This is a genomic window from Reichenbachiella ulvae, from assembly GCF_025833875.1.
In the GTDB taxonomy this organism is placed as follows: domain Bacteria; phylum Bacteroidota; class Bacteroidia; order Cytophagales; family Cyclobacteriaceae; genus Reichenbachiella; species Reichenbachiella ulvae.
This window is the reverse complement of sequence record NZ_JAOYOD010000001.1, coordinates 2249188-2306858: the sequence shown is the minus strand read 5'-3', so window position 1 is coordinate 2306858 and position 57671 is coordinate 2249188. Positions and strand designations below refer to the sequence as shown.

The 57671-nt window shown below is 40.7% G+C and carries 53 protein-coding genes, 1 tRNA gene and 1 other RNA gene (2 of these 55 only partly in view); 27 read left to right on the top strand and 28 right to left on the bottom strand.

All coding sequences use genetic code 11. The features are described from left to right. The 10 genes from N7U62_RS09090 to N7U62_RS09045 all read right to left on the bottom strand — a co-directional run. Positions 1–1532 carry the 5' portion of an AAA domain-containing protein gene (locus N7U62_RS09090; protein ID WP_264137649.1) on the bottom strand. It extends 394 nt beyond the left edge of the window, so only the first 1532 of its 1926 coding nucleotides appear in the window; it begins with the start codon at positions 1530–1532; its stop codon lies off the left edge, out of view. Continuing rightward, positions 1529–2224: an HAD family hydrolase gene (locus N7U62_RS09085; protein WP_264137648.1), complete on the bottom strand. Its 696-nt coding sequence runs from the start codon at positions 2222–2224 to the stop codon at positions 1529–1531. The genes N7U62_RS09090 and N7U62_RS09085 overlap by 4 nt, the downstream gene beginning before the upstream one ends. A gap of 28 nt (positions 2225–2252) precedes the next feature. After that, entirely contained in the window at positions 2253–2795 is a 543-nt protein-coding gene (locus tag N7U62_RS09080; protein ID WP_264137647.1) for an HD domain-containing protein, read from the bottom strand. 3 nt (positions 2796–2798) lie between these two features. Beyond that, complete coding sequence (locus tag N7U62_RS09075; RefSeq protein WP_264137646.1) at positions 2799–3566, bottom strand: NAD(P)-binding domain-containing protein; 768 nt, start codon at positions 3564–3566, stop codon at positions 2799–2801. A gap of 101 nt (positions 3567–3667) precedes the next feature. Then, entirely contained in the window at positions 3668–4795 is a 1128-nt protein-coding gene (locus tag N7U62_RS09070; protein ID WP_264137645.1) for an NAD(P)/FAD-dependent oxidoreductase, read from the bottom strand. A 138-nt stretch (positions 4796–4933) separates the two neighbouring features. After that, on the bottom strand, positions 4934–6145 hold the full coding sequence (locus tag N7U62_RS09065) for a hypothetical protein (RefSeq protein ID WP_264137644.1): 1212 nt from the start codon (positions 6143–6145) through the stop codon (positions 4934–4936). A gap of 4 nt (positions 6146–6149) precedes the next feature. After that, on the bottom strand, positions 6150–7031 hold the full coding sequence (locus N7U62_RS09060) for a porin family protein (protein ID WP_264137643.1): 882 nt from the start codon (positions 7029–7031) through the stop codon (positions 6150–6152). After that, positions 7000–8700, bottom strand: coding sequence for a DUF1501 domain-containing protein (locus N7U62_RS09055; protein WP_264137642.1), 1701 nt, complete (start codon positions 8698–8700; stop codon positions 7000–7002). Before N7U62_RS09055 ends, N7U62_RS09060 begins: the two co-directional genes overlap by 32 nt. Before the next feature lie 10 nt (positions 8701–8710). Next, a complete protein-coding gene (locus tag N7U62_RS09050; protein ID WP_264137641.1) occupies positions 8711–10525 on the bottom strand; it encodes a DUF1800 family protein in 1815 nt (604 codons plus the stop codon). A 190-nt stretch (positions 10526–10715) separates the two neighbouring features. Then, the gene (locus N7U62_RS09045; RefSeq protein WP_099599468.1) at positions 10716–11588 is read right to left on the bottom strand and encodes a sigma-70 family RNA polymerase sigma factor; all 873 of its coding nucleotides are present in this window, start codon (positions 11586–11588) and stop codon (positions 10716–10718) included. Positions 11589–11918: 330 nt separating this feature from the next. Here N7U62_RS09045 and N7U62_RS09040 point away from each other — a divergent pair, with 330 nt between their 5' ends. Continuing rightward, entirely contained in the window at positions 11919–12374 is a 456-nt protein-coding gene (locus N7U62_RS09040) for a CBS domain-containing protein (protein WP_264137640.1), read from the top strand. A gap of 70 nt (positions 12375–12444) precedes the next feature. Further along, positions 12445–16440 carry an FG-GAP-like repeat-containing protein gene (locus N7U62_RS09035; RefSeq protein ID WP_264137639.1) on the top strand — a complete coding sequence of 1332 codons (3996 nt, stop codon included), beginning with the start codon at positions 12445–12447 and terminating at the stop codon, positions 16438–16440. 3 nt (positions 16441–16443) lie between these two features. On the opposite strand, the gene ruvC is transcribed toward N7U62_RS09035, so the two are convergent. Beyond that, positions 16444–16995 carry a crossover junction endodeoxyribonuclease RuvC gene (ruvC, locus tag N7U62_RS09030; RefSeq protein WP_264137638.1) on the bottom strand — a complete coding sequence of 184 codons (552 nt, stop codon included), beginning with the start codon at positions 16993–16995 and terminating at the stop codon, positions 16444–16446. 117 nt (positions 16996–17112) lie between these two features. On the opposite strand from ruvC, the gene N7U62_RS09025 reads away from it, so the two are divergent. From N7U62_RS09025 to N7U62_RS08960, 14 genes are all read left to right on the top strand, one after another. Further along, positions 17113–18000: a lysylphosphatidylglycerol synthase domain-containing protein gene (locus N7U62_RS09025; RefSeq protein ID WP_264137637.1), complete on the top strand. Its 888-nt coding sequence runs from the start codon at positions 17113–17115 to the stop codon at positions 17998–18000. After that, a complete protein-coding gene (locus N7U62_RS09020; protein WP_264137636.1) occupies positions 17997–19088 on the top strand; it encodes a glycosyltransferase in 1092 nt (363 codons plus the stop codon). The genes N7U62_RS09025 and N7U62_RS09020 overlap by 4 nt, the downstream gene beginning before the upstream one ends. A gap of 14 nt (positions 19089–19102) precedes the next feature. Next, entirely contained in the window at positions 19103–19360 is a 258-nt protein-coding gene (locus N7U62_RS09015) for a hypothetical protein (RefSeq protein ID WP_264137635.1), read from the top strand. Beyond that, positions 19357–20571: a PP2C family protein-serine/threonine phosphatase gene (locus tag N7U62_RS09010; protein WP_264137634.1), complete on the top strand. Its 1215-nt coding sequence runs from the start codon at positions 19357–19359 to the stop codon at positions 20569–20571. The genes N7U62_RS09015 and N7U62_RS09010 overlap by 4 nt, the downstream gene beginning before the upstream one ends. A gap of 41 nt (positions 20572–20612) precedes the next feature. Next, positions 20613–21215, top strand: coding sequence for a polysaccharide deacetylase family protein (locus N7U62_RS09005; protein WP_264137633.1), 603 nt, complete (start codon positions 20613–20615; stop codon positions 21213–21215). Continuing rightward, on the top strand, positions 21212–22282 hold the full coding sequence (locus N7U62_RS09000) for a glycosyltransferase family 2 protein (RefSeq protein ID WP_264137632.1): 1071 nt from the start codon (positions 21212–21214) through the stop codon (positions 22280–22282). Before N7U62_RS09005 ends, N7U62_RS09000 begins: the two co-directional genes overlap by 4 nt. Then, a complete protein-coding gene (locus N7U62_RS08995) occupies positions 22279–23055 on the top strand; it encodes a TatD family hydrolase (protein ID WP_264137631.1) in 777 nt (258 codons plus the stop codon). Before N7U62_RS09000 ends, N7U62_RS08995 begins: the two co-directional genes overlap by 4 nt. Further along, entirely contained in the window at positions 23052–24128 is a 1077-nt protein-coding gene (locus tag N7U62_RS08990; RefSeq protein WP_264137630.1) for an asparaginase, read from the top strand. Before N7U62_RS08995 ends, N7U62_RS08990 begins: the two co-directional genes overlap by 4 nt. Positions 24129–24209: 81 nt before the next feature. Further along, positions 24210–24297, top strand: a tRNA-Ser gene (locus N7U62_RS08985). A gap of 76 nt (positions 24298–24373) precedes the next feature. Further along, on the top strand, positions 24374–25219 hold the full coding sequence (locus N7U62_RS08980) for a MotA/TolQ/ExbB proton channel family protein (protein WP_264137629.1): 846 nt from the start codon (positions 24374–24376) through the stop codon (positions 25217–25219). Positions 25220–25247: 28 nt separating this feature from the next. Beyond that, on the top strand, positions 25248–25571 hold the full coding sequence (locus N7U62_RS08975; protein ID WP_264137628.1) for a hypothetical protein: 324 nt from the start codon (positions 25248–25250) through the stop codon (positions 25569–25571). 4 nt (positions 25572–25575) lie between these two features. Continuing rightward, positions 25576–26217, top strand: a complete 642-nt coding sequence (locus N7U62_RS08970; RefSeq protein ID WP_264137627.1) for an ExbD/TolR family protein — start codon at positions 25576–25578, stop codon at positions 26215–26217. A gap of 2 nt (positions 26218–26219) precedes the next feature. Further along, the gene (locus N7U62_RS08965; RefSeq protein WP_264137626.1) at positions 26220–26678 is read left to right on the top strand and encodes an ExbD/TolR family protein; all 459 of its coding nucleotides are present in this window, start codon (positions 26220–26222) and stop codon (positions 26676–26678) included. A 54-nt stretch (positions 26679–26732) separates the two neighbouring features. Continuing rightward, a complete protein-coding gene (locus N7U62_RS08960) occupies positions 26733–28034 on the top strand; it encodes an MFS transporter (RefSeq protein ID WP_264137625.1) in 1302 nt (433 codons plus the stop codon). Between the two features lie 15 nt (positions 28035–28049). Here N7U62_RS08960 and N7U62_RS08955 read toward each other — a convergent pair whose 3' ends face one another. Further along, on the bottom strand, positions 28050–28823 hold the full coding sequence (locus N7U62_RS08955) for an AMP nucleosidase (protein WP_264137624.1): 774 nt from the start codon (positions 28821–28823) through the stop codon (positions 28050–28052). Between the two features lie 55 nt (positions 28824–28878). Here N7U62_RS08955 and N7U62_RS08950 point away from each other — a divergent pair, with 55 nt between their 5' ends. After that, positions 28879–29325: a type I restriction enzyme HsdR N-terminal domain-containing protein gene (locus tag N7U62_RS08950; protein WP_264137623.1), complete on the top strand. Its 447-nt coding sequence runs from the start codon at positions 28879–28881 to the stop codon at positions 29323–29325. Here the strand turns inward: N7U62_RS08950 and ald are convergent. Beyond that, on the bottom strand, positions 29322–30434 hold the full coding sequence (ald, locus tag N7U62_RS08945; protein ID WP_264137622.1) for an alanine dehydrogenase: 1113 nt from the start codon (positions 30432–30434) through the stop codon (positions 29322–29324). The genes N7U62_RS08950 and ald overlap by 4 nt on opposite strands. Positions 30435–30730: 296 nt before the next feature. Here ald and N7U62_RS08940 point away from each other — a divergent pair, with 296 nt between their 5' ends. After that, the gene (locus N7U62_RS08940; protein ID WP_264137621.1) at positions 30731–33136 is read left to right on the top strand and encodes an alpha-ketoacid dehydrogenase subunit alpha/beta; all 2406 of its coding nucleotides are present in this window, start codon (positions 30731–30733) and stop codon (positions 33134–33136) included. A gap of 7 nt (positions 33137–33143) precedes the next feature. Here N7U62_RS08940 and N7U62_RS08935 read toward each other — a convergent pair whose 3' ends face one another. Continuing rightward, complete coding sequence (locus N7U62_RS08935; RefSeq protein ID WP_264137620.1) at positions 33144–33983, bottom strand: hypothetical protein; 840 nt, start codon at positions 33981–33983, stop codon at positions 33144–33146. Between the two features lie 73 nt (positions 33984–34056). Here N7U62_RS08935 and N7U62_RS08930 point away from each other — a divergent pair, with 73 nt between their 5' ends. Next, entirely contained in the window at positions 34057–35046 is a 990-nt protein-coding gene (locus N7U62_RS08930; protein ID WP_264137619.1) for a LuxE/PaaK family acyltransferase, read from the top strand. A 263-nt stretch (positions 35047–35309) separates the two neighbouring features. Here N7U62_RS08930 and N7U62_RS08925 read toward each other — a convergent pair whose 3' ends face one another. From N7U62_RS08925 to N7U62_RS08910, 4 genes are all read right to left on the bottom strand, one after another. After that, positions 35310–36470: a sigma-54-dependent transcriptional regulator gene (locus N7U62_RS08925; RefSeq protein ID WP_264137618.1), complete on the bottom strand. Its 1161-nt coding sequence runs from the start codon at positions 36468–36470 to the stop codon at positions 35310–35312. A gap of 16 nt (positions 36471–36486) precedes the next feature. Beyond that, positions 36487–36888, bottom strand: an RNA gene (gene rnpB / locus N7U62_RS08920) — RNase P RNA component class A. Between the two features lie 41 nt (positions 36889–36929). Further along, positions 36930–37319, bottom strand: a complete 390-nt coding sequence (locus tag N7U62_RS08915; RefSeq protein ID WP_264137617.1) for a type III secretion system chaperone family protein — start codon at positions 37317–37319, stop codon at positions 36930–36932. A gap of 59 nt (positions 37320–37378) precedes the next feature. Then, positions 37379–41962 carry a translocation/assembly module TamB domain-containing protein gene (locus tag N7U62_RS08910; protein WP_264137616.1) on the bottom strand — a complete coding sequence of 1528 codons (4584 nt, stop codon included), beginning with the start codon at positions 41960–41962 and terminating at the stop codon, positions 37379–37381. 129 nt (positions 41963–42091) lie between these two features. Between N7U62_RS08910 and tsaD the strand changes: the two genes are divergently transcribed. The 4 genes from tsaD to N7U62_RS08890 all read left to right on the top strand — a co-directional run bounded on the left by tsaD (position 42092) and on the right by N7U62_RS08890 (position 45006). After that, positions 42092–43102: a tRNA (adenosine(37)-N6)-threonylcarbamoyltransferase complex transferase subunit TsaD gene (gene tsaD, locus N7U62_RS08905; RefSeq protein WP_404818015.1), complete on the top strand. Its 1011-nt coding sequence runs from the start codon at positions 42092–42094 to the stop codon at positions 43100–43102. A gap of 71 nt (positions 43103–43173) precedes the next feature. Beyond that, positions 43174–43635: an SsrA-binding protein SmpB gene (gene smpB, locus N7U62_RS08900; RefSeq protein WP_264137614.1), complete on the top strand. Its 462-nt coding sequence runs from the start codon at positions 43174–43176 to the stop codon at positions 43633–43635. A gap of 3 nt (positions 43636–43638) precedes the next feature. Continuing rightward, positions 43639–44391, top strand: coding sequence for an NlpC/P60 family protein (locus N7U62_RS08895; RefSeq protein ID WP_264137613.1), 753 nt, complete (start codon positions 43639–43641; stop codon positions 44389–44391). A gap of 102 nt (positions 44392–44493) precedes the next feature. After that, complete coding sequence (locus N7U62_RS08890; protein WP_264137612.1) at positions 44494–45006, top strand: HNH endonuclease; 513 nt, start codon at positions 44494–44496, stop codon at positions 45004–45006. Here the strand turns inward: N7U62_RS08890 and N7U62_RS08885 are convergent. The 9 genes from N7U62_RS08885 to N7U62_RS08845 all read right to left on the bottom strand — a co-directional run bounded on the left by N7U62_RS08885 (position 45003) and on the right by N7U62_RS08845 (position 51837). Beyond that, entirely contained in the window at positions 45003–45485 is a 483-nt protein-coding gene (locus tag N7U62_RS08885; RefSeq protein ID WP_264137611.1) for a CAP domain-containing protein, read from the bottom strand. The genes N7U62_RS08890 and N7U62_RS08885 overlap by 4 nt on opposite strands. A 53-nt stretch (positions 45486–45538) precedes the next feature. Then, the gene (locus N7U62_RS08880) at positions 45539–46297 is read right to left on the bottom strand and encodes an enoyl-CoA hydratase/isomerase family protein (protein WP_264137610.1); all 759 of its coding nucleotides are present in this window, start codon (positions 46295–46297) and stop codon (positions 45539–45541) included. Then, complete coding sequence (locus tag N7U62_RS08875; protein WP_264137609.1) at positions 46281–46895, bottom strand: TetR/AcrR family transcriptional regulator; 615 nt, start codon at positions 46893–46895, stop codon at positions 46281–46283. Before N7U62_RS08875 ends, N7U62_RS08880 begins: the two co-directional genes overlap by 17 nt. 105 nt (positions 46896–47000) lie before the next feature. Then, the gene (locus N7U62_RS08870; RefSeq protein ID WP_264137608.1) at positions 47001–47303 is read right to left on the bottom strand and encodes an SCP2 sterol-binding domain-containing protein; all 303 of its coding nucleotides are present in this window, start codon (positions 47301–47303) and stop codon (positions 47001–47003) included. Continuing rightward, entirely contained in the window at positions 47300–48391 is a 1092-nt protein-coding gene (locus N7U62_RS08865; protein WP_264137607.1) for a glutaminyl-peptide cyclotransferase, read from the bottom strand. The genes N7U62_RS08870 and N7U62_RS08865 overlap by 4 nt, the downstream gene beginning before the upstream one ends. A 110-nt stretch (positions 48392–48501) precedes the next feature. Further along, complete coding sequence (locus tag N7U62_RS08860; RefSeq protein WP_264137606.1) at positions 48502–49755, bottom strand: cation:proton antiporter; 1254 nt, start codon at positions 49753–49755, stop codon at positions 48502–48504. Between the two features lie 466 nt (positions 49756–50221). Continuing rightward, positions 50222–50647: a c-type cytochrome gene (locus N7U62_RS08855; protein WP_264137605.1), complete on the bottom strand. Its 426-nt coding sequence runs from the start codon at positions 50645–50647 to the stop codon at positions 50222–50224. Then, entirely contained in the window at positions 50622–51311 is a 690-nt protein-coding gene (locus N7U62_RS08850; protein ID WP_264137604.1) for an SCO family protein, read from the bottom strand. The genes N7U62_RS08855 and N7U62_RS08850 overlap by 26 nt, the downstream gene beginning before the upstream one ends. Then, positions 51304–51837, bottom strand: coding sequence for a CopD family protein (locus tag N7U62_RS08845; protein ID WP_264137603.1), 534 nt, complete (start codon positions 51835–51837; stop codon positions 51304–51306). Before N7U62_RS08845 ends, N7U62_RS08850 begins: the two co-directional genes overlap by 8 nt. Before the next feature lie 129 nt (positions 51838–51966). On the opposite strand from N7U62_RS08845, the gene N7U62_RS08840 reads away from it, so the two are divergent. Beyond that, positions 51967–52656 carry a Crp/Fnr family transcriptional regulator gene (locus N7U62_RS08840; protein WP_264137602.1) on the top strand — a complete coding sequence of 230 codons (690 nt, stop codon included), beginning with the start codon at positions 51967–51969 and terminating at the stop codon, positions 52654–52656. 6 nt (positions 52657–52662) lie between these two features. Here the strand turns inward: N7U62_RS08840 and topA are convergent, their stop codons facing one another. Beyond that, a complete protein-coding gene (gene topA, locus N7U62_RS08835; RefSeq protein ID WP_264137601.1) occupies positions 52663–54984 on the bottom strand; it encodes a type I DNA topoisomerase in 2322 nt (773 codons plus the stop codon). A 116-nt stretch (positions 54985–55100) separates the two neighbouring features. On the opposite strand from topA, the gene N7U62_RS08830 reads away from it, so the two are divergent. The 3 genes in view from N7U62_RS08830 to N7U62_RS08820 are tightly spaced (at most 4 nt apart) and all read left to right on the top strand, a layout consistent with a single transcriptional unit that may run on beyond the window. Continuing rightward, positions 55101–55595, top strand: a complete 495-nt coding sequence (locus N7U62_RS08830) for a SixA phosphatase family protein (RefSeq protein ID WP_264137600.1) — start codon at positions 55101–55103, stop codon at positions 55593–55595. After that, the gene (locus N7U62_RS08825) at positions 55596–56621 is read left to right on the top strand and encodes an agmatinase family protein (RefSeq protein ID WP_264137599.1); all 1026 of its coding nucleotides are present in this window, start codon (positions 55596–55598) and stop codon (positions 56619–56621) included. Between the two features lie 4 nt (positions 56622–56625). Continuing rightward, positions 56626–57671 carry the 5' end (the start) of a caspase family protein gene (locus N7U62_RS08820; RefSeq protein WP_264137598.1) on the top strand. The gene runs 2161 nt beyond the window's last position, so only the first 1046 of its 3207 coding nucleotides appear in the window; it begins with the start codon at positions 56626–56628; the stop codon falls past the right edge of the window.

Genomic DNA, 57671 nt, shown 5'->3' with positions numbered 1-57671 from the left:
AGGTATTCAGTCAGGTGTTTAATCAGTAGATCCGCCTCTTCTGCGTTGAAGGAACTTCGCGTTTCTTTATCCACCGCCTCATAAAAGGCGCATCCGGCAGTATCGATGAATTCTACGGTTTGATCCTCAGGATAAACCTTCCAGTTTTGGACCGACTCATCTGCCTTCAAGTCTCCTTTGTAGAACATTCTACTCGAGAAATCCATGATTTTTTGATTCATACGGTACTGGATAGAAAGCATGACGTCCGCATCATTTCGCTGGATAGCTTTTTCGAAGAGTGTGACTTCTAGTCCTTTTTTAGCTGCTTCGAAAGACTTGATAGTCGGTGGAAGCTGGCAGTGATCTCCAGCCAGAATTACTCGTTTAGCTTTTAAGATAGGAATCCAGGCTGAAGCTTCTAGTGCTTGAGCTGCCTCATCGATGAATACCGATTCGAAAGTCATTCCTTTGATGCTGGTATTGTTGGATCCAACAAGCGTACTGACTACCACTTGGGTTTTGGCTAGAATGTCATTGATGATATAGTATTCCAGATTATTCGCATCTTCCTTGAGTTGCAGTGCCTGTGATTTGATGGCTCTGCGTTGGGCTTTTTCTGCACTCCCAAAGTTCCGTTTGTATTTACTGGCCAGTTTGAAATATTCTTCCGCCTGCTTACGCATATCTTTCAGACTTTTGTAGTCGTCGTGATGGGCGATCTTGGCGTCCAGCGTTTTGCTGAGGATGTCTTCGTGCACTCGGGCGGGATGACCCACTCGTAGTACTTCGATGCCCTGAGCCCCTAGGCGTTCAGCCAGTAAGTCGACAGCTGCATTACTAGGAGCGCAGACCAGGACTTGTTTTTCTGTTTTTAAAGTTTCGGCAATAGCTTGAACGAGAGTGGTAGTTTTTCCTGTTCCTGGAGGGCCATGGATGATAGCGACATCTTCTGCATTGTGCACCAAACGCAGTGCTTCGTTCTGGCTTTCATTCAGACCAATGTCGCGAATTACATCTTCATTTCTAAAGCTGGCACCACGGCTACCCAATAATACCTCCTTCAGCACTTCGATGCGTTCTCCTTTGGCCTTGATTACCTTTTGCAAGGCTTTTTCCATCTCCCTATAGGCATTTTCATCGAACAGCAGTTGAATGCCGATCTGGTCATAGTTGACCCAACCTGGTAGCTCATCTGCATTCAAGGTGATATGCATGTCGGTTTTCGTGACAGAGTTAACCACACCTGAAATGGCTTCTTCACTTTTTCCTTCCCCAAGATTGTTCGAGAACAGGCTGATCAATTTACCTGATTGAAAAAGATGGGCCTCATCGTGTTCTTTTTGTCTGGAGATTTTGATGATCAGACGTTCACCTGCATCATAGCGTGTTTTTTGTAGATCAACCGGATACCAGCATACGCCTTGTTTCCTGCGTTCCTTGAGCGAAGTGCTGGACATCTTGATGCGGTACTGTCTGAGGTCTTCCTCCTTTTCCTGTAGCAACAACTGAAGTTGATTTTTCAGTTCCTCCTGAATATTGCTCTTTGTCATCCGAGGTTTGATAAGTGCTTGGGTAGTTCGCTGATGTCTTCAAGTAGGGTCAATCGTGGGTGCTCCACTTTTCGATCTACTTTTTCATGTTCCCAGGTGATGTGATAGGGCACATGAAAGGCCCGAGCTTCCAAATTCAATACAGGTAGGATATCTGACTTCAAAGAATTCCCTACCATGGCAAATTCCGTTGGTTTAATATCCAGATGCTTGATCACTTTTTCATAGTCTGATTCTTTTTTCTCAGACATGATTTCTATATGGTGAAAATACTTTTCTAGCCCTGATTTTTGAAGCTTGCGTTGCTGGTCGAGTAGATCACCTTTTGTGGCTAAAATAAGACGGTATTCGCTGCGAAGCTCCTTTAACACCTCTTCTACATGATCAAGCAGGATCACTGGTTTTTGGAGGAGTTCTTTGCCGATCCTCAATATTTGCTCAATATCAGTCACGTTCATGGTGCGACCAGAGATTTCTATGGCGCTTTCAATCATAGAAAGCATAAATGCTTTGATGCCATAGCCATAGAGCTGCATATTTTGGAGTTCGACTCGATAAAGTTCTTTGACAGAACTATGCTGGGGCATGTAGTCCTCCAGCAGGTTACAAAATTCTTTCTCAGCTTCTCTAAACAGACCCTCGTTGTGCCACAAGGTGTCGTCTGCATCAAATGCAATGGTTTTTATGGGCATAGTTAAATTTTCAAAAAAGAGTTCAAAGTTAAGCTTTCAGCATGGGAAATGGATGGCTTGGGTGGCGCCATGCATGACTTATTACTTTTTTTATGATCAGTTTTTGGAATCCTAAAAAGGGAAATGATTCCCTGAGGTGCGCATAGCGAGAAGAGGGCAATCCTTGACGCAGTTTTCCAAAGGCCAGGTCCATCAAATCAGCTTGCCTAAATGCCTCTATCAATTCAGCGTGTTCCCCTTGATATCGTGATAGTTTGTGATGATTAGAAATGATTTGATTACATAGATCAGCCAAATGCCCCTTGCCAGATTCATTGAGGTGCCTCGTTGCAGATTCTGCACTCGGCCCGAGATAATCCATACTATGATGTGTCCAAATACCTATGTCGTGAAATACAGCAGCTATGGCTAGTGCCTCTTCCTGAGCTTTGTTGAGCTCCTTGCTGCAGAGTAGAAGAGTCAAATGATATACACGATAGACATGATTTCGATAGGCATTGTAGTCCTTGCCCAGTGCCTGGGTATAATACAAAAGCACTCGTTCAATCTGTGAAATAGATTTGTTTGCCATATATCAGTGCTGGAAACGATATTCAATGGCCTCAATTAACTTGTCCGAGTTGACGATCTTAAAGTCCACCTCTTCATCTGTAAAGATAGGGGCAGGTACTCCAAGTTCCTTGGCAGCCTCTACATAAAACTGTTCTTTACTTGGGTGAATCGGGGAACATGCATTGAATACCTCGCCCCAGCGCTCTTGATCCAGAATGTGCAGAATCACTTGGATGGCATCATCAAGATGTGTCATGTTGATGGCATTGTCTCTACCACCAATGGTCTTGCCAGACAAGAATCTTCCCGGATGTCTGTCCCCTCCATACAGACCGCCTAGCCTCAAGACTGTACAATGATCTGAAGTAAATATATTCTCAATTTTCAATAGGGAGACTCCTCCACGACTTAAGCATTCTTCACTGGCGTCCTCTTCATTCACTTCCAAATTAGTAGATGGGTATACCGCTGTAGAGCTGATAAAAATGATTTTTTTATCGTTTGGAATTTGAAACCTCACCGCCTTCATGTTCTTTTCATGGAATTCGGGATCATCTGGTGTATTGCGAGGTGGCACATTGATGAATATGATATCTGATTCGAAGAAATCAGAAGGCGTGATGTGAAGTGCCCCTTTGGGGATCAAATAGGGCTGAATGTTTTTGGATTCTAAGACTGCGATTTTGTCCTGGCTGGTGGTACTTCCTTTGACAGTGTATCCTAGTTCGACTAGTTTTTCTGCCAGGGGTAAGCCTAGCCAGCCGCAACCCATGATGCTAATGCTTTTCATGTAGTAGTTTGTTTTTTAGTAATCCGATTGAATATGAGCTCCTCTCATATGTATTGAGCAGCTTCTGTTTGATTTACTTAAACAAGTATAAGAAAACTATCTCACTCATGCATGAGCAGTTCGGCTGCTTCACGACCAATCAGGCTACCAATGGCTATCCCCATGCCACCTAATCGTAGTGAAATCACACAATTGTCATTTATCTTTTCAATCAATGTTTCTTTGGTAGAGCCTATGCCCATGATGCCCGCCCATTGCTGATCAATTTCAAAGGGGGTGTTTGGAAGGATGTGGGTTTTTAATAATTCGATTAAATGGCTTTGAATCTTTTGATTAAAGTTGATTTTGTCGGTTGTTTCTTTATCCTTATCCAGATTTCTTCCTCCACCAAAGAGTACTCTGTTACCGACATTTCTAAAGTAATAGTATCCCTGATCAAAGTGAAAAGTGCCTTTGAAAGGTAAGTTGTCAATGGGTTTGGTGATTAATACCTGAGCTCTAGCTGGCTTTAAGTCCAGGTCGGGCAGTAGTTGCTTGCCAAAACCATTGGTGGCTATGATACATTTTTTGGCATGAATATTACCTGCTAACCCTTGAATATTAACACCATCTGCCTGATATGAAATTGAAGTTACTTTATAGCCATTTAAGATTTGAATGTGTTTTTGTTTAGCCAAATCAATGAGGTTTTTCATCATCAGACCTGTGTTGATCTGCCCCTCTCCATTGATAGATATGGCTGAACCAACTCCTTGAAAGCCTGCTTTTTCAATGATGGAATGATGGACCTCATAGACTTTACGTTTCAGGGTAGGGTAGATTAAGCGGTTAAGTCGATCAATTTGCGAGAAGGTTTGATCAAAAAGAGATTGATCTTCTTTAAGAAACAACTCGTAGCTGCCAGGAGTTTCCAGTCCTATATTTTCTTTGCCAAGTAGTTGTTGGAGATTTTCTAGCCCTTTCCATCGTTTTTCAATTCTGGCAAGAACTTGATCTTCACTTTCATTTTCCAGATCCATGAGTACCTCGGTAGGACTACCAAAGCAAGCAAATCCAGCGTTTTTAGTGCTGGCACCAGTAGGCAATGGACCTGCCTCAAGAATCATAACCCGATGTTTCGGATAGACTTCTGCATAGCGAATGACAGCCGATAGACCTACAATCCCACTACCAATGACCACTAAATCAGGTTTTTGAATAAATGTATCTTGCTCCCAATAACTCCACATATACTAGCTTTTCTCCTTTTCGAACTAAAATAGGTATTTAGTTGGTATTGCTAGAGTCTCGAAGCTTTGTTTTTAATTCAATAAAAAAGGGTAAATGCTTTGGCACTTACCCCGTTCAAGTCCTTTTTAAGAAGTTTATTATTGACCTACAAAACCTAACAGTTCCTTTTCCGGAATCTTACTAAAGAAGATTCTTGGCAACCTGCCAGATACCAGAGTAGTTCCTAAAACCATCAGGTTGTTGTCTGCATCTAGTTTGATGGATGACAATTCGTATGGATTTAGGTGTCCGATCTTGTGTATACCTGCAAGTTCTCCACTAGTGGAATCATAAAAGTACAATACTACTTGTCTTGACTGAGATTCAGCCGCAACGATTGAATAAGTACTCAATCCTAAATCTGCAGAAATAATCTTAGCGTTAGTTCTTGATTTGAACTCTGAAAAGGGAAGAGAAAAATAATCAACACTTGAGGGACTACTTGTATAATCTACCGTTTGGATTGGGTTGATGAAATTATCATTGTATTGATAACCAAAAATACTAAATGAATTACCTCCTAAGGGTAGCGCAGCAGTCATACCACCATGTGCCCCTTGTCCTTGGACTTGCCCAGTGGGCGTATTACCAAAGTTGGTAAATACCCAAGACATGGTGTAACCGTAAACGCCATTGAAGTAATAGTCTCCTCCCGGAATTTGTCCACAGAAAAATGGAAGACCATCTCTTTCGGGATCTATATAGTGATCAAAGATACTTGAGCCTGTAATGTCATCAAATGTGGCACCTGCACCTATGGCATATCCATTTCCTCCAATTCTGGAACCATCGGTAGCATGAAGGCTGATGACCATTTGTTCAGACCCAGCGTTATAACTCAAAATTAGCAACTCGTCATTTTCAGTTTTAGCCATTGCCAATGGAAAGGTTAATCCTCCACCAGGAGTTATGATATTGTAATCTGCGGGGCTATTCCCCATCACTTCTACCAGTCTAGCGCCATATGAAGCTTGTTCCTCCATAGTCAGGAAGTAGTGATTATCTCCGATTGTTACTAAATCTCCAATTGGTGCTACATAAGCTTCAGGTAGGACTTCGTCCTCCATTGTGTAATTACCTGCTTCATCCAATTTGATTAATTGAACGCCCATATATTGGCTATTGCTCAATTTTTGACCCGCCAGGATCAAATAGCCAGTATCCAGTGCAACTACATCAATTGGATTGTAGTCATGGTCACTTCTGAAACTATCGTAAATTTTGGTAAATGATTCTTTTGGATCGATTTCATCGTCTTTGCATTGAACAAAGAGGGCAATAAGGGAAAGTAATAAGATGGCTCTTTTCATCTGATTAATAAGGTGAGAAGGTTTTGTCAATATATCTTAATGGGAACACAATGCTCAAAGAGGCATTGATATTATTGATGGTGATTTCATCATTGGTTTCGCCTAGGGAAACCAATTCATTTTCTGAGAATCTGGCTTTGGTATTGGTGATCGAACTCATGCCATAATTGTAGCTGATCTCTAATACAGTACGGATATTGAAATAGTCAAATGCTGCTCCAATACCACCTAGTGCTCCATAATAGTTTTGAAAGCCATCTTTCACATTGATAGAAACATTGCCTCCACTATACGAAACAGGAGAACCACTTTGATAGTCTGTGTGAGTGATTTTGGTCTTCTTGTTAGCATCTAACAAGAAGGAATATTGCATGCCTACCATGAGATAGGGCCTTACTTTCCCACTTTGAATGAATTCGTATTTCACACTGAGAGGAAGCTCAATGTAACTCATGGTTTGTTCACTTTCATAGGCAGTTTCGAAGGTCTGAGTTTCAGTGTCTCCAGTCCATTCGATACTACTGTTGTAGCTATATCCCATACTTTTGAAGACAGGCTGAGTGCCGATAGAGAAACCTTTGTGATATAACGAGATATCCAGGCCAAGCATCACCCCAGGTTTGTTAAACTGATCGTATTCTTTTTCCAGGAGCTCTAAATCATAGTTAATAGGGTCTATCGTGGAATACCTCTGGCCGGGAATGGGTTGGCTGTAATTCATACCCGCTTTGATTCCAAGCCACCACTGTGTATTGAGGAAGTTTTGGTATTCGGATCCGGGAAGTTTAGGTTTCATGTTTCGCTGTGCCATGGTCTGGTTGGCTGCCAGCAAAAGGAAAGCGATGATAAATGCTTTACTTACGGATAAAAAGGCGTTTTGTATCATTGAGTTTCGGTGATTTGGCTTTGATGAAATAAAATCCAGGCATCATATCGTGCAACTGGAATGTGATCGTGTGTTTACCAGGAGTGATTTTTCGGATAGTTGATTTGACTACCTTTCCTGATGAGTCGATCAGCTCAAATTTAACTTTTTGTGTGTCATTTACCATTACAATGGCCTGAACATAGTTGGTGGCAGGGTTAGGGTAAATGGACTCAATTTGAAACATGGATTTGAGGTAATTGTCTGAGCTGGTTACTACCTCTTTGATCAAATCCATCGGTTCGTAATTTCCTCCATCAGGATTAGCACCCGAAATGAAATCTCTGAAGAAAATATCATTGCTGATTACAGACTCTTCTACACCCATCCATTCCGAAAGAATGTTGGCATAGATTTGTCGATAATCAAATTGCATCCCTACATTGTTTTCGCTTAGATCAGGGTTGGTTCCATAGATTCCAGGTTTTACTCCAGCCCCAAACATCATGACTGGTCCGCCTGTACCGTGATCTGTACCGTAAGACCCATTAGAGGCAATTCGTCGACCAAATTCGGACATAGAAACCGTCAATACCTTTTCAGATAACCCTCTAACACGAAGATCCTGGTCAAAAGCTCTCATGGCAGAACTGATGTGGTAAAGTAGAGCTGCGTGCCCTCCATAGGTAGAGTCATAGGATTCAGTTTGTTCAGCATGTGTGTCAAAACCTCCTATTTTAACCAGGAAAACTTTGGTTTTGATTCCTCCTCCCATCAACCTCGCTACCAGCTTCAATTGATTACTAAGCGGATTTCTTAAGTTGGGATTAAATGGATATGATTCTGGATAGTTGACCGAAGAATCAGTTTCGTCCGCAGACTCATATATTTCAGCGAGTCGTTTGATATACGTTTCCGATTTGTCTTCAAGACCTAATAACCAGTCCATTTCCTTAGAATAAGGGCTGCCGTCGAGAAAGGCAGGCGGAGTTCCTCTTGGATCCAATCCATCATCCGTAAATCCTTCAAGATTTTCCACCAAATTGGCTAGCCCTGTAGGGCTTCCTCCCAAAGATATGGAAGTAGGAATGTTTCCTTCCTGATGGAAAAGGAGAGATACATCATTTCCCATCTCTAATGCAAGCGGATCTGGCATTCCTTCACTTGGAAATTCTTCAGGGTATTGCAAAGGAGCGTATTCTTGCTTGAGATAACGACCAATCCATCCTGAAGAGAAGTAGTCATCGTAATCACCACCCATCAACCAGATGTCTCTCCCTCTAAAGTGAGATCCATTGTTGTTCTGGTATGAAACTCCCTGAAAAATTGCCGCCTTTCCACGATCATACATGTCTTTGAAGTCCGTCATGTCAGGATGGACACCCACCTGATCTGCCAGAGGCACAGTACTGTCTAGTGGTATCAGCGTCCTGTTACCAGATTTATATGGAATAGCAATATTGGCTCTTCGGCTGTAATATTGGTTGTAATTCTCAATTGGAATGACCGTGTTCAATCCGTCATTTCCACCATGCATTTGCAGAATGATTAGGACATTGTCATTAGAGCCTTGGGTAGCCAATTGTTGAAATCTGTTCTGTGCTTGCAGGATTTGAAGAGGAACGCCCTGAAAGGCGATTGGTGCACCTGCAGCAAAACCGATTTTCTTGATAAAATTTCTTCTTTTCATAGTCCTGGTTTTACATCAGTTGATATTCAGGCGTCTGTAACATGGCGTTGAGCAGATTGGCCAGTTGGTTATTTACAGTTTCCATGTCCAAATTGCCATTCCAGCGTTCGGTCCATGCAAGCTCTGGATCAGTGTCAATTTGAGGATTCATTAGAAATGCACTTAAGAAATAATTCATTCTCTCTTGGGTCAATTCACTCGTTCCTGTCCCGTCAAATGACAAATCGCTGCTCATAGGTAGTAGATACTCAGCCAGACTAATAATCAATTGACGCGCATCACTAGCCACAGCATCTGATATATTAGCCTTTACCCAATCATAGGGATTGACTTCTCCTATGGCTAAGGTCGCTTCAGTAGATAGGTGAGTTCGAATGTAATTGTAGCGATTGGTCAGGTAATTGGTGGTGATCCATGATCTATTGTAGAGTGGGAATTGATGATAAGCCGAATACCCAGCTACCTCAAAAGGTTCATAAAGATCCATGCCTTGTCCATTCATAGCGCCAAGGATACCGAGAGTAAGCTCATAGAAATTAGCAACCTCAGTTTGTGCACTAGGTACTTGAACTCCGAAATTTTTCATGAAACCCACTGTTAAGTCTAGTGGAGATTTGATGATTGCTCCTAAGGTATCGTCATTTACACCTGCCGCTCCACGATAGAATTCTTCGCTAGTAAACAGAGCTTCCAGTACCGGAGTAAGCTTGTATTCATTGGCGATAAAAATATCTGCCATGTCCTGAATGATACCTGATTGGATGGTCTCATCTACTTCGTGATAGACAAAAAAGCGATAAAGACGCCTGCATATATGTGCGGGAGTTTCTGCCTGTTCATAGATCATATCTACCAACTGACTGATTTCATCTAAAACACTCTCTTCATTCGGGCTAGTTCCATTAGTTAGCAGATTGGGGTCCGCTTCTATTGTAGCTCCTCCTAGTCTCGAACTAAAGGTCTTTACAGAAGTGTCATGTTGGGTAGCTATGTTGCCTCCTTTGATTACACCTCTGGGTAGTTCAGTTTCTTCATCGATATTATTAAAGCCCAGAGCATCTCTGTCCACGTCCAGATCGAATCCGGAAAGCACCTTGGCAGCTTCCTGTACATCTTGTTCTGTATAGAAGATATAATCACCTTGAAATTCAGCCTCAGGTAGATTGCCTTCCAGTCCTCGACCGATGGTATAGAGTTCTAATAGTTCCCTGCCAAAGTTTTCATTTGGACTCCCTTTTACATTCAGTCTACCGTCCAAAAATTGTAGCATGGCGTTTTCTACACATACCTTTTTAGTCAGATGTTTGAAATTGACTGGGTATATAGTAGGAGGTAGTATCTCAGTAGAATCTGGATCTGGATTGGGGGTTGGTACTTCTATATCGTTTCTATCAAATGCAAAGTGTCTAAATAGAGCCCATTGATAGTATAGAGATTTTGTGTCTCTAACTTTTGATTCTTTGGTAGTGAAAAGGGTGTGCATAAAAAACACTATTCTTTCACGAAAACTATGAGCTAAAACTTGATCTGGGGCTGCATCTGTACCTAACATCTGTCCAACAATCCAAGCCTTCAGTAAAGAACCTAGATTATCGCTGTTCACATCTTCTACAATTGGACCCGAGATCCATTCTGTACCAGTAGCAGGATCAACAGGGGGGAGAGGTTTAGGTAAGTTGTCGATATTCAGCCTTGCAAATGCTTCTGCGGCAGTTAATGCCGCAAATTCATCGATTTGGGCAGGTGTAGCTCCTGTGCAGGCTCTCCGAAGTAAGTGGGCCGCACGATTCTTTCCAAGCGTACCTGATATGGGGGTAAATGGCATAGCGGATGAATTTATGCTTTTAGTTTAGAATACAATAATAACAATAAAGCTTTTGTATTATTATATTTTATCTTGTAATAATTATATATGTAACTACATGGATGTGTTGAAGTTACGGATGGCACGGTTATAAAACAAAAAAACCTCGACAGATGCCGAGGTTTCATATTTTGAGACTTGCTTGACTTTATCAAGTCGCGCAAAATTCTTTCAATCTTTGGTTTTTATTAGGCTCTCTTAACTTCTGTAAGGCCTTTTCACGAATTTGTCTTACACGCTCACGAGTCAACCCCATGATGTCTCCAATTTCTTCCAAAGTAAATGGGTTATCAGATCCGATTCCGAAACTCATTTTCACCACTTCTCTTTCTCTAGCAGTTAGAGTAGATAGGGCTCTGATCGTTTCAACTTTCAAAGAATCATTGAAAACCATCTGACCATCTGTAGGTCCAGTAGTCTTGTTTTCTAATACGTCCAATAGCGAACCAGACTCATCTTCACCAAAAGGAGCATCCATAGACATCTGCTTCACTTCAGCACCTAATGTGTTTCTTACTTCGCTTGGCTTCATTTCAAGAATATCAGCCAATTCTTCTTCGGTTGGCTCTCTCTCGTACTTTTGCTCTAGTTCGGCGTATGCTCTTCTGATCTGGTTGATCGCACCAGATTTGTTCATCGGCAATCTTACAATTCTCGATTGTTCTGCCAATGCCTGCATGATAGACTGACGAATCCACCATACCGCGTATGAGATGAATTTAAATCCTTTGGTTTCGTCAAATTTCTTAGCTGCTTTGATAAGGCCCAAGTTTCCTTCATTGATCAAGTCATTCAATGGAAGACTTCTGTTTTGATATTGTTTCGCAACCGAAACAACGAATCTAAGGTTGGCCTTTACTAATTTTTCTAATGCTAGATCATCTCCTTGTTTAATTCTTTGTGCTAATTCTACCTCCTCGTCGGGGGTGATCATCGGCACACTACTAACTTCAGTAAAATACTTCTCAAGTGTATGACTTTCACGTCTGTTAGTAATGGATTGTGTGATCTTAAGCTGTCTCATATGATTTTATTTTCCTTATTTATGGAGCCAAATATTTCTCGATACCTGTACAGACATAAGAAATACGAGCCCGCAAATTTAATGTTTTATACGTATCCTATCAAGTTGAAGGTCAGTTTTATCTGTATTTTTCTTCTTAGTCACTTAGGTCTTTGTAGTTTTTATGACATTTTGAAACTGGACACATCGATTTCAATCTTAGTAAAGTACAAAACATAACGAAATAATCCTAGGATATTGTGCTTTTTGAACCAGGGTCTTGATTTTGAGACAAAAATAGCTTAATATAATAGGTATTATTCTAATGCATGAACACTAAAAATTACTATTATGGTTATGAACTTTAAAGGTGCTGCTATAGCCCAAGAACAAGACATCAAGTACGAGAAAATCTCGGATTACATGGCGAAAGACCTCATTACTTTCACGCCCGATATGGAAATAGCCGAGGCTATAGATGTTATGTTGAAAAAGAAAATATCAGGCGGGCCTGTTTTGAATGAAAGAAGAGAGTTGGTGGGGATGCTTTCCGAAAAGGATTGTCTCAAGGTATTAGTGCAGTCATCATACCATAATATTCCTAGCGGAAAGGGAAAAGTGAAGGATTTTATGTCCGAGAATGTAAAAACACTGGATATAGATATGGATGTGGTAGAATGCGCCAATGAGTTTCTTACTACGTATTTTAGGCGTTTTCCTGTTACACAAAACGGAGTGTTGAAAGGTCAGATATCCAGACGCGATATCATGCGAGCGGCACAAAAAATCAAATCAACCACCTGGTAATAGACGCTTTGGCAATGGCCAAAGGTTTACGAGTTAAGAGGAAAGATTAATTACATAAGGCGGGCATTATTTGAAACGATTACTATTCTTATTGATCCTGTGGGGATTGGTATATTCCAAGGCTTCATCTCAGCATTTTTTTTCCATTTCAAAGCAATCAGGCTTAGATATTCATAGCAACCAAAATGGGGTTGCTGTTGCGGATTATGATGGAGATGGAGACTTGGATGTTTTTTTTGTTGGGCGGTTAAATGATCAAGACCCTTCTATCCCCAATTCTAATACACTATTCAGAAACAACAATGATGGCACTTTTACGGATGTGACCGAACTGAGTGGTATCAAAGAATCTTACAATTATACTGCAGAGGCTGCAGATGGTGGCTTCAACTCTGGGGTAAAGATGGGAGCAGCCTGGGGAGATTATAACAATGACGGTTTTCCAGACCTCATGTATACAGCCCAGCACGAACGTACACTTTATAAAAACCTGGGAGATGGAAGTTTTCAAGATGTTACTCTGGAAGCTGGAATTTTTCAACATGAAAATTGCCACAATTCAAGCGCACTTTGGTTCGATTTTGACAATGATGGGTTCTTAGATGTCTTTTTTACAATCTGGGAGGAGTGCAATGGGAATCGCCTGTACAAAAACAATGGTGATGGAACATTCAAAGACGTCACTCAGGCTATGGGAATTGTTGGAGGCTCGTTTACCTGGATGGCCTATCCAATCGATGTGAACGAGGACGGTTGGGTAGACTTGTATTTGGCCAATGATTTTAAGGTGCCGAATCAACTGTTTGTCAATCAAAACGGAACAGGGTTCCTTGATCAAGCTGGCGATTATGGATTAGCAGATCAAGGGGATTGTATGGGTATCGCAGTAGTAGATTTCGATAGGGATGGAGATGAAGATATTTATGTCACAGATATCAATGTGAGTTCACTCTATAGTAGACAAGGTGATTTGAGCTATCTGGAGGAAGCTCCCTACGAACAAGTAGAGAAAACCGGCTGGGGATGGGCCGGGGTTTTTGCTGACTGGGACAATGATGGGGACGAGGACCTGTATGTCACCAATGGCTATGGTCAGGGCAACCGAGAGGTGAATAAAATGTATCAAAGCCAATACGCTGCGGGCGTCAATTCTTTTGTTGATATTGCTAGTGAGATAGGTCTGGATTTACCTACAGAAAGTTTGTCGGCTGTGTTTTTTGATTTTGATCATGACGGGGACCGCGATTTGTTGGCGACTGATTTTAATGGTACGCCGCTGTTTTATGAAAACTTACTGGAAACAACTGATAAGTCTGGAAACGCCTGGTTGCAGCTATCGCTGGAAGGAACAGCATCCAATCGTTCAGGTCTTGGGGCCAAAGTCGAAGTAGTAGGTTCTAGCCTTTCTTTCAAGAAAACCAATTACTCTGTGGCCATGTTGTCACAAAGTATCCAGGGTCTCCATTTTGGTTTAGGCGAGGAGGTAGGGCCAGTGGATGTGACAATTGAATGGCCTTCTGGTATCACAGAATCTTACAATGGCATAGCTATTAATGCAAATTATCATTTTGTTGAATCTCAAGGATACAGTCAGGTTCAGATAACAAGTCAGAAAATCCTAGGTTGTAATGATCCGGATGCTTGCAACTATGATTCTGGAGCCACTCAAAATGATGGTAGTTGTACGTATTTACCTTCCAAACAGATTTCAGGAGAAACTGCTCCCGAGATTTTAAGCGAGCAGTTATATTCTTACCCGTTGACTGAAAATAGTGTGTATCACTGGGAGGTTGATGGTGGGTCAATTCTGGAAGGGCAGGGAACTCATGAGATTTTGGTTCTTTGGGATATCGTGCAAAATGGAAAGGTCGAATTAGTAGAGGAGAATGTTTGTAAGTCAAAGCCTTCTTCAGTTGCGGTGGCGTTGAGAGCAGTTGAAAGAACCGAGGAACATTCTATAGCTCGTCAATGGAATGAAGTGCTGTTGGAGGCTATTAGGAATGATTATGCACGACCGACTATGCATGCTCGGAATCTCTTTCATAGCAGCGTAGCTATGTATGATGTTTGGGCTGTGTTCAATCAGACAAAACCTTATTTGTTAGGTCAAAATGTACACGGGTTTCAATCAAATTTTGATGGCTTTACATCGACTGAACCCATACCTGAATCTACAGATATTGCCATTAGTTATGCCATGTATCATCTTTTGAAACATCGCTTTCAGTATTCACCTAATGCGGAGGTTACGCTTCAGAGTTTGGAAGAAATAATGGGGATTTTAGGGTATGACCCTAGCTTCAGTTCTACAGATTATAGTTCAGGTGATCCCGCAGCATTAGGGAACTACGTGGCGCAAACTGTCATAGAATTTGGTAGACAAGATGGTTCGAGAGAGGATAGTCATTACGATAATGCTATTTATACCTCTGTGAATGAGCCACTCGTTCCAGATTTGCCGGGTAATTCTTCACTCACTGATGCCAACAGGTGGCAACCACTGGCCTTGGATGTTTATGTGGATCAAAGTGGCAATGTGATTGGTAATTCTTCGCCGGAATTTCTCAGTCCGGAATGGGGGGAGGTATTGACTTTTGCCATGACTTCAGATCAGTCAAGTCTCTACTCTCGAGAGGAAGGTGAATACACAGTCTTTCATGATCCAGGTAGTCCTCCTTTGTTGGATTTAGAAAACCCTACGGCTGACAATGAAGCCTTTTTAAGGGCATTTAGCATGGTAGCCATATGGTCGAGCCATTTGGATCCAGGGGATGGAGTGGTTTGGGATATTTCGCCCGCTTCGATTGGTAATGTAGATTTTAGCCAATTCCCCATTGATTTTGATCAATATGAAAATTTTTATACCTATTCCGAAGGTGGAGATTTAGGTACTGGATATGAGGTTAACCCATATACGAATCAACCCTATCAACCTCAATTGGTACCAAGAGGAGATTATGCTAGAGTATTGGCAGAGTTTTGGGCTGACGGACCGGATTCAGAAACTCCTCCAGGGCATTGGTTTACCATCCTTAATTATGTTTCTGATCATGAGCTACTCGTCAAGAAATTTGAAAAACAAGGTGAAATTCTGGATGCTTTGGAGTGGGATGTAAAGGCTTATTTTCTGCTTGGGGGAGCGATGCATGATGCGGCTATTTCGGCATGGAGTATCAAAGGATGGTATGATTATATCAGACCGATATCTGCTTTGCGTTATGTGGCACAACTTGGGCAAAGCTCAGAGCCAAATGCTACGGATTATCATGTGGCAGGAATTCCACTTATTCCTGGTTTTATCGAAAGGGTAGAAGCAGGAGATCCCCTCGCAGGGTCTTCGGACGAAAATGTGGGAAAGATTAAATTTTACACCTGGCGAGGACCTGGCGAGATAGCCAATCCTGATACTGATTATGCAGGCGTAGGATGGATCTTTGCAGAAAATTGGTGGCCCTACCAGCGTCCTACATTTGTGACGCCACCCTTTGCTGGCTATGTGTCTGGACACTCTACTTTTTCGCGAGCTGCGGCGGTGATTTTGGAAAAAATAACAGGAAGCGAATATTTCCCAGGAGGTATGGGAGAGTTTGTCGCCCCAAAAAATGAGTTTTTGGTGTTCGAGGAAGGCCCAAGTCAGGATGTAGTGCTACAGTGGGCAACATATAGGGATGCTTCTGATCAATGCAGTTTGTCCAGAATCTGGGGTGGTATCCATCCACCTATAGATGATATCCCAGGACGAATTATTGGACAGCAGATTGGGGAGGAATCATTTGAGTTCGGTAAGCAGTATTTCGAAACGGTGTTGTCCAGTGAGAAGACTGAAAGGTCAGCTTTATTTACAATTTTATATCCAAATCCCGCTGAATCGAATCAACCGATCTACATAAAGGGGATAGTGGATGGGAGAAACCTGGAGATTTCAGATTTATCAGGAAGACGGTTTTACTCCAATCTGGAGGCTCTGCCCGTATCTACTGATGTGTTGGAGCTAAAGCTGGATTTGAATCCGGGGGTATATTTAATCAGATCTGGTTCCTGGCAATCAACTTTGATTCTTAGATAGGCGCTATTTTATCCGTTTAGGATTGTCAGAGATGAAGGCTTTCCAACTTTTGCTACTAGATTGTACTTTGCCTCCCTGATAGTGATGTGTGAGGGCAACTGCTAAGGCATCCGTAGCATCGAGCAGCTTTGGCGCGTCTTGAAATTTCAATATTGACTTCAACATGGCTGCAACCTGTTCTTTGGAGGCATTGCCATTTCCTGTTACGGATTGTTTTACCTTCTTTGGAGCATATTCGGTGATGGGAATGTCTCGGTTCAAAGCAGCAGACATAGCCACTCCCTGAGCCCTGCCTAGTTTGAGCATGGATTGAACGTTTTTGCCATAAAAGGGAGCTTCCAATGCCACATCGTCTGGAGCAAACTCTTCGATAATAGAAGAGACCCGCTCGTAGATTTTTTTCAGTTTTAGTTCATGGGTTTTGTATTTGCTGAGGTGGATGACCCCAAACTGCAGAATTTTAATTTTAGGTCCAATGATATGTATCACTCCATATCCCATAACAGTCGTGCCTGGGTCTATTCCTAATATTATTTTTTCCTTATTTTTCTGCATAGATGTGAATAGCATTGCAAGATAGAAATCATCAGGCTTTTTTCGGTCTGTTAAATCTCATTTGTGGAAAGGATCAGAGCATATCATTCAGTTTTAATCAATCTTCCTATTTGGAAGATGCTGAGATGGATATGGACCTGGATATTGCCGATCATAGTGTTGTGGATGTTGTATCAACAAGTTATTGGGCGTGATTGGACCTGGGATTTCACTGGTTTGAAGATTGTGCCATTGATTATGGCCCTTGCCTTGCTGCCATTCAATTTGTTTTTGGAATCTTACAAGTGGTATGTAGTCACCCGCAGTTTTAGCTCCTATTCAATAGTAGAGGTAATTCAGTTGGTTTTAGCTGGTAGGAGTTTGAATGTTTTGGCTCCTGCAGGAATAGGGGATGCCATAGTCAGGGTAGGAGATGTGAAAGGACTTGAAAGGAAGAAGGCCTTGTCTGCGCTTTTTGTTTGTCGTACGACTCAATTGGTACCCACAATGTTTTTTGGCGCCATTGCTACTTCGTTTTTGAGCTTCAAAGGAGTGACTTTTTTCAACGCGAGGGTGATGCCTATAATGATAGCTATTGTATTAGTCATAATAGCAGTTGGAATATTAATTAAAACTACAACCCCTCAAATAGATCGACTGAAATCTCATCTGGAGTATATAAGCCGCAAAGTTATTTTCAGATTGCTTGTTGTATCTTTTTTGCGCTATGCTGTATTTAGTTTTCAGTTTCTTTTGATTTTTTATGCACTCAATGTCTCAATGCCAGTCTATCTTTTGCTACTCGGTATATTTTGGGTTTTCATGGCCAAGTCATTAGTGCCGGGTATGTTGCTGGTTGGCGATCTAATGACAAGGGAGGTTTCGACACTTATGTTTTTCTCTCTCTTCGTCGAGGATGTCAGGTGGGTGATGATGGCTGGTTTGGTTATATGGTTGATTAATATAGTTATACCTGCGATTTTGGGATTGTTCTTCGTTTCAAAGGCTAAAAGGAACTGGTTGTGATTGTACTACTCATCCTCCTTTTCCTACTCTATGATCTATTGATGCTGATCTTGTTTTTTTCTCTCCCAAAGAGAGTGATAAAACTGCTAGACAAGAGTGAAAACAAGGAAATTTCGGTGCTGGTCCCAGTACGTGATGAGGAGGAGCATATCAAGCAAATATTGAATTGTATTCTGAAAAACGACTATCAGAATTTTGAGGTATTGGTGATTGATGATCATTCCACTGATCTAACAGCAGAAGTAGTAAAGGGAATACAGGATTCTCGGATTCGCTTGATTACATTGGCAGGATCAGAATCGGGTAAAAAGGCTGGGATCAAGAGAGGCGTGCAGGAAGCAAAAGGAGATTGGATCGTATGCACCGATGGAGATACTCAAGTTGGGACCAAATGGCTTCAATGCTACGCAGAGGCACTGGAGCAGAATCAAATGGCTTTCGGACCAGTCAAATATGAGGATTCGCAAGGTTTTTGGGTGGATATGCTGAATATGGAACTGTCAGCCTTAGTCGGGGTGGGGGCTGCTACTCTCAAACTGGGCCATCCAGGTATGATTAATGGTTGTAATTATGGATTTCATAAACAGGCTTTTAGGGAAGTTGAGGGCTTTGAAGGAAATGAGCATTTGGCCTCTGGAGACGATGAATTTTTGCTGAGAAAAATATACAAGCGATACCCTGGTAAAGTACAATTCCTGTCTAGCCCAACACCCCTGGTAGTGACGGAAGCTGTAAAGAGTCTGAGGGAATTTTATCATCAGCGCATCCGCTGGTCCTCCAAATGGAAACACCACAGGGATTGGAATTCTTGGTTTTTGCCGGTCTTCTTGTTTTTGGTTTACGCATTTGGGACATTTGGTGTGATCCAAATATGGGATCAGAATCTGCCTATTATTTTATCGTTGATTGCCTCTAAACTAATTGTGGATTATTTTTTTTTGAGACGCAGCTCTGGTATCAGCAATTCTAAAATATCCATTCCTGGATTTCTGCTGCTCCAAATTATTTACCCGGTTTATGTGGTATTCTTTGGCATAGCTTCTAATTTTGGAAAGTTTCGTTGGAGGAAACGCAGTTATAAAGTTTAAGGAAATCGACTATTATGAGTGACCATGAATACGACGTATTGGACGAATTGTACTTTTTGATCGCATTCAAGGAGCTCAAAGAAAATGTTGGAATAGAGGATGATGAATTGCTCGCCGTTCTAAAAAAAATGTACAAGAAGGGTTGGGTGAAATGCTATGCTGAGCCTGATCTGGAGTTGGGTCCGGAAGAAGTCGACCTTCAAATACACTTTCGTGATTATCATTATTTGGCAACTAAGGCCGGATTAAAAGTCCATACAGGTACAGCATGAGCCCGGCAGATACCATAGCGTCCAATCTGAAGGAACTCGAGCTCAATTCTTTGCTAGAGGTGACAGAGGCGATTAACAATAATTTGCCTGAGGAATCTCTCTACAAGATTTATCATTTTACCTTGTTGGCTAACCTCAAAGTCAAGAAGTTGGCACTTTTTGTAAAAGAGGAGGATTGGGAGAACAAAGTCTTTTTTGGAGTAAAAAAGGAAGTTTGTAATGAAGTGTCTCTTTCTGCTTTTGAATCATTGAAGCAGACTGCAGCGATCGATCGAAACAGGCAGGAAAGCGAGCATTTCGAATATGCCATACCGGTCTTGCACAAAGACAAGTTGCTTGCTCTGGTTTTCATCGCCGATGTAGCCCAGTCGCAAGTAGGGATCTCCTCCAAATCGCCTACCACCTTTCTTGAGGCGATTACGAATATTTTGATTGTTGCGATCGAGAACAAGAAACTAGCGCGAAAGCAATTGGCTCAGGAAGCCTTGGCCAAGGAATTGGAAATTGCTAAGCAAGTTCAAAAAAACCTATTCCCGAAAGCTCTACCGCAAACGAAACAGCTGGAGATCGATGCAGTCTATCAACCCCACCACAATGTAGGAGGGGACTACTACGACTACATGTCGATAGACGAAAATCAATACATGGTTTGTATTGCCGATGTGTCTGGCAAAGGTGTGCCTGCAGCTCTGATGATGTCTAATTTCCAGGCATCTCTGAGGACGCTGGTTCGCCAGACACGCAATCTGATGAACATCGTAAAAGAACTGAATTATCAGCTGGTGCATTCTGGTAACTCGGATATATTTATCACTTTCTTTATTGCTTCTTATGATCGGGAGTCTAAGGTACTGAACTATGCCAATTGTGGACATAACCCTCCTTTGCTGATTCAAAATGGTAAGAAGCAACAACTAACCAAAGGGACTACTGTGCTAGGGATGTTTGATCCATTGCCTTTTATAGAAACTGAAATGTTGGAAGGCGTAGAGTCGTTTCAGCTCTTTAGCTATACCGATGGTCTCACCGAAGCAGAAAATTTAAAAGGAGAGGAGTTTGGAGAGGAACGTGTCGAGCAAATCGTAGACCAATGTGATCAATCTACTGCCTTCGAACTCAATCGCAATATGCTGGCTGCAGTAGAGAAGTTTCGTGAAGGAAAGGCCTATCGAGATGATATCACGCTCCTTTCCGTGAAAGAGAAGTCATAGGTTTGGCAAGCTTTTATTTCAAACGTACCCCCAGGTGGTTGATGTATCTTTTTCCTGGCATTATTTGGAAAGGTCCTAATCAAAAAAAGAATTTGTATCTCACCTTCGATGATGGCCCTGGGACAGGAACTTTGCCAATATTGGATATACTAAAATCCAAAGGAGTAAAAGCCAGCTTTTTTCTTTTAGGATCGCAGATGGAAATGCACCCAGAGTTAGTTGAGCGGATTTTAGATGACGGTCATCAAATAGCCAACCATTCATATTTACATTCCCGAGGAAAAGAAATGGAATCTGTTCAATATCTGGAAGGTGCCAATCAAACAAGAGCTTTGTTGAATGGCTATCAGGGGCAGGTTAAGTCACACTTTTTTAGGCCTCCATATGGTCAAATGACCTTTAGACAGTATCGCAGCTTGGTTAAAGAAGGCTTCAAAATAGCGATGTATTCTTTGATGCCTGGGGATTTTGATGCAAGTATCAGTGATGAAGAATGCCTCCAAAGATTAAAAGCCCTAACAAAGGCTGGCGATATCATAGTGTTGCATGATAATCAAAAATCCATGAATCGGCTGGTGAAGATTTTACCTCAGTACATTGACTATTGTCTGTCCCGTGGATTTCAATTTGATTTGTTGCCATGACTGTCCTGGTATATTTAAGTTTATTATGGTGTGTCACCAGTCTACTGATTTATCTTTTGGTTCTGGTATCTAAGAGTTCAAAAAAGGTCGCTCTATCAGATGAATGGCCGAATGTTTCTATATTGATATCTCTCAGGAATGAGGAGGAAAACGTTCAGAGACTCTGTGAACAATTAGTTCAATTGGACTACCCGAAAGAGAAGTTAGAAATTCTCATTGGTGATGATGATTCACAGGATCAAACGCTCAAGGTCCTACGAGAATATGAAACGGAGAATTTCAAGGTGTTTTCATATGCTAATGAACAAACGGGACACTTTGGGAAGCAAAAAGTACTGAAATCTCTGTATCAAAAATCTAAAGGTGAGGTGCTGTTGTTTACTGATGGGGATATGGTTTTGCAGCCTGGTTGGGTCAAAGCCATGTTGCCTGGTACCGATGTGCTAAAAGTAGGAGTCACAGCAGTGGCTCTGAGAGGTATCGGGTCGGCTCTTCAAAATCTAGACTGGCTGATCAATGAGTTCATGATCAAATGGCTTTCTGAGAAGAGAATTTATCTCACGGCCTGGGGGAATAATATGGCGGTGCGACGTACATGGTTGCAAAAAGTGGAGTATGAGTCATTGCCTGAGTCAGAGGTGGAGGATATAGCCTTGTCCCAAGCTATGGTACAGGCAGGTGCCAGGATCGAAATCACCTCAGAATCATCCGCTCGACTTTGGACGAAACCGGTCGGATTGAAAAGGATCTTACATCAAAGACTGAGATGGATGAAGGGTGTGAAACGGGTGCCCATTTGGATCTATGGCGCCATGGCCTTACGATTGGGCTTTTTACCTATGGTCATGCTGCTGACAGCTTTTCATTGGCAGTTTGTCTTTTTGATTGTAGTTAAGATGGTTTTTCATCTTTGGTTTTTGTTAAAGGCAGACGGTAGGAAGTTGAACTTCTGGTCCTTTCTTTCAATATGTTTTTATGATGTATATGAAATACTCCTATATTTTTCTTCTTTTGTGGCTCACGTTTTACGAGTCCAATTCGATTGGAAGGGGAGAGTTTACAGATGATAGAGACACACGCACATATATATTCAGACAAATTCAAATCAGATATCGATGAAGTCATATCCCGAGCTCAAGATGATGGGGTCGAAAGGATATATATGCCGAACATTGATAGCGAATCGATCGATGCGATGCTCGAATTGGAACATAGATATCCAGGCTATTGCATTCCTATGATGGGGCTTCATCCTTGCTCTGTCAAAAAGGATTTTGAAAAAGAACTCTACATAGTGGAGGAATGGTTGTCCAAAAGAGAATTTGTGGCTGTAGGGGAGATGGGTACAGATCTGTATTGGGACAAAACTCTATTTGAGGAACAGAAGGAAGCTTTTAAGATACAGTCTGATTTGGCGATCAAATATGGATTGCCGATTATTATCCATTGTCGCGAATCAATGGAAGAAACCATAGATCTATTGACCACCTACAAGGACAGTGATTTGTATGGGATTGTTCATTGCTTTTCGGGTAACGAAGATCAGGCAAGAAGGATTATTGATCTGGGATTTAAGTTGGGGCTTGGCGGTGTAGCAACATTTAAGAACGGAGGACTAGAGCCTGTCATGCAAAATATTGATCTTTCTCATTTTGTATTAGAAACGGATAGTCCATATTTGGCTCCAGTGCCGCATCGAGGAAAAAGAAATGAACCCGCTTTTATCCGAATGGTAGCACAGAAAATTGCCGACGAAAGGAATATAGACATTGCCGAGGTGGTAGAGTCAACAACCTCTACTGCCTTGCAAATTTTTGAAAACAACAAACACCCAAATTGAATAAGAATTATAAAATAGTCAACATTGCCACTACCTCCGAGGCTCCCAAATCCTCGATTATGCTCATCTATACGGGGGGCACTTTTGGTATGGTATACGACGAGGACGGGTCATTGACGCCCTTCAATTTTTCCCTCGTCCTGGAGAAAATACCCGAGCTACAAAGTTTGGATTTGAAGTTGACCGTAATTTCATTTCCCGAACCCGTGGATTCTTCTAATGTTGATATACAGCATTGGAGAGCTATGGGTGATATAGTGAAGGAATACTATAAGCAATTTGATGCTTTTGTGATACTGCATGGTACCGACACCATGGCGTACACTGCGTCTGCGCTTAGCTTTATGTTCCGTGGTTTGAGCAAGCCGATCATTCTGACTGGCGCCCAAATACCGATAGGTGCGACTCGTTCAGATGCGAGGGAAAATTTGATTACTGCTTTGGAGATTGCCTCCAGAAAAAATAATGGAGTGCCCATGGTCAACGAAGTGGCGTTGTACTTCAATTATTTCCTTCTCAAGGGCAATCGTTCGCAAAAAATCAGGAGCAGTAACTTTGCGGCATTTGAATCCGAAAATCATCCTTATCTAGCTGAATCAGGTGTGGAGATTGTGTTCAATGAGTCATTTTTAAGAGAGCATGATTCGCAGCAGCGGCTGGAATATTACCCGAAAATGGATCCTAATGTTGTAGTGTTAAAAATATTCCCGGGGATCACGCAAGAAGTCGTAAAGACGATTTTGAGCATTAAGGGATTGAGAGGCGTAGTGATTGAATCTTATGGCTCAGGTAATATTATGAGTTGGGATTGGATGATAGATCTACTTCGCAAAGCAGTTGAAAAAGGAATTTTGCTCTACAATGTCTCTCAATGCATGGGGGGAAGTGTAGTGCAAGGTCGATACGAAACCAGTAAAATGCTGTCGGAGATTGGAGTCATAAGTGGGCATGATATCACCACAGAGGCTGCATTAGCCAAATTGATGCATTTGTTGGGAACTGAAAAGAATATGGATATCATTAAACAAAAGCTAAATATTGCGATTAGAGGGGAATTGACACTTATGGAGTAGCAAACCAAAATTGTTAGGAATACCTTGCATATCGCATTAATTTATAATTTATTTGTCGCTTTGAGAAACCGAGAGGTTTACAGAGAGGTGGCCGAGTGGTCGAAGGTGCTCGCCTGGAAAGTGAGTGTGCCCCAAAAGGGTACCGAGGGTTCGAATCCCTTCCTCTCTGCGCTGTTTAAAAGCAGAAAAGCAAAATTTAGATAACTTTTAAAACCTTTATTTGAAGATTTATTAAAAATTTGACTATGAAAAGAGTAGTAATTTTATTGATGATGACAGGTGTGTTTACATTCGGACACCTTCAGTCAATGGCACAAGACGAAGTAGATTCAACTGCTATGGCAGAAGGTGATTCTACAGAAATGGTAGACGCTGATAGTTCGGTTGTCGAAGAAGTAGTTGAAGAGCCTGCTGAAGAAGTAGCTGTCGTAGAGGAGGAGTATGTAGAAGAAGAGCCTGGCTTTCACCAAATCGTAAAAGAGCAATTCATCGCTGGTGGATGGGAGTTTATGGGTATTGTATTGTTGTGTTTGATCTTAGGATTGGCAGTAGCAATTGAAAGAATTATTACTCTAAACCTTGCAACTACCAACACGAAGAAATTGTTGTCTCAGGTAGAAGACGCGCTTTCTGCAGGTGGTGTTGAAGCTGCAAAGGATGTATGTAGAAATACACAAGGACCGGTAGCATCTATCTTTGTTCAAGGATTGATGAGAATGTCTGAAGGAATCGAAATGGTAGAGAAATCAATTATCTCTTACGGTTCTGTAGAAATGGGTAAATTGGAAAAAGGAATGACTTGGATTTCACTTTTCATCTCTTTGGCTCCAATGCTTGGTTTCATGGGTACTGTAATCGGTATGATTGGTGCATTCGACGCTATCGCTGAGGCGGGTGACGTATCTCCTGCATTGGTTGCTGGTGGTATTAAAGTAGCACTTTTGACAACAGTAGGTGGTTTGATCGTTGCGGTTATTTTACAGTTGTTCTACAACTACCTTGTATCTAAAATTGATTCTTTGGTTAACTCTATGGAGGACGCTTCTATTTCTTTAATAGATATCTTGGTTAAGCACTCTGCTTCTAAATAAGATTTTCTCACATTAAAAGATTAAGAAGATGGATTCAATAGATGTTGCATTATATATCTCATATACGTTGACAATATTGGCAGGCTTAGCAGCCATTGTCTTCCCGATTATCAATTCAGTTAACGATCCTAAGTCTATGGCTAAAGCCGGTGCAGGATTGGCAGCTCTTTTAGTAGTATTCTTGATTTCATGGGCCATTTCTGGCAATGAAGTGACTGCTGCTTATCTGGAGTTCGAAGTAGACGCTGGATTGTCTAAATTTATCGGAGGATTGTTGACTATGATGTATATCCTGACGGGCGTAGCATTGCTCGGGATTGTATATACTGAAGTTTCAAAAGCAATAAAATAACATTATGGCGAAAGGCAAAAATAGACCGGCCGCTGAGGTGAACTCGGGTTCTATGGCAGACATTGCCTTCCTTTTGTTGATTTTCTTTCTGGTAACTACCACGATTGCAAACGACAAAGGTATTGCGATGCTTTTGCCTCCGAAACCGGACCCAAATGAACCACCTCCGGAGGTAACTAAAAACGATAGAAATATCTTTAAAATTCAGGCAAACTCACTGGATAAACTTCTAGTAGAAGATGAACCATTGACTGATGTGTCTGCATTGAAGGATATGATTAAGGATTTTGTCCTGAATTTTAGAAACCCATCGATTGAAGGTAAGGAATTGTATAACTCATTGCCTGCTACGTTGAGAAGTCACGTACAATCGAAAGGAAAGAGGGAAGATTATTCAGATGAACCAGGAGAGGCTGTAGTTTCTTTTAAGGCGGATCGAGGTACGAGTTACGAGCTATACATGCGCGTACTAGACCAGATCAATGCTGCCTACAACGAAATCTATGGACAACGAATCGGCATGTCTGCTGAAGAGTTCCTTGAACTGGACAAAAGTGATCCTGAACAGAAGGCGTTGTATCAACAGGCACGTGAGGGAATTCCTAGAGCGATTTCCATTGCAGAACCTAATAAAATAGGAGGGTAATTATGTCAAAGTTTAAGAAGAGTTCTAACACTAGTCAAGAAATCCCTACTGCGGCATTGCCAGATATTATCTTCATGTTGTTGTTCTTCTTTATGGTGACAACCGTATTGAGAGAAACTTCGATCATGGTAGAACAAAAATTGCCAAAGTCTACACAGCTGAGTAAGCTGGAAAGAAAATCTTTGGTAAGTTATATCTACATAGGTAAGCCCAAGCAAGTTGATGTCTACGGTGAGCAACCGAAAATCCAGGTTAATGACGTTTTCATTGAGCCTAGTGATATTGTTCGATTTGTGAACCAGGAGAAGGATAAGCTTTCTGAGGTAGAAAGAGATCAGATTACCATGTCTATGAAAGTAGATATTGATGCCAAGATGGGTATCGTGTCTGATGTTCAGCAAGAGTTAAGAGAAGCTAACGCTAGAAAGGTGCTTTACAGTTCTTTGAAGCGATTAGATTGATATTAAATCTCATATAAAGTTAAAGGCCCCCTTTTTAAGGGGGCTTTTTTTGTGATGACAGATACTAAAACGATACAACGTGCCTGGTGCATGTACGACTGGGCCAATTCCTCCTATTTATTGGTGATTACCTCTACCTTGTTCCCCATTTATTTCAATGGAGTTACTCGGTCGTTTTTTCATAGTGAGGAAGTGATGTTTTTTGGTCTGCAGGTAACCAATACGGTGCTCTATTCCTATTCAGTGGCCACTGCTTTTTTAATAGTAGCAGTTCTTTCTCCTATTTTGTCAGGTATTGCAGATTCGGGTGGTAGTCGTTTGAAGTTTTTGAAACTGTTCACTTTTATTGGGTCGGCTTCTACTTTTTCCTTGTTCTGGTTCAAGGGACACAATGTAGAGTTTGGTATCATCATGTCAGTTTTAGCAGGTGTAGGTTACTCAGGGAGCTTGGTGTTTTATAATGCCTTTCTGCCCGAAATCACTTCCAGTGATCAATACGATCAACTCAGTGCGAGAGGCTATGCCTTTGGTTATGTGGGGAGTTTGATTTTGCTTTTGATCAGTTTTGGCTTGATTAAAAATTTTGGTTTGGTAGGTCTAGACAATGAAGGAACTGCCGTTCGTATCGCCTTTATGTTAGTAGGTGTTTGGTGGTTCGGATTTGCTCAGTATAGTTTTTATCATCTACCAAAGGAGAAAGTAGAGTCGGGTGGTAAGGATAAGGCTTGGCTGATCGATGGATTGAAAGAAATAGTGAAAGTGTTTCGAACGATCCAGCATATGCCCAATACTAAGGTTTACTTGTTGGCTTTCTTTTTTTATAGCACGGGTGTTCAGGCGGTCATGCATTTAGCAGCTTCTTTTGGTGAAAAGGAACTCAAGTTGGAATCAGGAAAATTGATTGCTACTATCATGATCATTCAAGTAGTAGCGATTGCAGGAGCCTATGTTTTTTCATACATTTCCAAAAAGTACAACAATGGTATTTCCATACTTTGTATGCTTGTACTTTGGGTAGGGGTGTGTCTCTTTGCTTATCAGACGACACATGAGTTTGAGTTTTATGGATTGGCATTTGTGGTAGGGCTAGTGATGGGTGGAATCCAATCCATGTCCAGATCTACATTTTCTAAACTCATCCCAGAAAATACCCATGACAACACTTCCTTCTTTAGCTTTTATGATGTGGTTGAAAAGCTTTCGATTGTGTTTGGTACATTCTCTTTTGGTTTTGTGGAGTCGATGACTGGTTCTATGCGTAACAGTACCCTGATACTGGCACTTTATTTTATCGTGGGTATTCTGCTTTTTGTGTTCTCCAGATTGCTCAAATCATCGACTTTTAGAAGTATTTAAACATACGTTTTGATATCAATCAAAACGCATGTGTTTCACAGAGTCACCCGAATTGGCCAATTCTTGTAGAGAATCAATTCCAATCTGAATGTGTTTTTCCACAAAGGTACTCGTGACTTTTTGGTCTGAGCTCTCTGTTTTTACTCCTTGTGGGATCATCGGGTTGTCTGATACGAGTAGGAGCGCACCTCTTGGGATTTCGTTGATGAAACCTACAGTGAATAGTGTTGCAGTTTCCATATCGATGCCCATGGCTCTAATCTTTCTCAAGTATTTTTTGAATTTCCTGTCATGCTCCCATACTCTTCTGTTGGTGGTGAATACAGTGCCTGTCCAGTAATCCATTTCGTGCTTTTTGATCATCGAGGAAACAGCTCTTTGCAATCTAAATGAAGGTAGAGCTGGGATTTCGATAGGTAGATAGTCGTTGGAGGTGCCTTCGCCTCTGATAGCCGCGATAGGTAGGATCAGGTCTCCGAGTTGGGTTTTCTTTTTAAGTCCGCCACACTTACCCAAAAATAGAACTGCCTTTGGACTGATAGCTGAAAGCAGGTCCATCACCGTAGCGGCCATAGCACTCCCCATCCCGAAATTGATAATGGTGATATTTTCTGCAGTGGCTGTCTGCATTGCACGTCCTTCTCCATGGATCTCCACACCGAATTTTTTTGCAAAAATCTCGACATAGTTGCTAAAGTTGGTAAGAAGGATGTATTCGGCAAAATCTTCTAATTCTACTCCTGTGTATCTGGGTAGCCAATTTTCTGTAATCTCTTGTTTTGTTTTCATTTATTGGTTTTTAGTGATTAATAAATTGTAGTAACATTGAAGCTGAATATCCGATATGGAAATACTCAATTTGCCGTCTTTCGATTTTAATATACGCCAATCTCCTGATGGTAAGGAGATTTGGGATGAATTTCGTAAGAAATATGTGATGCTAACCCCCGAGGAGTGGGTGAGACAAAATTTCTTACGTCATATGTACGAAGATCTATCGTATCCCAAGTCCCTGCTCAAAGTAGAAGGGAGCATGAAATACAACCAATTGAGTAAACGGCCAGATATTGTTGCTTATAATTCCAACGGGGTGCCCGTCATGGTTGTGGAGTGTAAAGCTACGCATGTTAAGATTAATGCGGAAACCTTCAAGCAAGCTTCTGTTTATAATAAGGTCATTCAGGCCAGGTATTTGGTGGTGACCAATGGGCTGCAGCACTTTTGCTGTGAGCAGGATTTTGAAAAAGGAACCTCTTCCTTTTTGAAAGAGATTCCTTTGTATTCTTATTAATTCAAGTATTTCTCCACCTCTGTATAAGGCAGGTCAAATGCTTCTGCTACTGCTTTGTATACCACTTCACCATTGATGATATTCAATCCTGGTTTCAAGTCTGGATTTTCCTTACAGGCCTTTTTCCATCCTTTATTAGCCAATTGAATCGCATAGGGTAAAGTTGCATTCGTCAAAGCTAGTGTTGAAGTATATGGAACTGCACCTGGCATATTGGCTACACTGTAGTGCACTACGTCATCGATGATGAAAATCGGGTCCTGATGGGTAGTAGGTCTTGTTGTTTCCATACATCCTCCCTGATCGATGGCTACATCTACCAATACTGTTCCAGGTCGCATGGTTTTTAGCATGTCCTTAGTGATCAACTTTGGAGCTTTGGCTCCAGGTACCAATACTGCACCTATGATCAAATCATGATCTTGCACGAGTTCTCTGATGTTGTATTCGCTGGACATCAGGGTTTTTACGTTGGCCGGCATCACGTCATCCAGGTATCTTAATCTTTCAAGACTAAGGTCTAAAATAGTGACATCAGCACCCAACCCTGCAGCCATTTTTGCAGCTTCAGTACCTACGACTCCTCCGCCAAGGATCATCACCTTGGCAGGACGTACCCCTGGTACACCTCCCAATAGGATCCCTCTACCTTTAAGTGGCTTTTCAAGGAATTTGGCTCCTTGCTGTACCGACATGCGTCCAGCCACTTCAGACATAGGAACCAATAGAGGTAGACTTCTGCCTTTTTCTACGGTTTCGTAAGCTAGGCATACAGCCTTGCTCTCGATCATGGCTTTGGTCAATGGCTCGTGCGATGCGAAGTGAAAGTAGGTGAAAACCAGTTGGTTTTCTTTAATTAGTTTGTATTCAGGTTCTATTGGTTCTTTGACCTTTATGATCATTTCAGCGATGGCATATACTTCCTCGATTGTAGGTAAGATTTTTACGCCAATTGCTTCGTATTCCTCGTCCGAAAACCCGCTGCCTTCTCCAGCAGTAGATTGTAGATAAAGGTCATGTCCGTGTTTCAAAAGTTCTTTTGCGCCTGCAGGAGTCAAGGCAACACGGTTCTCGTTGTTTTTAATCTCTTTGGGTACCCCGATTATCATTACTCTAGTTGTTTAAATAAAATGATGTCTAATAGAATGAAATTACATTTTCTTCAATCAGAATAATATTCTCAGAAAGAAATATTATCGGACGGAATTCTGAATCTGTTTTATTTTTTAAAATATTTAATTTCTAATATTATTAATAAACAAAATAAAATACTGTTTAAGTAAAAATATTCTTGTTAAATATAATATTATTTCGTTGTAAATTGAAATCAATTTGAAAGCTGCGCACAATTAATTAAATTTGTCTGCTTTGCATAGGAACGTATCGTGGGATTAAAATATAAAAAGTGAAAATTGCAGAAAACACTTCCGATTTGAAAACTATCAAGAAAGAGATTCTAGAGGATTATCGACTGGCTGTAGAGAGTCGAGAAATCAGCTACATAGGTAGAAAGGAGGTCTTCATGGGGAAGGCCAAATTTGGAATATTTGGTGATGGTAAAGAATTGGCTCAGATAGCCATGGCTAAGGTGTTTCGCAATGGAGATTTCAGATCTGGTTATTACAGGGATCAAACTTTTATGATGGCCATTGGTCAGATGACCTCTCAGCAATTTTTTGCTCAGCTGTATGCTCATACAGATGTGGAAGCAGAGCCAGCCTCAGCTGGACGAATGATGAATGGTCATTTTGGTACGCGTTCTATTCAGGAGGATGGAGAGTGGAGGGACTTGACCAAAATGAAGAATTCAGGTTCGGATGTGTCTTGTACTGCAGCCCAGATGCCACGATTGTTGGGTTTTGCATATGCTTCCAAACTTTATAAAGAGAACCCTGCCTTACACGGTGAAAATAAGTTTTCTGTAAAAGGAAATGAAGTAGCCTTTGGTACGATAGGGAATGCCTCAACTTCCGAAGGGCACTTTTTCGAGACCATGAATGCTGCGGGCGTTCTTCAGGTACCATTGGTGATGGCTGTCTGGGATGATGAATATGGTATTTCTGTTCCTAACAAATACCAAACAACCAAGAGCAGTATTTCTGAAGCAATGGCTGGTTTTCAGAGAACGGAAGACCAGGATGGTATTGAAATAATAAAAGTGAAGGGTTGGGATTATTTGGCGCTGAAGGAGGCATTTGAAAAGGCTGAAAAAATCGCCAGAACTGAGCATGTTCCAGTATTGGTCCATGTGGTGGAAATTACTCAACCACAGGGGCACTCGACCTCAGGGTCGCACGAAAGGTACAAGAGTAAAGAACGACTGGATTGGGAAAGTCAGCATGACTGTAATAGAAAAATGCGTGAATTCATTCTAGAAGAAGGCTTGGCGACAGATCAGGAACTAGATGTTATCGAAGATGAATGCAGAGAAATAGCAAAGAACGCACGTAATACGGCCTGGAAAGAGTATCGCTCTTCTTTGCAGAAAGATATAGACACGGCTATCAGCGTGATAGAATCTATTGCGGAGAGAAGTCGATCAAAAAATAAATTACTTTCAATCGCCAAGAATTTGAAAGAAGGCTTGAATATCAACAAGCTAGATGTAACCAAAGCTGCAAAGAAATCACTTAGGTTGGTGAGAGAAGAGCCATCTAAGAGTCGAGATATGCTCATTTTTTGGTTGAAGGAACTGGAGAAGCAAAGACATGAAGAATACGGTTCATCTCTCTATAGCGAGACCAAATATGCTGCTACCAAAGTAGCACCGATAGCACCAGTCTACAGTGAGCAGTCCAAAATGGTAGATGGTCGTGAGGTAATGCAGGCCTGTTTTGATGAGGCACTGACTAATAATCCTAAAGTCTTTGCTATAGGTGAAGATGTAGGTAAGATCGGAGATGTGAATCAGGGTTTTGCAGGTTTGCAGGACAAACATGGAGAGATTCGTGTCACAGATACTGGGATTCGTGAAACTTCCATCATAGGTCAGGGAATTGGTGCTGCCTTGAGAGGTTTGAGACCTATAGTTGAAATTCAATACCTTGATTACTTGTTGTATGCGATTCAAACCTTATCGGATGATTTGGCATCATTGAGCTACCGTACCAAGGGTGGACAAAGAGCGCCATTGATTGTGCGTACGAGAGGCCATAGGTTAGAAGGGATATGGCACTCTGGCTCCCCGATGGGCATGATTATCAATGCGATCCGTGGAGTGTATGTGTTAGTGCCTCGCAACATGACACAGGCTGCAGGTATGTACAATACAATGCTGCGCTCTGATGATGCGGCCCTTATAGTCGAAAGCTTAAACGGCTATCGACTAAAAGAAAGAATGCCTGACAATGTAGGAGAGTATTGTGTGCCTATTGGCAAGCCGGAGGTATTGAAAGAGGGTAGAGATATCACGGTAGTGACCTACGGTTCTATGTGCCGAATCGTCAATGAAGCAGCCAATCAATTGTTAGAGTATGGAGTTGAACTTGAGGTGATCGATGCTCAGACCTTACTTCCCTTCGATCTGGATCATGTGATTGTAGAGTCTGTAAAGAAAACCAATCGTCTGATAGTAGCAGATGAAGATGTTCCTGGTGGAGCTTCGGCTTATATTTTGCAAAAAATTCTGGAAGAGCAAGGAGCTTATCAGTATTTAGATCATTCGCCAGTAACTATTGCTGCTAAGGAACACAGACCTGCCTATGGTTCGGATGGGGATTATTTCTCTAAACCCAATGCAGAAGAGATATTCGATAAGGCGTATGAAATTATGAATGAAGTAGACCCTGAGGTCTATCCTTCAATCTATTAAAGAATAATTAATCATTACTGATTGTGGTCAATTCGTCTAGTGTATAAACTGGCGTTTCAACTACATTGCTTTTGTTAAGCTTTCTGTCGTAGATATAAAACTTAAGTTTGAAGGGGTAGTTTCTAAAAACAATTTTGAATCCACTCGATATCATGGCGTATCTGATTTCACCCTGTAAGGAGGTGCCCATGTTTTGTGCATCCAGAATTGGAAAACGCCCATTATAACTTTCGCCACATCCAAATTCATTTGTCGCATAAGCCCAATCCAATTCTTCGAATCCATTGCCCCGATCCCAGTAATATTCTACATATATATTGTTTCGAGCCTCATTCTTTACTACATAAATTGTGTCAAGGTGATAATTTTCCGATCCTGGAAAATTGGATGGGGCTCCCTGAGGAACATAGGTGTCTCTTGAATCGTTTATTCTCAATGTGTCATAATCTTCACAGCTGTAAGAGGGACGAATGTCCTCTTCGCTAAAAAGACTTGTTAAGTCTGTATTTGGTATTTGTCTATAAAGAGGTAAAGTGATATCATTAGTAGAGAAAGTAACTGCTCTACCATCGGCATCAACAATGAATTCAAAGTTGTGGTAGGGATATTCGTTTTCGAAGGATTCTAAACCAAGATCTCCATCACCGTCTTCGAAATTAAACGCAAGTATCAGTGAATCTGGAATGCCGTTCTGAGTTGTTTCTATAAACTTCAAACTTTCAAAAGATATGTTCGGAGTTTCAGGGAATGGATCAGGTTCACTACAACTGTTTAGCATCATTGATGCCATTAACAGAATAGCTAGCGTTGAATTGATAATCTTTCCTATGAATACCGCTCTGATCATTTAATCCTTTACTTTTGATAAAAATAGTCAGCCCTGAACAAAGTTAAGGCAAACGATCTAGTTTTTTAAACTTATGAAGTCGCTAAATAGTTTCAAGCGTAGAGTAACAAACTTACAGGAAGAGGAATTTGAAGATTTAGCATTGGATATTTTTAAGTATCAGGCTCAAGACAATTTGGTTTATTCTCAATACTTGGAGGCACTCAACCTTTCTACTTCAGACATTACTTCACTTGATCAAATTCCATTTCTACCCATCGAGTTTTTTAAAGATCATAAAGTGGTTACAGGTAATTGGCATGCTGAAAAAGTCTTTAAAAGCAGTGGGACTACTGGCATGACTCGAAGTTGTCATTATATGGATGAAATTGCATTTTATCAAGAAAATAGTAGAAATATCTTTGAGTTCTTTTTTGGAGATATAGATGAGTATTGCTTTTTTGCCTTGCTTCCATCTTATCAGGAGCAAGGAAATTCTTCATTAATTGCCATGGTAGATTATTTCATGAGCTGTACCCAAAATGATCATGGTGGCTACTTTTTGGATGATTTAGAGGGATTGATTGACCAAATTAAAAGTGTGTTAAGGCTGGGAGATAAGAAAGTGGTGCTGTTTGGGGTGGGCTATGCTTTGCTTGATCTATGTAAGTTACAACCGGGAGATCTTGATAACTTATTGATTATAGAAACAGGTGGAATGAAAGGCCGAAGGGAAGAATTGACAAAGGAGGAGTTTTATGAAATTATGCGTTCTGACCTGGGTAAGGTAGATATTTTTTCAGAGTATGGGATGACAGAGCTGTTGTCGCAAGCTTACTCTGATGGTAATAAATTCAGGACTCCGGCAAGTATGCGAGTATTTATCAGGGATATTAATGATCCGTTCTCTAGATTATCTGATGGAAAAGTAGGAGGGGTGAATGTGATTGATTTAGCAAATATTCATTCTTGTTCTTTCATTGAAACTAAAGACCTGGGAAGAATGGATGCAGAAGGTAGATTTGAAATTTTAGGAAGAATTGATAATTCTGATATTAGAGGGTGCAATTTGTTGGTAGTATAGTCGTTAAATTCCAAATGACAGGGGTAATACATTTTCCTCATTGATTAAAATGTAATTTTTTATATATATTTAAGTTTTAAATGTAGCAGGTAATTGATAAAGAATAAAATATGAAGATCAAAGCACTAATACTGGCCTTAGCAATCTTTGCATTGGGTGCATGCACGCAGAGAACATGTCCAACTTATGCCAAGGCTGATACTGATAATACGGAACTGTCTAAATAACTGAGGTTAAGATATATAGATTGAAATATGCGGATATTAAATATCCGCATATTTTTTTACGTGATCTTCTTTAATCTCCTGTTCGCTCATAATTACCAGCCTCTCAACGACATTTCTCAGTTCGCGAATATTCCCAGTCCACTGTCCTTTTTGCAAAAGTTTGATAGCATCAGCATGAATGGTTTTTGGAGTGGTTCCATGACTTTCTGCAATATCCGATAAAAATTTTTCTACAAGCATCGGAATATCTTCAGTTCTATCCTTCAAGGAAGGGACTTTTATCAGAATGACACTTAATCTATGATAGAGATCTTCTCTGAATCTGTTTTCAGCGATTTCCTTTTTGAGATCTTTATTGGTGGCCGCTAGTATTCTTACGTTGACCTGAATTTCTTTTTCTCCCCCAACTCTTGTGATCTTATTTTCTTGAAGCGCTCTGAGAACTTTGGCCTGAGCAGATAGACTCATGTCACCTATTTCGTCTAGGAATAAGGTGCCTTTATCTGCTTGTTCGAATTTTCCAATTCGTTGTTTTACCGCAGAGGTAAAAGAGCCTTTTTCATGGCCAAATAGCTCACTTTCTATTAACTCAGAGGGTATGGCGGCACAGTTGACTTCTATCAAAGGGTTTTTACTTCGACCGCTTAATTTATGGAGCGCATTGGCCACTAACTCTTTGCCTGTACCATTACCACCAGTGATCAAAACTCTAGCTTCGGTAGGAGCTACCTTTTCAATGGTTTCTTTGATCTCCATCATGGCAGGCGACTCACCGACCATTTGCATGGAACTGGAAACCTTTTTTCGCAAGGTTTTAGTCTCCTGAATCAAATTGGACTTGTCCAGTGCATTTTTGATGGTGACGAGTAGTCGGTTTAGATCTGGTGGCTTTTGAATAAAATCGTAGGCCCCTTTTTTCGTAGCTTCCACGGCAGTTTCAATTGTGCCATGTGCCGATATCATTATGAATTGGGGGGCCTGCTCTAGTTCTTTGGCTTTTTCCAGTACCTCTATACCATCCATTTCTGGCATTTTGATATCACATAGTGCAGCGTCATATTCTGATTCAGAAAGCATCTTTAATGCTTCTTTACCATTTTCGGCTTCCTCTACATCATAGTTTTCGTACTCTAAAATTTCTTTGAGTGTATGACGAATGCTTTTTTCATCGTCAATAATCAAAATTCTTTTTGCCATAATACACAAGTAAATTAAAATAGACAGGTCTGTAAGCCGGGTTTTGTATCCCGACGAGTCGGGATCCTTATCATTTATCTAGCCTTACCATTGCTGGCAAGATCTAACGATCTACCCATCCTGCTTTCCGACGAATCGGAATAGAGCGAGCCACTCCAGAGCAGGACCTATTTGATCTTTCAACTCGCAAGGTTTACCATGCGTTCTACATCACTGCAGAACCGGTGAGCCCTTACCTCACCATTTCACCCTTACCTTAAAATCATCTGCCTTACGGTGGATGGTTTCGAGGCGGTATCTTTTCTGTTGCACTTTCTTCAGAGACTATTGATCCCTGACTTCCCGTTAAGAAGTGCGATGCTCTGTGTTGCCCGGACTTTCCTCACCGACGAATCGGTGCGATAAGGCGACCTGTCCGAACAAAAATAGTCATATAGCTGATTAGTCAGCCAAAAGGGGTTAGAAAATGTCTTTACCTGTCAGTTTAAATTCCCAGGAGTCGGCCAATTGAGCAATTTCCATGATTATGGTTTCTAAAGTTTCTTCAGAAGCTTCATTGGACTTTAGTTTGGATTCTACTTTGATGAATTCATTGTCTATGGCAAATTTGCCATAAACTGTTTGGTGATTTTGCTCGAGTAACATTTTGAAATCATCCTTAAAATCACTCAGGAGACAAACTTTCGAGGAAAGGTTGATGGTGCCATTTTCATCATCTTTTTCTCCGATCACAGCTTGTACTCTTTCGTCTTCGAGTGATACAACTATAACAGATCGATCCGAGTCATATTCGGAATAGCTGCCGTTTATTTTTTCGGCATATCTTTTTAAAAAATCGCTGAGGTTCATAGTAATTTGGAATAGAGTCTATCTCAATTTAACCAATGTTAATTGAACTCTAATCAGTATTATAGGATTTCCTCTTCCTCCTCTCTGATTGCTTCAGACTTTTTATCCTGTTCCTCTTGTCGTTTTTTTCTGTTTTTGTCTCTACTGTCAGAAAGGATCTGACTGAACTCATCAAAGCTTCGGACATATTGAAGACTAAAACCCGTTTCAATTCCGCTCTGGCCAGAGGCTGAGGCTATATCATTGAGATCAGACCTACTATACATTTTGGCTCTTAGTCTGCCATCTTTTGTTAATAGGTATTCAACTGTCCAGTCCCCAATAATTGAGGTCATCTCATTGCCCTGATTTTCATTAGGTAGACCACCCCCTCTAGTGACTCTTAGTCTGCCATCCAGAAAGGTGTAAGAGAGCCTTAACTGAAAGGTGTTGTAGGCATCATCACTCAAGCCAGCCAGGTCCACATCGATCTCTAGGTTTTCATCTACCTGAGTGGCCCAATAGCTTAACTGATTGGAAACAAATTCGCTCAAACTACTACCAATACTCTGTGAATTGACTTCAAAGCTATTTTCAGGGGAGAATTTTCTTAAGATCAATAAACTGAATACCTGACGATTCATCTCCTGCTCATTACTTGCCAACTTTACCATAAAGGCATTGATGATAGCATCCAAACTGGTTCCATTGATAATCGCATTTTGAGGATAATCTTTAATGTCTATTCCAAACTTTATTTTTGGGGAAAGTAAATCTCCGGTAAGGCTTAGTTTTACAATAGAGGGATATTTCCTTCTGGCCTCTGCATTGTCGCTCACCTCAGGGTCATTAAAAAAGTCCTTGATGATGGGCTCCATCGAAGTGATTTGACGGTAATTAGCCGTAATGTTTAATTGAGCTTCATATGGATTGCCATACCAGGAAATGGAACTTCCTTTTTGGATGTCAAATTCCTTGTTGATGATGTTGTATAGGGTAAAGTTGTAGCCACCATTATCAATCTGGTAATCCCCAAACATATTGAAGTCTCCATCAGTGTTGATCTGCAGTTTAATATTGCCATTGCCCCTCCCACGAATGATATCTCCAGCTTTGATATCAAAAATCATTTCGACATATGCGTCAGTGGTCATTTCAATATCGAACATGAGCTGCACCCCCTTAATTTTGCTAACATTTTTTTCGATAGTCTCCTGAAGGGTTTGTGTTTCTTCATCTTTCGTCATATCGACGAATTCGATATATTCTTGCTGGTCTACGTCATATTGATCCAGACTGCCAATTGGGATGGCTAAGTGAGTGCCTTTTTCAGTGCGAGCATTGGCTATGATAATGAGATTATCAATGGTTCCTCCAAAATGAATTTCTCCCGTGCCATATGCACTTCCGTAATAGGCATTATTGTCAGTTTTACTCGTGTTCAGTAGTTGGAATCTATTGAAGTCGGCATGGATATCTAGCTGTAGGTCATCAAAGCCATCGTGAGTAATAGATCCACTGAGATAGGCCAAATCACCATCAATATCTCTAAGCTCCATTCTGTTGGGGATAATTTGCGTATCGTTAAAGATGATTTCGCCATCCAGTTGATATCTGGTTTTAAGATAATTGATTGTGGTTGCCCCGTTTTTGACCATCGCTTTTCCATATATTTCAGGGCGAGATAGTTTTCCTTTTATTTCCAGTTCAGCATCTGCGGTTCCTACCAGATTGTCTATACTGCTTTTGAAAATAGGCTCTAAAATTTTTAGTTCAGCTTCTTCTAACCGCGCTTCTAAATCAAGCTGATTGTTGGAGGAATAGGGGTAGATGTAGCCACTGATGTCGATTTTCTTATTCTGGTTGCGTACCAAATCTAAATTGACTGCCAATCTGTTTTTGCTGTTTTCCCAATGTGAAATGGCAAAAATATTTCCGAGCAAAAAATCTTCGACTACTACTGACCTGGCTATCAGATCGCTTTCTATTAGGTCGTCAATTTCTTTTCGCTGAATGGTAATATCTCCATCTAGCATACCTTCTATTTTTGTTTCGAATAGAGATTGTAGGTTTTTGAAATCAAATTCGTTGACGGTGATTTTTAGCTTGGTAAGAGGATTGAAATCATAGGAACCATCAATGTTGATAAATTCTTCGTCGTTTTGAAGCTTCAAATTAGAAAATGTAAGCCCTTGATCTCTAATGGTTACTAGATTTTCTTCTCTCCAGCTCCATTTTTGATCCAGAATTTTGATGTCTGAAGGGGCAAGTGAAAATTGTATTTCATCTGGCAAGAATTTGACATCCGTATAGATTTCAAAGTGATTGTTGTATTCTGGTTGTTCAAGGTTGAGGTAGACCTCCATGTTTTCTTGATACCAGATAGCGTCGAAAATCAGAGCTTCTGAGCTGTATTTTTCAGATATTTTTTGACTCTGACTTGAAACGAACATGGCGGCCAGGACTTCTTTGTCCATGGTTTTTTTGGAGATATTAAAATCAAGCTCGTTTTTCGTCAGGGTCAAATTCTCAAATTCCAATGAATCAAAGGTGCTAAATAGGCTTAATTGGGTAGTAGAGTCTTGTTTGTATTCGCCTTCTAGTTTGACATTAGGGGACAGATTAAATGTTGGAAAAAAAGGCTGTACGAATTTGTTGAGGTTCCAAAGGTTGATTGTGACTTCTGCCTGGAAAGGAGAGATTTTTTTCTTTCTTTTCTCCCTGTAATATTTGGCAACTTCTATGCTGTCTGGATTGGTGTACATCCAAAGCTCTTGACCAAAAGCAGCCATGCTACTAAAGAGCGCGCTGTTTTGGTACTGACCTTTGATCTGTCCTGTCAGCCCCTCAGTTTCTATGTGTAGAATTCTTTCATTACCAAATTCGCTAGATAGCAATTTGATAGAATCAATTTCCAATTCGCTTCCTCGATAGAGAATTTGGTTGTCATATAGATTGACATAGCCTTTGATATCATCAGTTTTTAGACCTTTGATGTCAATATCTAGTCTGCTGCTAATAGTAAGCGGCTCATTCATCAAGCCGAGATGATGCAAGTGAGCTGAATCCAATCTGGCACTTACATCTATTTTGTTTATATCTTCTCTCAGGTCAATATCCAGGTCTCCACTGAAGGCCAGATTGGGGTCTACAATCGATAGTTTTCCTTTGAATATTTCCTCTTCGAAGTACCCTTCGGTCGCGATGTTTTTATAATTATATCCAGAAAACTCAATGGAGTCCATAAAGGCGTTTAGGTTAAAGTGCGCGTCACTTTTTTCGAACCCATAGCCCTTGATACTTCCTTTCATAGTGATGTTGCCGAGGTTTTTACTGTCTGGCATCAAAGCTTTTAGGTTGAACTCCTGAAATTCCAATTGACCGGTATAGGCAGGTAAAGATTTTTCGTTGATCTTGAAGTTAAGGTCAGTGACCACTTTCCCTGCCTCAGAATAAAATTCTCCGGTTGCCACAAAGTCCGTCGGAAACCCAAGAAAACTACCATCAAATTGCGTGATTCCGATTTTGTTTACTCGATCCATTTGCTCTGGTGGAACATATTTGGCTACATCTTTGGGAAGGAGTACTGAGTTTTTTAGCTCTAAATCGATGAAGGTTTCTTTGATGTTGGGGAGGCCATACAATGAGGCCTTACCTCTAAGTCTGGACCTGGATCCAATTCTTACATCTAGGTTTTTTCCATTCAGTTTTTTAACCTTGCCAGACACCTCTCCAGTAAGACTGATCCGATCATTGGCATCCAGATCTGGACTGAAAAGTGATATTTCACTAAAATCTATAACAGACCTTTTGAACTGTGCATCAAAAGAGATACTATCAACGAAATACGAGAAATTGGATGGCTGGCTGTAGTGGAAGAAAAGGGAGTCACCCAGTTGGCTTTTGTTCGTTTTTAGCAGGAAATCATAAATGGCTAATTGCTCAAAGGTGAAGCTTATTTTACCAAAAAAGGATTGGATGGGTAAATGTCCGGAGGGGTCTTTGGAACGCATCCTATCTACCTCCATCCCAATACTGTCTGTGTCAAAAGTGAAATTACTGACGGTGGCTAAAAGGTTGGAGTATTGGAAATGATAATAATCTTTTCCATCTCGGATACTGTCTTTTCTCCAATCGTTGAAACTGAATTTTCCATTGTCAATTTCCACTCTATCTACTGCGATTTTAAGTTTTTTCTTTTCCTCGTTAGGGTTTTTAATCAGCCCTTTGAGTTCATTGATGAACACAGTCGCATTGATTTCTGTGGAATCATTTTTTTTGATCAAGTGAACATAGGGGGCCTCAAGCTCTAGAACATCTGCGTTGAGCTCCTTCTTGAATATTAGATCAAATAGACTGATGTCTACACGAGTTCTTTTGGCTGAAATAAAGGTGCTATCCGTGCTTTTTTCATAGATTCTCAGATCTTCAATCAGCATTTTGTCAAAGGATGTGAGATTGGCATGACCAATGGTGATCGCGTAGCTGGTCTGATCAGAAATCTGCTGAAGAAATGAGTTGATAGTTCGGGTTTGAACTCTCGGGATTTGAAAAAAGGCAAAACCTAAAAATAGAAACGCAAGCAAGAGAATAGGGATCCAAACGAAAACTCGTTTGACTCTATGAAAAATGATTCGATTATCGACCCTGAATTGTTTTGTCATTCTAGTGCTGCTCCACAAATGTAGCTGTAAATAACAAAACAATAATGGTACCTATTTTAATCTGTCGCCCTTGTCCGCAAGTAAATATTAGCCAAATTTGTCAGTCGGTTTTATAGACCTCTTAATTGGATGAAAATGAATGAAGTAATTGTAGCTATTGAGTCCTCGTGCGATGAAACTTCAGCTTCGGTTTGCGTCGATGGTGAAATCAAGAGTAACGTGATTGCGACTCAGGAAATACATAGTAAATATGGTGGGGTTGTACCAGAACTAGCCTCTCGTGCCCATCAGCAGGCCATTGCGCCTGTGGTCATGGAAGCATTGGAAAGAGCAGGGGTGGAGAAGAAAGATTTAACAGCTGTCGCTTTTACTCAGGGACCTGGTTTATTAGGCGCTTTATTAGTTGGTACTTCTTTTGCCAAGTCGATGTCTCTGGGATTGAAAATTCCTTTGATTGGAGTCAATCATATGCAGGCACATATTTTGGCTCATTTTATAGAGGAGCCACAGCCTAAATTTCCTTTCATATGTCTAACTGTAAGTGGAGGCCATACGCAAATTGTTAAAGTCAATGATTATCTAGACATGACGGTTTTGGGTCAGACTCAAGACGATGCAGTAGGAGAGGCTTTTGATAAGTGTGCTAAAATCATGGGGATTCCATATCCGGGAGGTCCATTGATCGACAAGATGTCTAAAAGCGGAGATCCGAATCGATTTGAATTTTCTAAGACAGATATGCCTGATTTGGATTATTCATTTAGTGGAATTAAAACTTCTTTCCTGTATTTTACTCAAAATCAAACTCAGAAGAATTCTGACTTTATTGAAGAGAATAAATACGACCTTGCTGCCAGTATCCAACGTCATTTAATTGGTATGTTGATGGAAAAGCTGGAATTGGCTGCAGAGCGGGAGGGGATCAATCAGATTGCTATTGCTGGAGGAGTTTCTGCTAATAGTGAATTGAGGTCTACTCTCATTTCGACAGGAGAGGAGAAAGGATGGGAAGTATACATTCCCAAGTTCGAATATTGTACAGATAATGCTGCCATGATTGCGATGACGGCCTATTACCAACTGAAAGGGGGACAATTGAGTGATCTGACAGCATCACCCATGCCACGTTGGAAGTTTTAATTTCAAAAAATAAAAATCATTTGATCAGTATTGATTGCATAAGTGGTCAATTCTAATAAAATTAATCATAGATGAGCAAGAGCAGGTTTTCAAATGAGGTAAATATTCGAAATAAGAAAGCGAGTTTCGAGTATGAGTTTATCGATGAATATGTCGCCGGATTAGTACTAAAGGGTACTGAGATCAAATCTATTCGGGAGGGGAAGGCCAGTTTGCAAGAGGCTTATTGTTTTGTCTCTAGAGGAGAAATGTTCATTAAAGGAATGCATATATCTGTTTATGAACAAGGGACTGCTTACAATCACGAACCTATTCGCGACCGTAAGCTGCTGCTAAATAAAACAGAGATAGAAAAGATAGACAGCAAAATGCAGATCAAGGGTCTGACGCTGGTTCCAATTCGTTTGTTTATCAATGCAAGAGGATTTGCCAAAATGGAGATTGCTTTGGCAAAGGGTAAAAAAGTCCATGATAAACGAAACAGCATCAAGGATAAGGATATAAAGAGAGAGTTAGATCGTCAAAAGTACTAATGTATGGAAACCACCAACCCTAAAGGTATTAGTCGATTGGCTGTGATCCCCATGAGGAATCACTCCTCTCATGATGCACCGATGAATTCACAAATCTTATTTGGCGAACACTACCAGGTGATCGAACAAAAAGAAGATTGGCTGAAAGTCCAGTTGGTTTATGACGATTCGAAGGGATGGATTCATCAATCACAACATAGTCAAATCAGCGAAGAATATTTTAATCAGGTCAATCATTCTGATTATAAGGTTTGTACGGATTTGAGTGGTACTATTTTCTTTCAAAAGAAGAAAGTCCAAATTTTATTGGGGAGCATTTTACCCATCACCACCAACGAACTCTTCAAGATGGAAGAGCAAATTGCCTATAATGGAGAGTCAAAAAGTCTGTCCCTTCGCCGGGAACCTGATTTTCTTTTGGAGGTATTAAAATTGTATGAACATGCCCCACTTTTACCTGGAGGCAAAACGCCATTTGGGATAGATGCTGCAGCGTTTGTTCAGCAGGTTTATAAATTATGTGGATATAAGACGCCAAGGTATTTGGAGGGACTCTGTCAGAGCGGAAAGAGCGTAGCGTCCATTGCAGAGATCAAAGTAGGAGATTTGATCATTAGCGATTCATTGAAAAGTGGTTTCATTGCTATGGAAGGAGGTAAATGCATGGGCATGTACAAAGGATGCGTTGATAAAGTGCCACTGGATCAAATCAGTGACTCGATCATTATTCGACGGATTTTGTCAGAAAATTTGTAGCATCTGGTCCTTCTCGCACATTTGAGATTGGTATTAAAGACAAAAGCTAAGTATATTACGATTAATGCATTGTGCATCAATTGATTGTAAAAGCTTTTGACAATGAATGGAAAAGTACTGGTTTTAAATCAAGATTATTCACCATTGGCCATTTGCTCTGTTAACAGAGCTTTTTTATTGGTTTTTTTGGAGAAGGCTGAGCTATTGGAGGCAGATCAGGAAGAGGCTATCCATACCGTCGACGCTACATTCGAAAAACCAACAGTCATCAAAATCAATAGATACATCAATGTACCTTATAGAGGGGTAGTCCTTACTCGTCAGAATCTTTTTAAGCGAGACAACAACTGTTGCCAATACTGTGGATCCAGAGAGAATTTAACCATTGATCATCTGATTCCCAGGTCTCGTGGGGGTAGATCAGTCTGGGATAATTTAGTGACTGCCTGTAAGCATTGCAATGCTAAAAAAGGAGATATGACGCCTGATCAAGCAGGATTGAAATTAGCAAGGCTTCCTTATCGACCGACCTATATCATGTTTTTGCGCAATAGTATGGGAGACATGAGGAAAGAGTGGTTGAATTACCTAAAGGCCTCTAAAGTGGCTTCTTAATAGGGTTTCTGGCCCACATAGTTTCCGGGAGGATTGTAATTGCAAACCCAGGTAACGTTGCCTTCGCAAATCACCTTAGCACAACCTACTTCAGTTGTATTTCGCCAGACTATCTGAGTATAGTGCCCACAGACTTTGTTCGATTCACAGATGTTTTTCTTGTAGTTGTAGTCCTTTTTTTCATTGCCCCAAGCATCTACGGCATCACCTGCTGTATAATAGCCGTGAGTTCCCTTAAATAGGTTTTCACCGTAGCTGTTTTTGCTGTGTTTAAAGGCGCAACCTTGTTTTTTTAGTTCTTGAGCCCAAGTGTATGCGACCTCTGCCAATTCTTGAGAATATTGAATGTCTGCTACTCCTACCTCATTTCTCCAGAAATTATGTCTGTCGATTATCAATTCTATTTCATCTTCATCGGCTGGCTGGGCGATTGAAATAAAGCTTAAAAAAGCAATAGGAATGATCAGGAGGAATCTCATAAACTAGGAACTTTAAGTAATGAGACTAAATATCGCGAAATATCAGCAGTTAGCTATGAGCGATTTCGAAATTTTTCTAATGCTTCTTGAGTAGTGTCGGATAAGGCCAATTTGCCGCTGATTTTGGCACGATCTCCTAGTAGTGTTGACCAATGTTGGGTATCCTCCCAAAGCATGTTCTTGATTGACTTTGTAGCTTCCTGACTATAGTTGCAGTACTCTTCTGCTTTATTGGAGGCTCTTTCTTCCATTTCTTCCAGAGAAGATGTGACTTCCTGAAACAAGCCGTGGTTCATGGCCCATTTGGCATTTTTCCATTCAGTAGGAGAGAGGGTCAGGGATGTTAGAGCGGCAAGTCCCATTTTTCTCTTTACAGCTGGTTCTATAACAAAAGGTCCAATTCCTATGGCTAACTCGCTGAGTTTAATTGATGCATCTTCTGTAGCTATACAATAGTCTGCTGAGGCTGCTATACCTACTCCGCCTCCTACAGTTTTGCCCTGAACTAGAACGATGATGAATTTAGGGCAATTTTTCATGGCTAGAATTACTCCAGCAAAACCACCGAAAAAATCAATACTGGATTTTTCATCCTGGAGATTGAGTAGCTCGTCAAAACTGGCGCCAGCACAGAAAGGGCCGCTGCCTTCACTTTTTAGGATAATGCATTTAATTTTCTCATTGTTTCCTTGCTTGGTTATTTCCTCAGCAAGATCAGTCAATAGTAATGCAGGTAAGGAATTGCCTTTTGGGTGAGAAAAAGAGATGGTTGCAATCTCATTTGCTATACTTGTTTCAATTTTTCCATTCATATTGATTATCGGTCAAACCAGACAAGAACATTTCCATGATATTGTCTTTGATGTCCTTTACATCTAGCTCTCGATTGGCATGGTACCAATGTTGAAGCCATCTAACCGAAGATAATAAAGTATAGAGTGTAATTCTAGGATCTAGCTGTTTGATTTCACCTTTCTCAATGCCTTGTTGGATGATGTCGGTAAATTGGTATTCATACCTCTTTCGCATATCAAGAAACTTCGTTTTGGTTGGTTCTGGAAGATGACGCCATTCATCATTCATCACTGTGGCCAGTGGCGAACTCATAGAATTGATTTGGATATGTAGTGCTATTAGTTTTTTAATCTTACCAATAGGTGTATAGTCCGATGGGTAAACCTCGTCCATCTTTGCACTATAGGTGTTGGCCAACGAAAGGCATATCTCTATTAGTATCTCGTCTTTCGAACGGATGTGATTGTACAGACTTGCCGCTTCCATTCCAACCTCTGAGGCGAGATCACGCATGGTAGTTCCTACAAAACCCTTCTCTCTAAATAACCGAGCGGCTTCTTCTACGATGATTTGTTTCTTAGACTTCTTAATAGCTACATCAACTTTAGGTAACACAGAACTCATTTAAAACTAACAAATGTTAGTATTAAATGAAATTTAATTTTATTCAAATGGACCTATGTTGTTTAATAACTGTTAAGAGGGTGCGTAAAGGCAGTTTTAGAATAAGTTTGATAGCTTAGTAGCTATTCCCATGTCTCCTTCTACTTTTATTTTGCCCATCATAAAGGCTCCCATGGCATTCATTTCACCATTCATTAGTTTGTTGAAATTGCTCAAGCTGAGTTTAACCGTGCAATCTGCATATTCATCCTCATTGCTAACTTGAGTAGGGCTACTACTGTCATCCAGTAGTATTACTCCTTCATCAAACTTGAATTTGATTTTCTTGCCAATGCTTCCACCTTTTTTTTCTGCTAATGCAACTACTTTTTGGGTTGTTTCTTCCAGGTTCATGCTCATATTGGGTTGTTTTGTTGATTAATGATGGAAATTTCGAACAGCGAAGGCCACCATTTACCTGTGACGAAATAGGTATTACTATTTTCATTATAAGCTATACCGTTGAGTACATCCACTCGTTGATTGTAGCCTCTTCTATCAAAAATTCCTGCTAAATTAAGAATTCCTTCGACTTCTCCCGAATTTGGATCAATGATATAAATATTGTCCGTCTGATATCTGTTAGCAAATATCTTTCCGTGGATGTATTCTAGTTCATTCAAATAATCAACTGGCCCATTATGGTCATATACTTCTAACACCTTCAAGTCGGCAAACCCTAAAGGGTCTTTAAAAAAAAGTTGATGCGAACCATCACTCATGACCAAGGTGTCCGAATTGATAGAGGTGAGTCCCCAGCCCTCTGTTGGATATTGAAATTCTCCCAGTTTTTCTAAACTGTTTTTATTGAATATCATGCCTTGTCTACTTTCCCATGTCAGCATATAAAGGCTATCTCCCTTGATTGCAATTCCTTCTCCAAAGTACTGTGTGTCAATGTCTTTTTTCTTTACTGTACTGCCAGATTTCAAGTCCACAATTCTAAGGCTGGAAGCTCCTTTTTGACCTGTGCTTTCATAGAGCGTATTGCCATCAAATAACAAGCCTTGGGTATAGGCATCTGGATCGTGAGGATAGGTGGAAATCAGTCGGTAGGTCAGCTTTTCGGGTTCTTGAGAGGATCTGAAATTGAGATTGACAATTCTTCTTTCTCTAGATCCATTGTTCAGGTATATGGATGACACAAAAGAATGCTGTCCGACTTGAAAGTTTTTTGAATCCCAGGAAAATCTTAAGCTGTCTTTCATAGAAACAATTTGTTTCCCATTAACCTCTATGGAAATCGAGTCAATCTTGATTTCTGAATTCTTCGAAGAAAAACTGAAAGAAATGAGATCGCCCAACTGGTATCTGCTGTTGTTTTTTGGGCTAGTGATGGAGCTGTATTGCTCCTTTCTTACGACTTCCTTTTTATCTTTTCTTGACTCTTCTCCGCAGGCCACTAGTAAAGACAGGATTAGAATAACTAATACTTGGGGACACTTCATGATTTTGGAATTTGCAGCTGCAATAATAATAGAGGTTTCAAGAAAAGTCTGCTCAAGTCAGTAAAATCCAATAATAAAAAAGCCCGAGGATCTCTCGGGCTAACAAATCTTTAAGTTCGGGTAGGGAAGGTGGTTCGCATTAAATAAGGAACTGTGAGCCCTTGATATAAGACCGAACAGACCACTACTGTATAAGTCATTGTGATGATTATTTCTTTTCCTTCGAATTCGGGAAGTGATAGGGAGAGTGCAATAGGGATTCCTCCTCTCAGTCCACCCCAGGCCAATACATTGATAGAGTTGGCTTCCATCTTTCTGAAAGTACTCATAGCAGATATCGGAATACCAACACTGATGTATCGAGCGATCAAGACGATAATGAATGCGAATAATCCAGCAGCGAAGTAGTCAAAACGCAATGGGATAATCAACATTTCTAATCCGATCAATACAAAAAGCATCGCATTGAGTGTTTCCTCTATGAGGTACCAAAATTTGAAAACATAGTCTCCAGCCGCACTGGATACGTGTCCGCTTTTGCCTTCGTTACCAATAACCAGTCCCATGATAACTACAGCTTGCTTTGCAGAAACATGAGTGAATTCTGCTAACTGCGTACCGGCCATCACTAAGGCCAATGTCATTAAAACTTCTACTTCGACCTCATCATTGTCGATGTATTTCAGGATTCTATAACCTAAATATCCAAGGAATAGACCAATCACAATACCGCCGACAATATCTGTCCCAAATACCCATAGAATGTCAACCATACCTATGTAGTGATCTTCGGTAGAATGTGCCAAGTCCAATAATGTAAGCGCAAGAACTACTGCGATTCCATCGTTGAAAAGGGATTCTCCTGCAATTCTGGTCTCGAGGTTTTTGGATAGGCTGTATTTTCTGATCGTAGAAGTAACGGCAATTGGATCTGTAGGAGAGATCAGTGCACCAAAAACCAAACAGTACATGATGTCTAACTCTAAACCAATCCAGTCTAATAAATAGTGAACCCCTACACCTACTATGGCAGTTGAGATCAGTACACCTGCGAGGGCAAGGATGAGAACTGGTGTTCGTTCCTCTGCTAATTTTTTGAAGTCAATTTGAAGGGCACCTGCAAATAGCATGAAACTCAATACCAGCTGATAGAGAACTTCATGGTAATCATAATCCTTCAAAATCCGTTCGGTTCCTAATTTGAACTCAGGAATGAGAAGATTCAATACCAGCATAGCTACGGATAGCCCCAATGCCAATATCATAAGCCCAACCGATGATGGAAGTTTGAGGTAATAAGTGTTGATGTAGATAAAAATGCCCGCCAAACAGATGAAGAGGGCCAAAATATCTAGAATTTGCATAATGTTGTGATCAGAATTTTATGTTTGTTGGCGGTTAAAATTCTTCTATTTACAATATTAATACAATTCAGTACATATAATATACGTACTAAGTTAAAATAATGCAAATTTTTCAGTAATTCATACAGAAAGGTCTTTGAAAATACTGTTTTGTTCAGGTTAGGGTTGGTAGGTCTCCAGTTTATTTATCTGGCATCAACTCTATGGTTCTTCTGAAGAAGAGACTTATATCTGTAGTAAGCGATTGTTGTAATAACGAACGAGAATACGAAAAATACGGTGAACATGGTTTTGTTATTTTAGTTTACAATCAATTTTGAGAGTCTTTCTCTCTTTGTTCTTGAAGTAAATCTAGAAACGTTACTAACCATTGCTAAATTAATTCGATCAAGCCGGTGAGGATGTAGATCAATCGATTAATGCCCTGAATGAAGGTATCAACTGGTTCTAATTATGGATGGATGCCTTAATTACAGCTATTAAGGCTTTTTTGAATGGTCGAAATCTCTACAATGCTGTCCTTTTTTGCCCAGTTTGACTGGATATAGGTCATGATTTCGGCTATCTCCAAAGAGGTAAGCCTTGCATTCGCAGGCATTTCACGGTCATAGTTTTTTCCATTGACGGAAATTGGGCCTTTCAATCCATTTTTGATTCCGCAAATAATCAATGCTTGATTACCCAGGATGAAGGAAGAGTCTATCGGCGGTATGAGTAATCCCAATCCACTACCGTCAGACTGATGACAGTTCAGACAGTGTAGTTCATACAGCTCCTTTCCATGAATTTGATATTGTTTTAATTTGATTGCCTCTTGATTAGTGGATTGGCAAGCAAATAGAACTGCAAGAGATAGGAGGATTAGCTTACTTGTTATTGCCGTATTCTTCATCCAAGAGTTTTCTAATGTCAATGATTAACTGGTCTACTTGCTCCTTCATAGTGCCGTCATAAACTCCACGTATATGACGTTCGGTGTCTACTAGTAAAAAAGCCCCGCTATGAATATATCCTCCCGGAGCATCCTTGTCTGCGCCAGCTGTGACCATGTAGCTTTTTTCGCCTAATTGATATATTTCATCTTTATCCCCTGTAAGGAAATGCCATTTACTACTTTCGACTCCTAGTGCTTCGCTGAATTCTCTTAGTACTGCTACTGAGTCGTGTGCTGGGTCTATGGTATGAGAAAGGATTTTGACATGGTCATTTTCCGAGAAAGCATCGTAAACTCTCAGCATTTGTTTTTTCATGAGAGGGCAAATGGTAGGGCAGGAGGTGAAAAAGAAGTCTGCGACATAGATCTTGCCTGCAAGAGAATCATTATTGATCCAAACGCTGTCTTGATTGAGAAATGAGAAATCTGCTACTTGATGAGCAATGGTGTCAACCTTTAATTCTCCATTCACCTTTGAAGTCACAATTTCAGGTCTTCCTAAAATCGGTAATTTTCCTGATTTAGTTGTGATTTGTCCTTCTTGCGGAATGGTACAAGCAGAAAAACTAACTATGAAAAGGGTTGAAATGATTAAATATTGAAACTTGAATCCTTTATGCATCCTTTCTAAGGTTTTTATATAGTTTAATTCCTAACATCAGTATGGCGCTGAGTGCAATCAGCCCAACAATTCCCCAAATCCAATTCAGTGTGCTTTTTAGTACTACCACAAAAACAATGGCGAATAAAAACAATGTGGCTACTTCATTCCAGATTCTGTATTGTTTGGAGGTGTACTTGAAAATACCAGCTTCCATTTGCCTATGCAGATATCCGCATATAAAGTGGTACGCGTACAGTCCTGCGAGTAATAAAAGTTTGATGTGAAACCAAGGGTGGCTCCAATAATTCATTAAAAATGCCAACCAAAGACCAAGTATTAGCGTAATAACTGCAGACGGCCATGTAATAATGTACCAAAGTCTGGATTGCATTATCAGCAGTTGTTTGAGTAAGATGGATTTTTCAGGCTCGGTTTTTGCATTAGATTCAGTAGAATAAATGAAAAGCCTGACCATATAAAAGAGTCCAGCGAACCAGGTAACTACGAAGATAATGTGAGCGGCTTTGAGATATGGATATAACATGCTGTCGAAATCTTTGGCAAATATAGAGGTGAAGTGAGAGTTCTCATACCAATGAGGGGGTCAAATATTCATTAAATCGGGAATTCATTTGTATTGAAATTTGTTAAAGGAAAGTAACCCAGTAAAATTATGATTATCGAGAATAACAGAAACACAAGCAATGATCTGTTGACAGGTTTTAAAAATCCAGCAGATATGGTGACAGAGGACGCTCTATCGAATGTACCTTCGATCACCAAAGAATATTCAAAGGACGAGTTGATTTATGAAAACGGTCACGTCTCTGATAAGATTTATCTTATAGAAGAGGGGAGCGTTAAAATTGCTAAGTCCGAAAAAGGTGGGAAGGAAGTGGTAAAATCTATTTTAAATCCTGGGAACGTGTTTGGTGAAAAGGCGCTTTCTGGAGAATCTCATCGAACTGAATATGCACAAGTCGTAACCGCTGATACCAGAGTGAAGGTATTTATGGTGGAAGATGTATTGATAGCTTCCAGGCAAAATGCTCAACTCAATCAGAAGGTGATTGATATATTGGCTAAAAAACTTGAAAGTTTAGAGAAGAGATTGGAGTCAATTACTTCAAAGGATTCTAGAACTAGAGTTGTGGATTTTTTAAGAGATTTAGCTTTAGAAAATGGTCAGAAAGTAGGTTTCGAAACCTTAATCAAGAACAATTTCACGCATAAGGATATAGCTAGTTTGACTGGTACATCCAGACAAACTGTAACTACGACCTTGAATCACTTGAAAGAGCAAAATATTATCAACTTTGATAGAAGAAGGATTCTAATCAGAGACATGGATTTATTGGTGTAAGGAAGATTATTTTTTCTTCCTTGCCCCTTTTTTCTTTTCTGGGGCTTTTTTCTCCAATTCCACACAATCTTCATATGTCAATTCCTTTGGATCTACATCCTTAGGAATTTTGACATTTTTCTTTCCAAACTTGATATATGGACCCCATCGTCCATTAAGAACCTGAACATCAGGGTTTTCATCAAAGGCCTTGATGAATTTTTCTGCATCTGCCTTTCTCTTGGCTAAAATTAGGTCTATTGATTCTTCTGCAGTGATTTGAAGCGGATCCATTTCTTTTGGAATCGACACGAATTTGCCATCATGTCTAATGTATGGACCAAATCTACCTATGGCAGCAGTCATCACTTTATCTTCAAATTCGCCTACCTGACGGGGCAGTTTGAACAATTCCAATGCATCTTCCAGTGTGATACTTTCTAGGAATTGGCCTTTCTTAAGGCTGGCATATTTTGGCTTTTCTGCTCCCTCTTCGTCACTGACGTCTCCCATCTGTACCATAGCGCCGAATCGTCCTAATCTGGCATAGATAGGAAGTCCTGTTTTCGGGTCATTACCCAGTTCTCTGGTACTACCTACCTCTGAGCGTTCGATCTTTTCGGTGGTTTCTACCTTTTTGTGGAAGTCACCATAGAAAGACTCGATCATCCCATTCCAGGTCTTGGTACCATGCGAGATCTCGTCAAACTCTTTTTCTACTTTAGCTGTAAAGGAGTAGTCAATCACATTAGGGAAGTGGTCAACCAGAAAGTCATTCACAACCATCGCGGTATTAGTAGGGAACAGCTTGTTCTTTTCCGCTCCGGTGATTTCCGTGTTTTCTGTATTTTCTACTTTTCCACCTTTCAGGATTATCTCCTTGTATTTTCTTTCGTGACCATCTCTGGCCTCTTTTACTACATAGTTTCTTTTCTGAATTGTAGAAATTGTAGGTGCATAGGTAGAGGGTCTACCAATACCCATTTCTTCTAGTTTCTTAACTAGGCTGGCTTCCGTATATCTAGCTGGGTGGCGAGTGAATCCTTCTTTGGCTTTCAATTCTAGTAGCTCCAGCTCCTGGCCGATAGAAAGTGGAGGAAGCATAGTAGATTTTTGTTCTGTCTCCCCATTGTCATCGTCGTTGGATTCCACATATACTTTAAGGAAACCTTCGAATTTAATGACTTCACCGGATGCTTTTAGAGATTCTGGTCTTGTCGAAACGGAAATGGTGGCAACTGTTTTTTCGATTTGAGCATCGGACATTTGTGACGCGATGGCCCTTTTCCAAATCAGTTCGTATAGTCTGCGTTCACTCTCATCCGAACCTGCTGTTTGCAGGGCAAAATTGGTGGGACGAATTGCTTCGTGAGCCTCTTGAGCTGATGAACTTTTGGTCTTATATTTTCTTGGGTTGGAATAGCTATCTCCATAGCTCGACTTAATTTCTTCTTTAGCGGCAGTCATGGCCTCTTCAGACAGATTCAGTGAGTCTGTTCTCATATAGGAGATCTTACCACTTTCATATAGCTTTTGGGCCACACTCATGGTTCTTGCTACTGAGAATCCTAGTTTTCTACTGGCCTCTTGCTGAAGGGTAGAAGTAGTAAATGGGGGCGCTGGTGATTTTTTTCCTGGTTTTTTCTCCAGGTTTTCAATCTTATATTCAGCAGCTACACAGTCTTGAACGAACTGTTGAGCTTCCTCTTCAGTTTTGAATTTGCTCGGTAATTCAGCGACCAGGGTCTTTCCTTCACCCAAATCAAACTGAGCAGTTACTTTGAAAGAGGAGACTGCTTCGAATTTGTCGATTTCTCTTTCTCTCTCTACAACGAGTCGAACGGCTACAGACTGTACTCTACCTGCTGAGAGCCCTGTTTTGATTTTCTTCCATAAGATAGGAGAGAGTTCAAATCCAACCAGTCTATCCAATACACGTCTTGCCTGCTGTGCGTGAACTAAATCAATGTCAATTCCTCTTGGGTTTTGAATGGCCTGAGTGATTGCGTTTTTAGTGATTTCCCTGAAAACTATCCTTTTGGTATTGTCGTCTTTTAGCTTGAGGGCCTCTTTTAAGTGCCACGAAATCGCTTCTCCTTCACGGTCATCATCACTCGCGAGGTAGATCGTATCGGCAGACTTACTTAGTTTTTTGAGTTCCCTGATGACATCTTTCTTGTCTTTGGATACTTCGTAGGTTGGTATAAAGCCGTTTTCTACATCTATGGCATTGTTGCCTTTCTGTAGATCTCTAACATGACCGTAGCTAGAAGTAACCTTATAATCCTTTCCTAAATATCCCTCAATCGTTTTTGCCTTCGCAGGTGACTCTACTATAACTAGGTTCATTTGCCGAAAATGGTTTGACGTGAAAGCGCCAAAGTTCATCAAAAAAAATTGATTTAAGCAAATACAAAAAATAGATTTCTCAATAAATTACCCCCCTTAAGACATCTGTTAACGATATGGCGAAGGACCTTTTTTTGATCAGACATGCGGAAGCGGACGCTGATAATTTTGATATCAAAGACATAGAAAGACCCCTGACTCCTGATGGAGAAATCATGGCTTCTAAGGTGGGTAGATACTTCAAAAATTCATCGGTCCAACCGCAAGCCATTATTGCGAGTCCAGCTATGCGTACGCGTCAGACGAGTGGTTTTTTGGTAGAACAGATAGATTTTGATCCTAAGAAAATTCAGATCAATGAGGACCTATATGAGGCCTCTACTCGAATACTCCTAAAGGCCATCAATGAACTGCCCAATAGTATGGACAAAGTGATCATCGTGGCGCACAATCCTGCGGTGAGTTATTTGTCCGAATATCTGACGGGAGAAATAATTGGAAATGTTTCTCCAGCAGGCATTGTTCACCTCAAATATGAAGGGGATTGGGCCGAATTTTCTCAGAATAATGTAGAATTGGTACATTATACTACACCGAAAGAAATAGATTAAATGTCAAAAGAAATAGCGGATTACAACCCAAGTGCCCCTGGGCAAAAGGGAAGCTTGTTTGGTTTGCCGCATACTCGTGAGGATGCGGAAGTAGTGATATACCCTGTTACATGGGAGGCGACTGTTTCATATAATAGTGGGACAGCTTTTGGCCCAACGGCTATTTTGGAAGCCTCTGCACAGTTGGATCTGGAATTGCCTAATCAGGAGTCTCCCTGGAAAAGAGGTATATGGATGAGCACCCTCAATGGCAAGACCAAAGCCAAGAGTGATTTGTTAAGATCTCAGATTAAGCCATATATAGATTCTCTAGAAGGAGGTAAGGAGTTTGAAGGAGCTGATGAGCTACTTGAAAAAGCCAATAAGGCAACCGAATCACTAAGATTGAGGATTTTTGAAGAGACTTTGGATTATATCAAGGAAGGTAAGAAAGTCGGGCTATTGGGAGGGGATCATAGTTGTCCATTGGGATTTATTGATGCTTTATCTACTCAGTATGCAGATTTTGGAATCTTGCAGATAGATGCACATATGGACTTGCGTGAGGCTTATGAGGGATTTACTCATTCGCATGCCTCAATCATGTACAATGCCTTGAAGAATCCACAAGTAAGTAAGTTGGTGCAGGTTGGTATTCGCGATTATTGCGACGAAGAACTTGATTATGTCAATGAGCAAGGAGGCAGGGTTTCTGTTTTTTACGATGAAGAAGTGAAAAACCAACTTTTTGCTGGAGAAAGTTGGAAGTCGATTGTTCAGGCGATAATTGGTCAATTACCTCAGCAAGTATACATCAGTTTTGATATTGATGGCCTACAGCCTTTTTTGTGTCCAGGAACCGGAACGCCCGTACCTGGAGGACTCAATTTTGATCAAGCGATTTATTTATTGACTGCAGTTAAGGAGTCAGGACGAGAGATTATTGGCTTTGATCTATGTGAAGTGGCTCCCCTGGCCAATGATCGGGAGTGGAATGCCAATGTTGGCGCTCGCTTATTGTACCGCCTCTGTGGCTTAATCGGATAGAAAAATGATGAAACATGCTTTTATATTGGGGTTCCTATTTTTGATAGGCTACTCTTCCTTTGCTCAAGATTTAGAGTTAAGAACAGTTGTCCAGCGCGGACATGAGGCTCCAATATTGGAAGCAGTGTTTAGTCAGAGTGGAAAATATGTGGCCACTGCGAGCAAAGATCATACGGTCATAATCTGGGAAGCTCGATCCGGACGGCAGCTTAGAACTTTATATGGACACAATGCACCCGTCAATGCGGTTGATTTTCATCCAAAGGAGAATGTGTTGGTTAGTGCGGGAGATGATAAGCAGGTCATTGTTTGGGATCTCATGTCAGGATCAAAACTAGTTGAGCATTCCTGGAGCCAATGGGTCAGCTCCATTGCATTTAGTCCCTCGGGTGATCAATTGTTGATCGGTGGAGGGAAATATGAAGTAGAGTTGCTTGATTGGCAGAAGAAGGAAACCCTTAGAAAATTCAAAGTAAATAAAACCCAATATGGTGTAGAGGTGGGGTTTGATTCTTCAGGAGCCATTCTCACAGGAAATGATGATGGGAAGTTGATCGTCTATGGATCAAATGAAGATACGCCTCTCGATACATTGCGAAACATCAGAGCAAGTAGTTGTGGGGGCTGTCCCTTGCGATTTGATATGGATGGAAAACTGATGGCTTCTGTAGCCAGGAGTGGGCCGGTTACTCTCTGGAATTGGGATACAAAAGAAGTTAATCGAGAGTTTGGAGAGGCTGACAATGATTATGAAAAAGTGGCTGTTGGTGGTCCTTTTGTTTTTGCAGAGGATGAAAAACGAGTGACTCAATGGAGGCAATCTGGAGAAGAATTAAGGGTGTTTGCAGAAAACAAGGAAGGGTTGACTGGAATCAAATTGAGCCCCAATGATAGTGTGCTGATGACATTTGGGAATGATCGCGTAGCACGATTGTGGGATGTGTATTCGGGACAGTTGATCACAGAGCTGAGTGGTTATCTCAACCGGGAGAACGATCGGGGCTTGTCTTTCGGACGCAATTCTTATTGGCATTCTAATTTCAATAAATA

What these genes read in the sequence shown, in the direction of transcription:
- N7U62_RS09085 (WP_264137648.1), bottom strand. Translation starts at nt 2,224, where the DNA reads ATGCCCATAAAAACCATTGCATTTGATGCAGACGACACCTTGTGGCAC.
- N7U62_RS09080 (WP_264137647.1), bottom strand. Translation starts at nt 2,795, where the DNA reads ATGGCAAACAAATCTATTTCACAGATTGAACGAGTGCTTTTGTATTAT.
- N7U62_RS09075 (WP_264137646.1), bottom strand. Translation starts at nt 3,566, where the DNA reads ATGAAAAGCATTAGCATCATGGGTTGCGGCTGGCTAGGCTTACCCCTG.
- N7U62_RS09070 (WP_264137645.1), bottom strand. Translation starts at nt 4,795, where the DNA reads ATGTGGAGTTATTGGGAGCAAGATACATTTATTCAAAAACCTGATTTA.
- N7U62_RS09065 (WP_264137644.1), bottom strand. Translation starts at nt 6,145, where the DNA reads ATGAAAAGAGCCATCTTATTACTTTCCCTTATTGCCCTCTTTGTTCAA.
- N7U62_RS09060 (WP_264137643.1), bottom strand. Translation starts at nt 7,031, where the DNA reads ATGATACAAAACGCCTTTTTATCCGTAAGTAAAGCATTTATCATCGCT.
- N7U62_RS09055 (WP_264137642.1), bottom strand. Translation starts at nt 8,700, where the DNA reads ATGAAAAGAAGAAATTTTATCAAGAAAATCGGTTTTGCTGCAGGTGCA.
- N7U62_RS09050 (WP_264137641.1), bottom strand. Translation starts at nt 10,525, where the DNA reads ATGCCATTTACCCCCATATCAGGTACGCTTGGAAAGAATCGTGCGGCC.
- N7U62_RS09045 (WP_099599468.1), bottom strand. Translation starts at nt 11,588, where the DNA reads ATGAGACAGCTTAAGATCACACAATCCATTACTAACAGACGTGAAAGT.
- N7U62_RS09040 (WP_264137640.1), top strand. Translation starts at nt 11,919, where the DNA reads ATGGTTATGAACTTTAAAGGTGCTGCTATAGCCCAAGAACAAGACATC.
- ruvC (WP_264137638.1), bottom strand. Translation starts at nt 16,995, where the DNA reads ATGCAGAAAAATAAGGAAAAAATAATATTAGGAATAGACCCAGGCACG.
- N7U62_RS09025 (WP_264137637.1), top strand. Translation starts at nt 17,113, where the DNA reads ATGCTGAGATGGATATGGACCTGGATATTGCCGATCATAGTGTTGTGG.
- N7U62_RS09015 (WP_264137635.1), top strand. Translation starts at nt 19,103, where the DNA reads ATGAGTGACCATGAATACGACGTATTGGACGAATTGTACTTTTTGATC.
- N7U62_RS09010 (WP_264137634.1), top strand. Translation starts at nt 19,357, where the DNA reads ATGAGCCCGGCAGATACCATAGCGTCCAATCTGAAGGAACTCGAGCTC.
- N7U62_RS09005 (WP_264137633.1), top strand. Translation starts at nt 20,613, where the DNA reads ATGTATCTTTTTCCTGGCATTATTTGGAAAGGTCCTAATCAAAAAAAG.
- N7U62_RS09000 (WP_264137632.1), top strand. Translation starts at nt 21,212, where the DNA reads ATGACTGTCCTGGTATATTTAAGTTTATTATGGTGTGTCACCAGTCTA.
- N7U62_RS08995 (WP_264137631.1), top strand. Translation starts at nt 22,279, where the DNA reads ATGATAGAGACACACGCACATATATATTCAGACAAATTCAAATCAGAT.
- N7U62_RS08980 (WP_264137629.1), top strand. Translation starts at nt 24,374, where the DNA reads ATGAAAAGAGTAGTAATTTTATTGATGATGACAGGTGTGTTTACATTC.
- N7U62_RS08975 (WP_264137628.1), top strand. Translation starts at nt 25,248, where the DNA reads ATGGATTCAATAGATGTTGCATTATATATCTCATATACGTTGACAATA.
- N7U62_RS08970 (WP_264137627.1), top strand. Translation starts at nt 25,576, where the DNA reads ATGGCGAAAGGCAAAAATAGACCGGCCGCTGAGGTGAACTCGGGTTCT.
- N7U62_RS08965 (WP_264137626.1), top strand. Translation starts at nt 26,220, where the DNA reads ATGTCAAAGTTTAAGAAGAGTTCTAACACTAGTCAAGAAATCCCTACT.
- N7U62_RS08960 (WP_264137625.1), top strand. Translation starts at nt 26,733, where the DNA reads ATGACAGATACTAAAACGATACAACGTGCCTGGTGCATGTACGACTGG.
- N7U62_RS08955 (WP_264137624.1), bottom strand. Translation starts at nt 28,823, where the DNA reads ATGAAAACAAAACAAGAGATTACAGAAAATTGGCTACCCAGATACACA.
- N7U62_RS08950 (WP_264137623.1), top strand. Translation starts at nt 28,879, where the DNA reads ATGGAAATACTCAATTTGCCGTCTTTCGATTTTAATATACGCCAATCT.
- ald (WP_264137622.1), bottom strand. Translation starts at nt 30,434, where the DNA reads ATGATAATCGGGGTACCCAAAGAGATTAAAAACAACGAGAACCGTGTT.
- N7U62_RS08935 (WP_264137620.1), bottom strand. Translation starts at nt 33,983, where the DNA reads ATGATCAGAGCGGTATTCATAGGAAAGATTATCAATTCAACGCTAGCT.
- N7U62_RS08930 (WP_264137619.1), top strand. Translation starts at nt 34,057, where the DNA reads ATGAAGTCGCTAAATAGTTTCAAGCGTAGAGTAACAAACTTACAGGAA.
- N7U62_RS08925 (WP_264137618.1), bottom strand. Translation starts at nt 36,470, where the DNA reads ATGGCAAAAAGAATTTTGATTATTGACGATGAAAAAAGCATTCGTCAT.
- N7U62_RS08915 (WP_264137617.1), bottom strand. Translation starts at nt 37,319, where the DNA reads ATGAACCTCAGCGATTTTTTAAAAAGATATGCCGAAAAAATAAACGGC.
- N7U62_RS08910 (WP_264137616.1), bottom strand. Translation starts at nt 41,962, where the DNA reads ATGACAAAACAATTCAGGGTCGATAATCGAATCATTTTTCATAGAGTC.
- tsaD (WP_404818015.1), top strand. Translation starts at nt 42,092, where the DNA reads ATGAAAATGAATGAAGTAATTGTAGCTATTGAGTCCTCGTGCGATGAA.
- smpB (WP_264137614.1), top strand. Translation starts at nt 43,174, where the DNA reads ATGAGCAAGAGCAGGTTTTCAAATGAGGTAAATATTCGAAATAAGAAA.
- N7U62_RS08895 (WP_264137613.1), top strand. Translation starts at nt 43,639, where the DNA reads ATGGAAACCACCAACCCTAAAGGTATTAGTCGATTGGCTGTGATCCCC.
- N7U62_RS08890 (WP_264137612.1), top strand. Translation starts at nt 44,494, where the DNA reads ATGAATGGAAAAGTACTGGTTTTAAATCAAGATTATTCACCATTGGCC.
- N7U62_RS08885 (WP_264137611.1), bottom strand. Translation starts at nt 45,485, where the DNA reads ATGAGATTCCTCCTGATCATTCCTATTGCTTTTTTAAGCTTTATTTCA.
- N7U62_RS08880 (WP_264137610.1), bottom strand. Translation starts at nt 46,297, where the DNA reads ATGAATGGAAAAATTGAAACAAGTATAGCAAATGAGATTGCAACCATC.
- N7U62_RS08870 (WP_264137608.1), bottom strand. Translation starts at nt 47,303, where the DNA reads ATGAGCATGAACCTGGAAGAAACAACCCAAAAAGTAGTTGCATTAGCA.
- N7U62_RS08865 (WP_264137607.1), bottom strand. Translation starts at nt 48,391, where the DNA reads ATGAAGTGTCCCCAAGTATTAGTTATTCTAATCCTGTCTTTACTAGTG.
- N7U62_RS08860 (WP_264137606.1), bottom strand. Translation starts at nt 49,755, where the DNA reads ATGCAAATTCTAGATATTTTGGCCCTCTTCATCTGTTTGGCGGGCATT.
- N7U62_RS08855 (WP_264137605.1), bottom strand. Translation starts at nt 50,647, where the DNA reads ATGAAGAATACGGCAATAACAAGTAAGCTAATCCTCCTATCTCTTGCA.
- N7U62_RS08850 (WP_264137604.1), bottom strand. Translation starts at nt 51,311, where the DNA reads ATGCATAAAGGATTCAAGTTTCAATATTTAATCATTTCAACCCTTTTC.
- N7U62_RS08845 (WP_264137603.1), bottom strand. Translation starts at nt 51,837, where the DNA reads ATGTTATATCCATATCTCAAAGCCGCTCACATTATCTTCGTAGTTACC.
- N7U62_RS08840 (WP_264137602.1), top strand. Translation starts at nt 51,967, where the DNA reads ATGATTATCGAGAATAACAGAAACACAAGCAATGATCTGTTGACAGGT.
- topA (WP_264137601.1), bottom strand. Translation starts at nt 54,984, where the DNA reads ATGAACCTAGTTATAGTAGAGTCACCTGCGAAGGCAAAAACGATTGAG.
- N7U62_RS08830 (WP_264137600.1), top strand. Translation starts at nt 55,101, where the DNA reads ATGGCGAAGGACCTTTTTTTGATCAGACATGCGGAAGCGGACGCTGAT.
- N7U62_RS08825 (WP_264137599.1), top strand. Translation starts at nt 55,596, where the DNA reads ATGTCAAAAGAAATAGCGGATTACAACCCAAGTGCCCCTGGGCAAAAG.